Consider the following 57,671-nt stretch of genomic DNA (forward strand, 5'->3'; position numbering starts at 1 on the left):
GGAGGCACCATTTTTTGTCGGCTACAATGAGGACGGCCTGATCGTGACCAATATGCCCTGTCGTTTGAGCTCTTCACCTGCGGAGAACTCGGCAAGTGTAATGGTGTTGACATCACTCTGTTCCTTCTTTTGCTTGAGAACGTTCATCCAATTCAGATCCAGTGAGAGTTCTTCGATTGAGATAGCTTTTTCAGGATGTGTAAAAGTAGCAATCAGGTACTGCAGTGATTTTTCCGGGATGCCGATGTGTTTTTTTTTCTCTTCAACGGCGAGAGTGGTTTCTACAAGCAGCTTTTCGGTCTCTTCTAATTTTTTACGAGTCTCGTAGCTGGGAGGAGCCAGGTTGCCGAAAGCTTGTTTTTTTCCTTTCAGCATACGTTTCATGGAATCCAGGTGAGCCTTGCGTTCTCTTAATTCCGTCAGCTCTTCACGCAGAGAATTGATTGTTTCCATAGCTGTTGCGGCTAGTATTTCCAACACTTTTTCTTCAAGCATTGCCTGGGTGCTTTCCAGGGAACTGGAGGGGGCAACAAGCAGGTGATCGTAAAAATTAATGGTCTGCATGGCTGCATCTCGTAGAATCATTTCCCCCTGCCGCTCATGACCAAAGGTGGTTTTTATCTCCTTGGACATGGTAAGTAAGGCAATGATATCTACGTTTTTTTGAAGCTGCCCCTTTATGTCTGCAGGTAGGCGTTCTAAGAGCTCTTGAATGTGATCAGGAGACCTGAAAACGGCTCTAAGCTGAGGACTTTTATGGTAGTTGCGACTGCTCAGCGAGATGGGCCCGGGAAGAGCGGCAACGAGTTTACTACTGTATTCCATGGCTTGTTCTATTGCCGGTAATGCTGTTCGTTTATACTTTGGCGCCAACCGAATTTTCGAGTCTGCGATATCAATTGCAGCTTCAAGCGCACAGTTTACCTCAGCGCGGTGTGTATGCTGGAAACCGATGGTCTTGAATTGTTTCTTTACCCATGAAAGGGCAGACAGTTTAGAAGTCGAGCTTGCTGTTTTCATCATTGCACCGGCGATTTGTTCTGGATGGCCAAGAGCAGGCAATGGAGCACTCGTCCTGAACGATGCAGCCAAATGACCATTAATGTATACCTTAAAACACATTGTATTCTGCGCTAGTCGGTTCTCCGCTTTGTGGGGTTGGATAAAGCGTATTCCTTTAACCTGGTTTTTTGTAGAAACTGCCGACAGCAATGGCCCAGTCGGAACGATAGGGTGCTCTCCAGGTATGCCTTGTCGCTGACAGTAGTCCAAGGTCTATTTCTTTATACTCTGCAGCCAGATCCACTGCTATGGCAGGCTGATTGTCTGTTCCCATGTGGGAAAGATCCATGTGGAGGAAATAGATGTCTTCACCGTAGAATACATATCTTTTATATTCCCTATCTGTGAGGCAATAGCCGTTTGAAAGGCTATTAGCAGTGGTCATGCCAAGCACAAACCGTCTCTTTTTATGCCAGAAAGTATAATGGGTTCTTAATTGTTCCGGTTTGGGATAAGGGTGAGGGCTGGAATTGTAAAAACCAAAAAAACCACCCATGCCGCCTGCCATGGTTTGCTGCCAGAGCATCCTGCGGGTGCCTTCCATATCAAGCTTAAATTCAGGTCGCTTATAGGTGTGGCGCTCTTCGTAGAGATGAGGGTGCTTTGTATTGGAACGAATATCATTTGTTATTTCATTGTAACTTCGCGGTCCGTGGGCAGTGGTACTGATGACATCAGCTCCAAAAGAGCCGTAGGCGATAATGGTTGCTGGGGTGCTGGTTATTTCCCAGCCTCTTGCTGACAACAAGTGCTGCCAGCCGAAATGATCATAGAGATACGTTGCCCATGCCTCAATCTGGCCGAGGGTCGTCCATTCCCACAGATCAAAACCGTAGCCCATTGTCCAGCCGGGGAGTGGACCAAGCCGGGCGGCAATGTAGCGCTGTACCCTCTGGTCTGCCCTACCGTTAATCCCTCCCACATTAATTGGGGTGGCTTTTCGGGCATGATCTCCCCATGCCCAGATATGCACTCGCCCTCCTCTGGCATGGGCTTTTTGGATACAGGTCTCCAGTATCCTGAAGGTGGTAATATCGGGATTGGTACTACTGTGCTCTTCTGAGCTATAGGCTGGATAGTTGAACCAGCTGTTGCCGACATTTAGGTGGACAATTTCAAATCCGTTGGCAAATACATTGTCCAGATAGCTGTCCCAAGCCTTTTCGGCAGTTTTGAGATCAGCGCCCAGCTGGTGAAAAAGCCATCCTTTTTCTCTGCCCAGTTTATGGTTCATGAAAACGGTAAAGCTGTACCCTTCAAGATGGGCATCATCACCTTTTTGGATAGCAAATTGGTTGCCTTGGTGGCTAAGGAAACCCTCTATGGCAGCATTCGGGTTGGGGAGAACGGAAACCGAGCCGGTGTGTCCATCAAAATCAGAGTTTTTACTGATGGTGATAAAATTCCACAAACCGGTTTTGACACCAGTGAACCGGAATTTCCAGGTTGCTTCACCATCGTAAAACATGCCTGTTGTTCTCTGCTCACCACTGGCATGGTGGGTAAAGGTAGCCTTTGCCACCAGGTCAAAGGCATTGCCTGGGTAGGAGATATTGCTTAGGGAGAATCCCGCATACGGTGCATACATGGTGATGGTCTTTTGCCCCAGGTTATCACCATGTGCAGGAGGCTGGAAGCACGGAAACAACGTACATAAGATAAAGAGAACCACTCGTGATTGTAAGGAGGCGAACGTAAGCAAATTCATCTGCTGGATATGTTCATTTTGGTAACCGCGATCTCCCGCATTTTAAATTTCTGTATTTTGCCGGTAACGGTCATGGGAAACTCCTCTACAAACCAGATGTAGCGAGGGATTTTATAGTGGGCGATTTTATCGTGGCAGAACCGGCGAATTTCTTCATCTGTGATTGTCATGTCCGCGTGGGGTTGAACCCAAGCCATGATTTCCTCACCGTACCTGTCGTCAGGAATGCCGAAAACAGCAATTGCCGCAACCTTTGGGTGGGTAAAAATGTAGTCTTCTATTTCCCGCGGATAAATATTTTCTCCGCCCCGAATGATCATCTCTTTCAGGCGACCGGTTATTTCAACATACCCATCTTTGTCCATTTTTCCGAGATCACCAGAGTGGAGCCAGCCGTCCTCATCGATAGCTTTGTCCGTAGCCTCTTGGTCGCCATAATAACCTTGCATGATATGATAGCCACGAAAACAAATTTCACCAATTTCAAGGAGCGGTATCTGCTGACCTGTCTTCGTATCAACCACCTGCACCTCCTGATGGGGGAGGTTGCGGCCGACGGTATGGATTCGGCGATGAAAGGTGTCATCCGGCAGGGTTAAGTGAGTGATGGGTGAGGCTTCGGTTTCGCCGTAGCCTATTAGAATCTGAGCACAGTGCATTTCGTTAATAACCTGCTTCATTAGCTCCGGCGGGCAGGGAGCACCTGCCATTATGCCCGTTCGCAGGCTGGTCAGGTCAAAGTCATGGAACCGAGGATGTTCAAGTTGAGCGATAAACATGGTCGGTACCCCATGAACAGCGGTACATTTTTCTTGAGCAATTGCTGTAAGTACCTGCAATGGATCAAAGTGTTCACAGGCAATTACTATACAGGCGCCAACCGAGAGGCAGAGCAGGTTGGCAAGCACCATTCCGAAACAATGGTAAAAGGGAACAGGCACGCATAAGCGATCAGCAGCAGAAAATTGCATAGCTAAAGCGGAAAAGTAGGCATTGTTGAGGATGTTATGGTGGGTCAGCACCACTGCCTTGGGAAAACCGGTCGTACCGGAGGTATACTGAATATTGATTGGATCGTGGTAGTAAAGCTCGCTGGTAATGGTTGTTAGCTGCTCATCAGTAACCTTTTGGCCTGCAGTAAGAACATCCCGCCATGGTATCAGCCCGGGAAGAGGAGAGCTGGTTTTTTCGGGCTCCGCCGGATCATAAAGCATGATATGACGCATGAAAGGAAGTGCTTTGTTGTGGAGTGTGCGTCTGCTGTCCTGCTCCAACTCTGGGAAGAGTTCCTTGACCATTTCAAGATAATTGCTGCTGCGAAAGGCAGGGATGATAAAAAGGCCCTGTACTTCAGAGCGTTGCAATGCATAGGCAAGTTCTTTCTGCCTGTAAGCCGGGTTAATGTTGACCAGAATAGCGCCAATGGTTGCAGTCGCCAGTTGGAGGAGCAGCCATTCAATATTATTAGTGGACCAAACGCCTATACGCTCCCCCTTGCCAAAACCCATACCGATGAGGCCTTTTGCCAGACGGTCAACTTCTTGTGCCATTTCTGTGTAAGTCAGGCGTCGCCCTTGTGGGAGAGAGACAACGGCTTCATTTTCAGGGAATTTTGTAACTATAGCCGCAAAATGCTCAGGGATGGTTGCAGTCAGCAATGGTGGCTCACCATTGGTTCGATAATAGCTCGTTGCTTGGGGCATGGCTTTGCTCCTTCAGCTGTATGTCACCTTGTGCCAGTATGCATCAATACGGTCCTGGATCTCCTGCAATGTTTTCGTATCCCGGTGGGGATGAAAGAGATGGTCGTACCGACCCTGGAGTTTGAGATACTCTTCCACCGGTAGTCGTTTTTTTGGGATTTTAGTATGCACGACCTTCCCGTCGACGTATTCTTTGAGCGGCCACACACCAGTCTGCACTGCTTTTTTGCCTATCTCTATGGAAAGACTTGGGTCAAAACTCCAGCCCGTAGGGCAGGGAGCCAGAGCCAATAAAAGGCGGGGGCCGCTGAGGCTGGAGGCCTTGGCAATCTTTTGGGCAAGGTCAAGCGGTTCGGCTGCAATTATTGTTGCCACATAGGCCGGCTTATGGGCAGCCCAGATAGAGAATAGATCTTTTTTGAAACCGGGATAACCCCGAGAACCCTTGCTTGTTGCTGTTTTTACACCATGGGGGGTAGCTGCAGAGTATTGATGACCAGTGTTGCCGTAGCCTTCATTATCATAACAGAGGTAGATAAAATCGAGGTCGCGGTCAATGGCACCCGACGTGGCTGAGATTCCCATGCCGTAGGCTGATCCGTCGCCGGTGAGGACTATAACCTCAAGGTCATCCTCTTCTTTGATTGCCCCCTTGACCTTAAGAATATCCAGCGCATCCCGAACTCCCTGAGCACCTGCTGGTGCCGATGCCATGGCAGTATAGAGCCAGGCCCCTCGAAACGGGGTGAAAGGATAGACTGAAAGCAGGGTCATGCAGCCGGCTGCATTGACAAACACCGTTTTTTCTCCCATGATGTCATATATTTCATGCAGTGCTGCCAGCCCGCCGCATCCGGGGCACATCGGTGTTCCTGTGCCGAGGATATGTTTTTGGGGTAGATCTCGTTTGCTATGAAAATCTGTAGTGCTCTTCATCTGCTGTCTCCCTGCGCAACCGGTATCGCTCCTGCAATGGTTTGTAACGCGCGCATTTCGCGCATCTCCTCTTCAGTATAGAGAAGCCGTGGCGGAGGAGGAGTACCGTCTGCTGAAGCCTGTTTAAGCACTGAGGCCATTTCGAAGAATTCTTCCTCTTTAATATCCCTGCCACCAAGTCCACCGATAAAACTGGCCAACAATGGTGCATCAGGATGACCGTAAAGTGCGCTTCTGAGTTCAGTGTAAAGAATGCCCCCTTTGCCCATGGAGATGTTTTGATCGATAACAGCCACCCCTTTCTTCCCCTGTAAAGCTTTACAGAGGTGAGCTTCCGGGTAGGGCCTAAGTATCCTGGGACGGACAAGTCCTATTTTCCACCCTGCCTCACGCAGACTGTCGACAGCCTGCTTGGCCTTGGTTGCATAAGAACCGATCATGACAAAAACATACTCGGCATCTTTATTTTGGTATTCTTCCAGCGGTCCGTACTGTCTGCCGAAAAGGTCTGCAAAATCGAGGCATATTTTTTCGTACTGTGGCAGGGCATGGAGGGAGGCCAGATGTGCCTGATATCGAAAATAGGAATAGGTGGAGCCCCCCAGCACTGCGACCCCGGCGCTGACCGGTTCATGGGGACGAAAACGGAGTGAGAAATCAGACGGGTATGGTGGTAAAAAGGCATCTGCCGTCCGGGAATCGGGGAGCTGGACAACTTCCCTGGTAAAGGAAAGATAAAAACCGTCCAGATTGACAATCACCGGCAACCGTACTCCTTCACTTTCGGCCAGACGAAAGGCGATCAGCATGTGATCGACCACTTCCTGACAGGTGGAGCAATGGAGCTGGACACAGCTACTATCACGGGCAGCAAGAATGTCGTTGTGGTCCGGTTCCAGCGTGATGGGAGCAGCCAGCCCGCGCGAAACATTGATGAGCACAAACGGTGCTCGCCAGCCTGCAACAGTGTATAACATTTCCATGCCGTGGAGCAATCCCTGGCTGGAAGTGGCGGTGCAGGTTCGAACTCCTGTCACTGCGGCTGCACCTGCGGCGGTTATCATCGAGTGTTCCGAGTCCATGGTGACCATCCGGCAGTCCATTTCCCCGCCGTCTATCCACTGAGAAAGGTTTTCGATGATTTCTGTCTGCGGGGTAATGGGAAAAGCCGGCAGGTATTCAATCCTGGCCAGGCGGGCTCCCCAGGCTGCGGCACCGTTACCTGTAAGTAGTTCGCGTTGCATTACCTTTCCTCTCCGGACAACCGGGAGGCCTCCTGTTCAGCGAGTGCCTGGATGGCATGGGTCGGACATTGTCCCACGCAGACCAGACACCCTTTGCAGTGTGCATAATCGATTTGCGGAAATCCTTTGGAATCAACATGGATTGCCCCTTCCGGGCAGAAGGTGCTGCAGAGCCACCAGCAGCGGTTGCAGATGGTATGATCAATAACCGGACGTTGGGTCCGCCATAGTCCAGTGGCAAGCTTTTCACTGGTGGCAGCGGCATAGATTGCAGGTGCTGTATGCGGCCCTTGCTCCATAGCCATATCTACCCAATGAGGGGGAGGATAGGTGGCAGCTGCAGCAACTGAAGACTCTATGATTTGGATTTGTGTGGCTTTCATCTCGTCAAAAGAGTCGAGGGCAGTGTTGCTACTCTGCTCGGCAGCGGCTTTATCCAGCGTGACCAGTTCCTGGCGCAGGGCATCGCTGAGTACCTCTCTGGAGAGCACTCCCAGCAAGCGGGCAACAGCGCCGACACAGGCCATCCCCCAAAGAAATGGTGATTCTCTTCCCTCTCCGGCCTTTGGCAGGCAGATAAGGTTACCCTGTATGTGGAGGCGTTGGATCCATTGCTCTGCAGGTAAATCACTGACAAGCAGGACCAGTGTTCTCTTTTCACAGCCTTGGAGGATGGCTGCTGCCGGAACCGGCATCAATGTGTCGTCGACCACTACAACGCAATCAGGTCGTTGAATAATTCCCCGTTCATAAATGGGCGTGCGTGATGCTCTGACATACGCGAAAATAGGAGCACCACGACGTTCTGCACCATACCGCGGTGCATCCTGTACAGCGTACCCTTGATTAAAAAAAGCCCTGCCTAGAATGCGGCTGGCGGTCTTCACACCCTGTCCGCCACGTCCATGAAAACGAATGCGATACATGATTATCCGAGCTCCTTAAAGGGGTGCTTCAAGGCTATTCAATGCATAGGTTAAAAGATGCGCCACCGTTTGAGGTGCATGGCTTTTTCGAGCCTTGAGCGTGAAAGTTGAACTGCAGCCTCTCGGGGCAGCAGGGAATGCTTCTTTGCCAGTTCCAGCACTTCTTCGGTATTGCGCCTGATTTTTTCCTCAATGGTCTGCATGGAAGCGGTTTGGCTGGCGCCGTGATATTCCATGGCGGCACAGATCACCCCGCCGGCATTGGCAATAAAATCAGGGATAACAAGCACACCATGGTCGTGCAGATATTTTTCAGCGTCAGCAGTCAGAGGGATGTTGGCCCCCTGGGCAACGAGTTTGGCCGAGAGGCGGTGGATATTATCTTTATGCAGGACATCCGGGCGGGCCGCAGGAATCCAGATATCACATTCCATGTCAATGACAGCATCCACTCCCCCTGCGACACCTTGAGTGCTGTCAATAATACTTTTTCCTTGGCCTTTGATATCTATGAGCGCCTGAACATCCAATCCCTCAGGATTGTAAAGAGAACCTTTACTGTCAGAGGCGCCGACGAGTACTCCTCCGTGTTCAGTCAGAAAACGGGCAGCATGTTTTCCTACCGCCCCAAATCCCTGGATGACGATTCGTGCACCTTGAAGAGGAAGGTGAATGTGCTCCAGAGCTACATCAATGGTGTGATAGAGGCCCCAGCCGGTTGCACCAATGATATCAAGCGGTATGCCACCTATTTCACTGGGCAGGCCGACCGCACGCCCGATTTCGTCTTTTACCCATGCCATGCATTCTTCATTTGTGCCCATATCCGGGCCGAAGATATAGTCTGACTCACCGCGCAGGGCATAAGCAAAGCCTCTTATAAGGTTTTCTTTCTGCTTGTGCTCCATTTTGGGATTGCCGAAAAGGACCGATTTGCCACCGCCATGGGCCAAGCCTGCAGCAGCATTTTTGAGGGTCATCGCCCTGGCCAGGCGAACACATTCCCCCATGCTGACATTTTCAGCCATCCTTAGTCCTCCGATGGAGGGGCCGGCGGCAACATTATCGACAACTAATATACCTTGGAGGTGTATTGAAGGTTCCTGTATACAAATGATCTTGGCAGGTCCTAAATCATCAACAAAAGTCGCTATCGTTTTTTCCATAACGCTGTACCCCGGTTGTATGAAGAGGATGTAGATAAACAATATGCATTTTTCCGATATTTTCCGGAAAAACCGTCTCTCCTTTCAGTACAGCATAATAGCCTTAGGGTTGTCAAATTTGATTCAGTGCTACACCATTTTCCTGGATGATACATCCTTGGTTTAATTTATCAGAGAGAGGAGGCAAAAGTGGCATATGAGAGCAAGAAAGAGGATTTTTAATTTATACATATGATGATAGGTGGATGCCTGCTTGATCTTATCATTTGCCTTGCTTATACTCGGAAAAACTTTTTTAAAGTATGCTGATGTGTGTTTTTTTATTATTGATTGGAGAAGAGGTTTAATTGAGGGACCTGTGTAGTGTCTTTCCGCTGAGAAAAGTTATGCACGGAAAGACAGTTTGATATCTCAGGCTGAGTGCGTCAATTTGTTAAGAGGTAACATGAAAAAAACAGCGAATGTAGAGATCCTTATTGTCGGCAATGAAATTCTGACCGGGGAAGTCCTCGACACTAATACCAACTGGCTCTGCAAGCTGGTGCACGGACGTGGTGGTGGTATTGCTCGGGTAACGGTTATTCCTGATGAATTGGAAGTGGTTGCCGATGCTGTTCGTGCCGCTGTGGCGCGCAAGGTCGACATTCTTTTTACTTCCGGCGGCCTTGGGCCGACCTCTGATGATTTGACGCTGGAGGCCGTAGCAGCAGGTACTGACCGTAAGACCGTGCTCCATCAGGAAGCCCTTGAGATGGTGAAGCAGCAATACGATTATTTTTTTGAGCAGGGCATTATGGATCAAGGGGGGTTGACACCTGCCCGAGGAAAAATGGCTTGGCTGCCCGAGGGAGCGGAACCACTTTTTAATGCCGTGGGTACAGCTCCAGGCGTTTTTCTTCAGGTCGGAGAAACGGCGATTATCAGTGTTCCAGGTGTCCCATCAGAGCTTAAGGTCATTATCAATCAGTCGATGAAGGAATTTCTTGATAAGATTTTTGGTGAAGGCGAAGCGTTGAATATGTGTGTAGCTGTGGAATGTAATGATGAATCAATGCTGGAACCGGTACTGCTCCGTATTGTGGAACAGTACCCTGAGATTTATACCAAGTCCCTGGCGACGACGCTTGGTGAAAAGAAGGAGTTGGACATCATAATGACCATCACCGGGATTGGGGAAAAGAAAACACTTTTAAGAAAGGCCTATCAGGATCTATGTGTTGGTCTTGTTGAATTAGGATTTAACATTAAGAAGAAAGTTAGTTGAGGGAACCTCAATTCAAAGAGGCAGACGAGTGCCGATATTCTTGGCTGCCTCTCCAATAACCGTCTGCAAAGTGATGACATTTTCCGAAACCATCTCTTCCGACCAGTTCAGCTCTTGCAGGGCCTCCCAGGCAATTTCCCCATTTTCGGCATCCCATATCTGAAAAAAGAGCCGAAGAGTCGCCTTCCTTGTCTCAACAAGCCGTAGTCCAAAGACTCCCAGCCTGCCGCTGGCTCCCTGTTCAAACCCTGCAAGTTTGAGTTGAGCCAGATACCTGGTATGGGTTGCTTGGGCGATCTTGCGGAGTATTTCTGGTTTGAATACGCCCGTATCCTTATACTCCCTATACATATACTCATATTCAGCGGCAAGTCCTGCCTTGTTGATGGCGCTGAGGGTTTCCGGAAGCGAAACTATCTTCAAGTCGCTTCTTTCCTTTTCAAGGATGTTGAAAAAGATAAAGGCCACGGCTTGTTTTTCTTCCTCCTGCCCGGTAACGGTGGATGGCGTCATAAAGGCAATACCCTCTTTTTTCAGGAGTTCTGCTGATAAATTGAACTGTTTGTGATCAATTTTAGAGTAAACTTGGGGAGCACACCCAGAGAGGAAAAGAGGAAGTAGGAGCAGCAGCAAAAAAAAGAGTGATGATGTTTTACGTTTCCGTGCCTGCTGATAAAAAAGCGCAAGCAATGTATTTATCATAACGCCTCCCTGATAAAATACTTAGTATGAAACTAGAGCTACCAATGTGGATGAGGACAGATAAGTGACCATTCTTGATTCGCACCCTCTATTACTAGATATTCGAATTTTAAGGACTTTTGTCAAGCCTATAATAGTTTTCGTTAGGGCGAAGAGAGCATTTGTGCCTGATTGAGGATGGATTTGCTACACAACCTGAGGTTGTTGATCAGGTTTTTCAATGGTCTGTCTAAATGAGGCTAGTTTTTCAGTCGTCTCACCAAGTAAGGATGCAAGAGTGGTGGAAAGATGATCTGATGATGCGTGAGCCTCTTCAGAGAGCTGGAGAATCTTTTTGGTTGCACTATTTACCTGTTGCACATTGGAGCTGACCTGGCGGGTGTTTTCTGAAGCTTGCGAGATCAGGGTAGCAATGGTGTTAATGTGCTCCCGTTGATCTAATGTCGTGCTTTCTATGGCGTTGGTTACGTGATGGAGTTTGTCTGCGTGAGCGTTCATGGTTTCGAAAAAATTGATAAAGGTTTGGCAGTAGCCGTTAATTGCTTCCACCTTGCTCATTATTTCAGTGGCTGACTGTGCTGTTTCCAGTGATAAACTTTTCACTTCGTGGGCAACGACTCCAAATCCTTTGCCTCGTTCACCAGCCTTAACCGCTTCAATGGTTGCATTAAGGGCAAGGATTTTGGTTTGATCGGTTATACGATAAACCGTGTTGATAATTGAATCAATTTCGGTAACTGCATTTTTTAGATCGTCCAGTTGTACGTGGGCGCTGCCTATCCCCTTTACGATATGGTGCGTAACTTGAACCTGGCTTTTCATCTGCTGGTTGATGTCTTGCGTAGTGTTGCTGAGCAATTCTGAAACCTGCGCAACTTCTTTGGTATGCAGCGCTGTATTGTCTGCAATGCCTGTGGCTTCCTCGGTCTGGCGGTTGGTCGTTTCTGCAAGAGCTTCGAGAGATAAAGACACTTCGGTCATCTTCCTGGCCCGGTCATCCAGGTTGTTTATACTGGCAGTCATACTATGGACAAGGTTGTTAATAATCAGTTGCTCTTCCTTATGGCGAGCATCTTTTTCATGCAGTTGTAGCAGAGCCTCACGAAAAGCTACAATTGCTTTACTGAGGATGCCTATTTGGTCTTTTCTGTTTTGCATTGGTATTTCAGGAAAATGTCCCTGACCAAGTTCGGCTATAACCGATGTCAGTTTGCGTAGAGGACGTTCGACCACTATTCCGGTGAGGAAAAAGAGGACAATCATGTTGCCGAAAATGACTATCCCCGCAATAGCGAGGTTCACTCTCTGCTGTCGTTTCTTTTTGGTCTCAAGTTGTTTGTCCATAGCTTGAATATGGTCAACGTGGTTCAGGATTTCGTTGCGTGTCTTTTCTGCCGCCATCCCTTTGTCTGCCACCAACTGCTTGAGCGCAATTAACTTGGATTCAATGTTTGCTGACTGGTCCTGATCCGCATAGGCAGTGCGGATGTATTGGTCGAGGCGGGGCAGGTCCTGTTCAACAGCAGAACTTTGCAGATGTAGTTGCTCGACAGTGGCCAGAAAATCGCCTTGATCGTCAAAAAGGCCATACGTCAGAAGCAGGCACCCCTCGTGGACGGTGACGACTATTTTATTTTTTGCGAGATCCCTTTTCTGTGTGCGGTTAAATAATGGACTGTAAGTTTTCCTGCCTTCAAGTGTCCACTTATCAACCACTGGGTGCTGGTCGGTAATATGTTTAATGATTTCTTGTTTGGGATCTGATTCAAAAAAGTCCGGCAATTTGCTGAAATTATTTTGCAAGCTGACGATCGTTTCCCGGAGATGGGCCGCCATGTTGGTGCGGAGTGCTGTGCTCTGCTCCACCAGGTGGCTGGCCGTGATATCTGCCTGATGATTATTATACAACAAGAGGCCCATAAAACAGTTTGATACCAAGGCAACCCCTATAAGGATTTTCATGCCAAGGGTCGCTTTTAAACTAAAACGTATTTTTTTCATAAGGAGTTGATAGGGGGAAATGAAAAAGTTATGAACGGTGTGTTAACGGGCGAAGGAGTATATTGGTACCGGCGGCGAAGGGTCTCCAATATTTAATTGATGGATGTAAAGTGAACTGCCTTTCATCTTTTTTGCTCTTTTTTTAGCAATGGCAGCTTCTTTTGACAGGTCAATGTGGCAGTGAGTGTTTGAAGAAGAGACAAGCACGGCACCCACGGAAAGAGACATTTTGCCGAAATTTTTTGTATTTCCATTGCGGTCTTTTGTCCGAATATTGCACCCTATATTCCCGTTGTAGAATCCGGAAATGCTTTCATCAAATTGGTTGAGGATGCGCTGTATTACTTCCTGCCAGTTTTCGGTTTCAAATATGCAGACAAAGTCGTCACCGCCGATATGGCCGATGAAATTTTTTTGATCGTCAATATTTACGACCAATAATTCGGACAGAAATCGGAGAACCTGATCGCCTCGGGTAAATCCAAATACATCGTTAAACGGTTTAAAGTTATCAAGGTCAAAATAGCAGATAACAAAAGCATTATTTTTTCTGAAAAGTTTTTGCAGTTGCTGTTGAATCGGAACATTCCCAGGTAACAGAGTCAGGGGGTTGGCATGCCTTGCCCTGTTTACCTGTAGTTTGGTGATCTCATGAAGAAGGTCGATGAGGCGTCCGGTCCCATCCAGGGTGCAGTTGTCGAGAATGATAAATTCTTCCCGGTGGAGATCCAGGCCGGTAGTGAGGCGGAAACTGACATCTTCAAGAGGCATATATTTTTCAACCTGGAGAACATTGCGATTGATGAAACGCATGATTTGCTGTTTGCCGTAGAGATCCTTGCCGTACAAGCTGGCATACATGTTCATGAACTCTTTGCGGAGAACCATGCCAAGCACCTCGGTTTCCTGAAGAATGACCACGGATTCCAACTCCGGCGTGGAAGTAAACAGCTCGCCGATATGGTTGACACTGGTGTTCACCTGCGCTGAAACCGCCGGTCGTTTGATATGCTCCACGGTCAATAGTTCAAATGTGTCCTCGCTGCGTGGTTCCTCGCGAAATAATTTTGATGAAAGGGTGGTGGGGGGAACACTCACTGGTCTGCAGAAGTAGTACCCTTGGAGCATTTCGATCCCGATTTTTCGTAGAGTGGCATATTCCTTTTCTGTTTCAACGCCTTCGGTTATGACTCGTGAGCCAAGGGCGGTAGCTGTTTTTAAAATCGCGTTGACAAACTGCTGCTTGGTACGATCTTCATCAATACCTTGGATGAAATGACGATCAACTTTCACAATATCAGGTCGTATTTCGGACCACAGTTTGAGACCGGAGTATCCTGCACCGAGATCATCGAGTGCCACCCTGAAACCCATTTGACGGTAGTGGCGTACTGCATGTTGCATGAGCTCTATATCTTCAACCGGATTGGTCTCTGTCAGTTCTATGATAATCCGTCCCGGATCTATACCCGCCTGCTGCAGAAACTGCAGGGTAATACCTTCCCGAAACTGTTCATGGAGCATGGTTATAGGATCGACGTTGACAAACAATCTTCCAGGGAGGGAGAGCTTCGCAAATCGACAGATTACTTTTTTCCGGCAAAGTATATCGAGTTCTGCCAACTGGTTGGTTTTGGTAGCCGCCTGGAAAAGACGGGTAGGGGAGTGAAGTACGGTGTTGACAGGGCCGCGAATGAGTCCTTCGTAACCGTATATCTGCTGAGTCTGCAGGTGCACTATCGGTTGAAAATGAACGGAAAGATCCTCCTCTTGAATGATTTTTGTTAGCAATGTGTCGATGTTTATTTCTATGTGCATGATTTCTCTTTTTGCTTAAAAGCCTTGTGTCGCAACTATTATTTTGTCTGCAAGTACTACCTCGTATCACAGGTAATGTTTTGTACATATTGAATATTAGGAAAGAGTGAGGAGATGATTAGATTTGTACTAGCTCACTTATGGGTAAGAGCAGAATATGTGGTAAGTAGCAGCTGGTGAGGAAAAATAATGTGTTTTGTTTGGGGAGCTGTTCGCCTGATTTTTTCGTTTAACGCAGGGCTGGGGCCAGGAGCTCTCTCTTCCTTAGCGCTAAAGAAGAGAGAGCTAAAAGGTATTGGGGCGTGTCGGTTAAACCAAGGTGAGAGAAAGAGATTAATAGGCAAATGCGCGATAGCCATCACGAGAGCCAAGCCAGCGCTCACGAAAGGAAAGAGGCTGATACCGCTTTCGCCGATTATCTTTAGGAAGTCTGATCATCTCGAGTTCCGTGACCTGTCCCTGATTAAACGGAAGATTTCTGGTGCTGCCGACTGTGATGGATGTGAGTGGCGTTCCCTTGCTGGTCAGAATAGAGAGTGACGAGTACGCAGATGTGCTGTGATGCGGTAGGTGAACAGTGAGCCCTTTGCTGTCCAGGACCTTTTTTGTAGCCTTTCCACCGAGAAAAACGTTGAGATTACTGTTGATGATGATTGCTCCAAACTGTTGGCTGTGTAATGGGTGATTAAGGAGGTCGAGCAGTTGTTTCTTCGGATTGTCATCGGTAAACCGCACGTTAATAACCAGAACGGAGTTGCTGTTGATTCTGATGACCCCAAACTGTACCTGGCGTTGCAGGTTTTTTGTTTCAGTCAAAGACAAACTACCGCTGTTGAGCATCCAACACTCTTTTCCGGTGAGGAGGGAAAAACCGGTTTGAACCTTTTTTTTCTGTTTATGCTTTGCTGCATCATAGTTTTGGGTGGAGTTTGAGTACATATACGTCATCTTGAGTGACTGGGCAAGATCGCGAGCTTGGCTATGAGGGTCGGATCCTGCAACACATGCTGTTTGACCAAACAAAATATCCAATGGTTGATGTTGCATGGCTGCTAACAGCTGGGAATAAGTTTTGTTGGTATCAGCTAAATGGAGCTCATTAACGGTTGCAATGCGTAACATTGTATTTTTCTCCTTTGAGTGGCTGCAGTTTAGGCTGCGGGTCGCATCTTGTGTTCTTTGAAGAGATGCATATATGACTGTTTTTCTTGTGATATTTGCCGTTCGTTCCCTTGGGTGAAAAAGTCCTGAACTCTACTTCCCTGCCAGTTCGGGTGGGGGAATACATCAAGAATGTGGGCCAGGGTCGGGGCCACATCGATAAAAGAAATATTTTGTTCAATAACTGTGTTTCGGGCAATTGCCTTGCCTGAGATAATCCAGGGGAGACTGGTACCGTTTTTGTTACTTTTGGGGTCGTAAGTCCATGCTCCGCCGTAGCTGGAAGTGACCATGATCGTATATTCATTGTCCAGGCCCACCATCCGTAGTCGTTCTGTAAGGATGCCGATTGCCTGGTCTGCCTGTTCTACCGTCTCGAGGTATGGTTCTGAAAGATAACCAAAGTGGGTGCCGGCAATATCCGTACCTTGCAGAGCAAGGCAGCATACGTCGGGCTGTTCTCTTTGGATATGAGAGCCTGCCATCTCGGCGAGTTGCCTGTCCATGTTTTTTATCCCCTGAGAGTTGAGAAACACGCTGGTGTGGATTTCCCCATGGGGCAAGAGGTACTGCATGTGTTCGCGACTGTAGAAAAGTGAGGCCGTGAGATGATGATATCGTAAGAGCGAAAAAAGAGAGATGGCATGGCGGGAATCAACCAAGCCGCTGTTGTTGTCCATTACGCCATGTTCTTGTGGCGGAATCGAAGAAAAAAGCGTTGATAGCCCAGGCAGAGGAAGGTTCGGCCCATCATGACGAAGGTTATTCACGGTAGTACCTGATGCCATCAGTTTTTTGAGACAGCGAACATGGGCACATTGGAGCGCTTCCAGCTGCAGTCCATCTATCAGAATACACAATAATTTAGTCACACGCTTACTCCGGACATAGCTGTGGTGACAGATCCTGTGGACTCAGTCACCAGTTTTAGCGGTTGTTAATTAACACCTTAATTCCGGCATAATAATTAGCATCCACTTATTATGATGCTGTTAAGCCGTCATTATAATACGATTATTATGTTGAGGAGGTAACGGTGAGCCTGGAATATATGGCGGGAAGCTGCATCACCCTAAACAGGTCGGTGGGGGAGAGGGGAAGACGTGAGGCTGAGGTTGGCGGCCACTAGGCCATGCAACAGAAACAAGCATTTTCTGAGATGCAGAAGGAAAGATCTGAAATGACCGGAGTGATGATTACGTTTCTTCTATAATATAACAGTCCCTCAAAGGTGTATTGGAATAAGGCTGATTTACCGCAGTAAGAAGATGGTATAAAGAAGTTGCGTTATTTGGAAAAAAAATGTTTATCGTATATCCGGATATGCATATATATAGATATTGTTTGTTAGAGGCGATAGATGAAACTCTTTTACAAACAGGAAGGAAAGGCCCTATGCAAAATGAAATTCAGCTATTCAAAGCACTATCTGACGGAACCAGGCTACGTATACTTCTGCTGCTGCTCAACAACGGCGATTTATGTGTCTGCGATATTATGGAATCTCTTCAAATTCCTCAGTCAACGGCATCACGCCATCTGGCCCTGTTACGTAGCGCCGGACTCGTCGATGGAGAACGACACGGTACCTGGATGTATTACCGGGTGATCGAGGAGCGAACACTCGGCTCTGCTGTACTTGCCAGCCTTAGGCAGTACTGCTCTGACCTGGAGACTGCTGCAGATGACAACAGTAGATGTAAGAAATTTCGTTCCCATAAAAAAAGACACACCATGTCCCCAAACGAATAATCAATAGGAATAAGAAACAAATGGAAAACACTAAACGGCTTTCATTTCTAGATAGTTACCTCACCCTCTGGATCTTTTTAGCTATGTTTGTCGGCGTCATGACCGGCTACCTGTATCCATCCATAAATGAGGTCATTAACACCTTCCAAGTCGGCACCACCAATATCCCCATTGCCATTGGCCTGATCATGATGATGTATCCGCCACTGGCAAAGGTGAAGTACGAAGAACTGGGCCAGGTCTTCAGGAATAGCAAAGTCCTCCTCCTTTCCCTGGTTCAGAACTGGGTTATCGGTCCTGTGTTGATGTTTTTGCTGGCCATAACCTTTCTTTCCGGCCACCATGAGTACATGGTCGGCTTGATCCTTATCGGCCTGGCCCGATGTATCGCCATGGTCATCGTATGGAATGATCTGGCAGACGGCGACACTGAGTATTGTGCAGGTCTGGTCGCTTTTAATTCAATTTTTCAGGTCCTTTTTTTCCCACTCTATGCCTGGATTTTCATCACCATCGTCCCTGCATGGTTTGGCCTGGCAGGTGCCGTTGTTGATATCTCCATTGGGGAAATCGCTAAATCAGTCTTCATTTATCTAGGGATTCCCTTCCTCGCCGGCATGGTAACCCGGTTTATAGGTATCAGGAGCAAGGGTAAACAGTGGTATGAGACAGTCTTTATCCCAAAAATTTCACCTCTGACGCTGATATTTTTACTCTTTACCATTCTGGTAATGTTTTCCCTGAAAGGAGAGTACATCGTCCAGCTGCCATTTGACGTGCTGCGTATTGCACTACCGTTGACCATTTACTTCCTGGTTATGTTCCTCGTCTCTTTCTTCCTTTCCATGAAAGTAGGGGCAACTTATGAGCAAACCACTACACTAAGCTTTACGGCAGCATCTAACAATTTTGAATTAGCTATCGCTGTGGCCATTGCCGTATTCGGCATTGATTCCGGTGTCGCATTTGCGGCGGTTATCGGTCCCCTGGTTGAGGTGCCGGTCTTGATTGCATTGGTTAGCGTTGCCCTCAGATTTCGAGGGAAATATTTCCCTCACGTTAAAAACATCCTCACCGGCGTTTGTCACGTGAGACAACCTCAATAATTTGAGGGTATCATGAACGCGAAAAAAACAACTATTCTGTTTCTCTGTACCGGCAATTCCTGCCGGAGCCAGATGGCTGAAGGATGGGCGAAGGCATTGAAAAAAGAGGAGATCAGCTCCTGGTCTGCCGGTATAGAGAAACACGGGCTCAACCCACTTGCGGTTAAGGCCATGGCAGAATTCGGAGTGAATATTTCAAAGCAGGAATCCAATGTGATTGATGAGTTGCCCGTCAAGGAATTCGACTGGGTAATCACCCTTTGCGGTCACGCAGACGAGACCTGCCCATTTTTTCCCGGCAAAAGAATTCACATGGGTTTCGATGACCCACCAAAACTTGCTGAGCAGGCGGATAGCGACGAAGAAAAACTTGTCCACTATAGGAGAGTTCGAGATGAGATAAGGGACTTTATCCTTTCTCTGCCCGACTCTCTTTCAAATAAATAACAGTAAAGGAACGAACATGAACGAGCTTGACCAAACACTGGCAGCAATGGACTTTGATTTCCTTGGAAATGGAGAACACGCAATGAGCGTAGACGGGATGCGCAAAGTCCTTGGCAACGAACACTTTTTTTTCCTGGATGTACGCGCAGACAAAGAAAAGGAGTATTGTGACTTTCCTTTCACCAAGCACATCCCTCTGCATGAGCTCCCCGGCAGGCTGAATGAACTACCAAAAGATAAGTGCATAATCGCCTTTTGCTCGTCAATCTTTCGCGGCGCTGTCGCATACACCTATCTCCGTGCAAATGGTTTTGCCGAGGTGAAAGGTTTGACTGCTACCATGGAAGAGATGGTCGGTGCTTTCAAACCTGGCCCGCTCGCCAAAATGCAGGCGTAGTGAGGAGTTATTTCCAATGGACTCTTCATTGCTTGCCATCACCGGCATGTCTTTCGTCTTAAGCTTTATTTTCGCTCTGGGCGGGGTTGGTTCCGCCCTGGTGCTGATCCCGGCCATTACTTGGCTTGGCTTACCTTTTGCGCAAGCCAGATCAATTGGGCTTTTTGTTAATACTGTGAGCATGATGGGGGCAACCTGGTCGAATTTTCGGCAAAAGCGGCTCGACTACCGTTTAGGGCTCCCGATCATCATTGCCTCTATCATACTGGCACCAATAGGGGCCTGGGTAGGTATACACGTCCCTACCAAATACGTGATGTATGCCTTTGTCACTTTTCTGAGTTTTTCCGGGCTCATGATTCTTTTTTTCAATGGTTCGAAGTTCAAGGATCAGTATCGGGAAGACCGGCCAGTCACCGGCCCGCTGCTCACCGGTATCGGTTCCGGATTTTTGTCTGGCCTGTTGGGTGTAGGTGGCGGTGGGTTAATTTCCCCGCTCATGATCGTTCAGGGATTTAATCCAAAGAAGGTGGCGATGGTCACTGCCTTTGCCGTGCCTTTTTCTTCCTTTACCGCCTTTCTCGCCTACGCAACAATGGGTTCGGTCAGTTGGAAAATTCTTTTGTTTGCCGGCGCTGCAGCCTGGGCGGGCGGTTACCTCGGCACAATCGTTATGCAGAAGAATATGCGGCCGGCTGCTGTACGAAAATTACTTGGCGGCATGCTTATCCTGCTGGCAGGGCGAATGATACAGAAAATGTTGCTGTAAGGGTGCATCAGAACCATTATGTCTGATAATGAGCTGGGTGTGTGATGCTTTATCTGCAGCAAGTGGCGTGCTTGTGTACAAAAAACGAGCGGGTACGTTTATGGAAGGAGTTCAACCTGTGGCCAATGATTGTGAGTCCGGAACAAAGTAAAAGGCACGCCTTTAGAAATCGTCGGCAAGGACATTTTACAGCATGCCGAGCTCCTGGCGACTCAGCGGTATCCCTTGGGTAGGTTCCAATAGGCAAAGCCACCAGATGGCTTGAAACGTGCTACGGAGAGGTCTTCTGCAAAAGGGCGAGACAAGTCTTCCCGCCCTTTAGAGTCCAGATTTTCCGGCACCCATGACCTTGTCAGATACAATCTTTACCTTGGTGGCTTCTTTCAGAAAACCGCTCTGTGGCACAAGGAATAATTGAAGCCTTTTTTCAGGGACAGAAATAACCTTTACACTAAGCAACCACCCACAGTATTCCTACCTACTACCGGTGGAAAGATCAGAATCTCGACCAGTTGCTTGGGTATTCTTGGGGGAAAGGTATGGTGCACAGGTTGCAAGCTTTTTTCATTGTGCATATCTTGGGGCTGATTTTTCAGGTGATGAAACCGGCAGGCGTTGCTTCAAATCAGTCATTTTTGCCTCAATGGGGGTATCTTAATATGTTATTTTTTGGTTAGGAGTGGAAAAAAACTTGATGAAGAATAGATTGTAACTGTAAGTACACTGTTTATGCGAATTCCATGAAAGTAGCCAATGCGCGAAGATTTCAGGGAAACCCGCCTGCGGCTCATTATTATCCATTGCGAGTTGCCTCTTTCTGCCACCATTCGCTTTTAGCGCACTATAAGGGTAGGACAACGGCCCTTCTCCTACTCTCTGATTGGCTGTTTTGGCTATATATCTTAAGGAGGGTTCTATGGAGCATAAGAATACCTGTAAAGCAGTTATATACCAGCGTGATTTCAATCATGTACTGATGCTTGAAAAGAGGTTTCCCGACAGTAGATTCCATTACACCCTCCCAGGAGGAGTTACCGATCCGGGAGAAAAGTCGAATATCCGGTACAATATTCACTTTCGCCTAACCGGTATTCGTTTTCATTCAATCTATCCATAAATCTTTATATGCTCGTTTTTATTATTGAATGCACTAATCCCATTGATCTGCTGCAGGGTAGAAACGAAGGAAAAAGTCTGGAACAGATTTGCAGGCTTGTCGGGCATGAAGTCATAAATTTTCACCCCAAGTCAAAAGATGATCTGCTTACCGTCTGCAAATATAGATCAAGCATTGACAGGAAGCATGACGGAACTGATAATCCTGATCTGCCTCTTTGTATTCACATCTCCAGTCATGGTGAGGACGGTCTATGGTTCGGCAAAGACCTGGTTAGTTGGCATGAGCTGCTTGACGCTCTGGAGCCGATCTGTACCAAAAAGTCAATGTATAAGGGTGATAACATCCTGACTATCTCGGCATGTGAGGCTAAAGATCAGCGATTGACGGAAAAGATACAGAAAAGAAGAAAGGTACATAAAGCATTTCAGCCGCCAAGACACTTTTTTGTCACTGCCTCGGAGGAGGTCTATTGGAAAGATGCGGTTGTTGCCTGGGCATTATTTTATAACAAGATACCCAATACGAATCTCTCAAAGAAAAAGAAAATTTTCAATGTATTGGATCTAATTGAAAAGGCAGAGCTCGGCACGATTCATTACTACAGGTGGTCCACTAAAAAGAAAAAATATATATGTTACGGCGCACAGGGAAAAATCAAGAATTCGTAGTGGAAAAGTAATAAAAAAGGCTGTCCCAAAATGGGACAGCCTTTTTTATATACCTTGATGAAAGGAAAAGTTTATTTATTTTTTTTACCTTTTTTTCCTTTCTTCAGTGCTTTTTTCTCGAGCTTCTTCAGTTCTTTCCTTTTGCCCTTTTTTAGTTCTTTTTTCTTGGCTTTTTTCTTATCCAGCTTTTTTTTCTTGTCTTTTGCCATGATTTTCTCCAAGTTGAAATTTTCGCATCTGATACGACTAGAAGCGATTCCAATATAACTTTTGGTCATATTATATGGATATCGATAACAGGATAGATACTGACTGTCAACTACATTTTGTTATTTTTAATTTTATAATATAGTAAAAAGTATTTATTGATTCCCTTGTCAAGTTGAATAGTATGGAGACAAAACAGGTTTTATGACGTTTATAGAATTCAAAAAAGCCCTACTTGATGCGGAAATAACTCTTCCCAAGTTCTGCAAACTGATCAAGGTCAGTGATAAAAATATTCAGTCGTACAAGAAAAAAGGTGACGTTCCTAATACCATAGCGGTTATTGTCACTTGTTTTGCAGAGATGCAGCGGCAACAAGTCGACTACCGTTCCCTGATCGATGTACTTGAGTTGAAAAAACAGACAAAAAAGGGTGGGTTTAAAAAAAAGGCGCTGGTTGAGGTGGAGCGGAAAACACCTGGCTTGGAAGTCACAACTGCAGATAGTGTAGAAGAAAAGAAATAAGGTGAGGCAGTAACCAAAATAATCCCAAAACCGAATTGATATGAGCGCTGCGATAGCCGGTAATAAATGGTTTTTAGTATCTTCTAAAAAAGCCTTAAGGGTGGTTATACTGATTCATGGATTAAACCAGAATCCTGCAAGTTGGAAAGACATGATTCCTGCTCTGAAAAGATGGGGATATCATGTCTATTTACTCTGTCTTAAAGGGCATCGAGGCTTAACCGTGGACGGAATTTTCAAAGTAAATGCTGAGGTGTGGTTACAGAATTTTATAGATGGTTATAGAGACGCAGAATCAACCTTCCCTCTATTGCCAAGAATGCTTGTCGCATACTCTCATTGGGGGGACTTGTTTCGACGGTTGCTCAAGGGAAATTAGCAACGACATTGTTTGATCGTCAGGTACTCCTCGCTCCGGCTATTGTCACCAAACCTTATACGCGTCTTGCGTTACTGCTCTCTAAATTTCTTCCTCAAATACCCTCGGGTTCACCAGAATATTACAGGGCTAATAAAAATGGAGTATCTGCTGCTGGCTATAGGGCACTTTTTGACCTTGAAAATATGCTAACCCGACTTTCGCAGTTCGACCTCCGATTTCACTATTTTCGCCCTGTTTTGAAGTGTAACTTCTTGAAGTTACGTTAGCAGGATGCAAAAATGGCTTGTAGTGCCGACCTACCCCCTTGCTTTGCTGATCATATTGGGCAAGAGTAGGATATGTTTTTACGAGCAAAAAAACGTTTCAAGGATGGCAAAGAGCATCGCTATTGGTCCATAGTAGAAAATCGCAGATTGCCAAGTGGTAAAGTCAGTCAGCGGCAGGTCCTTTACCTTGGCGAGATCAACGACAGCCAAAAGGTCGGCTGGTGTAAAGCTATAGATGTCCTTGACGATCAGCATAATCGTGCCACGCAACTGGCTCTGTTTCCCGATGATCGTGAGGCCCCGGAACTGGCCTGTGAGACAATTCAGCTTCGCTTGAGCGATCTTTCCCTGCACAGGCCAAGGCAATGGGGAAGCTGCTGGCTGGGAATTTCGTTATGGGATCAATTACAGCTGGATTCTTTCTGGTCTGAATGCCTACCTGTAAGCCGCAAAGGAACAAAATGGCTCAACGTTTTAAAAACTCTTGTTACCTACCGTCTTATATCTCCGGGCAGTGAGTGCGCCTGCACCGAGAATGGTTCCGCAACAGCGCCATGGCCGATCTGTTGGGAGAAGATGATGCGCTTTTGCAAAAAGATAAGCTGTACCGATGTCTGGATAAACTTGTTGACCACAAACGTGATTTTTTCAGTTTCCTCACCAATCGTTGGCACGAACTGTTCAACATCAAATTCGATGTTTTGCTGTATGACCTCACCAACACCTATTTTGAGTGTGACCCGCCAGGGGGGGAAAGAGAAAATTTTGGTACAGCCGTGACAAACGACCAGATTGTGTTCAGGTGGTCATTGCCCTTATTGTGACACCTGATGGTTTTCCCCTAGCCTATGAAGTCATGGATGGGAATATCAGTGATAAAACTACATTGCCAGATTTCCTTGCGGCAATCGAGAAACAATATGGCAAGGCAAACAGAACATGGGTGATGGACCGAGGGATTCCTACCGAAAACGTTCTTGCTGACATGAGAGACTCCGAACAACCGGTGTCCTATCTTGTTGGCACCCCCAAAGGCAGGTTAAGCAAGCTGGAAAAATCATTTCTGGATAAATCCTGGGAGCAGGTGCGCTCAGAAGTGAAAGTAAAGCTTCTTAACCAAAACGACGAACTTTACATCCTTTCCAGAAGTGATGGGCGTGCAAATAAAGAGCGTTCAATGCGTATACGACGGCTCAAAAAATTGTGGCGTAGGCTCCATGAGCTGCAACGTCAAAACATCACTCGCGATACGTTATTGCTGAAACTCGGTGCCGCAAAAAAAGAAGCAGGGAGGGCATATTCTCTGGTTAAAATTAATTTTCCTAAGCCAGAGGAACCCGTCAATTGCGAAACCTTCACCTTTAGCCTGAGACATGAAAAGCTGTGCACGGTCCGTCGGCGCGAAGGATGTTATCTGCTTCGTTCGAACGTAACTTCTACCGATCCCGCGATACTCTGGCAGCAATACATTCAACTCACAGAGATCGAACAGGCTTTTAAGGAGTTGAAAGGAGACTTGGCAATACGACCGATTCATCACCAAACCGATGAACGTATTGAAGCCCATATCTTTGTGGCCTTCATGGCATATTGTTTGTTGGTAACGCTTAAACACCGCGCACGGCAATTGGCTCCTGGACTTACCCCACGATCTATCCTGGAAAAATTTTCCACTCTGCAAATGGTAGACGTGCACCTGCCGACAACTGATGGCCGCTATCTAATTTTACCGAGGTACACACAACTCGACAAAGATTTGAAGCTCTTACTTGCACAGCTCGACCTGCTTCTTCCGGCACAACCTCCGCCACGGATTGCAGCAGACAAAGCGGCCTGTAAAAAAGCCGTGTAGTGCCGACCTAAAATTGTCGATTATGGAAAAACAGCAAGTTACACGTCCACATGGTCGCGAATTGCGAAAGTCGGGCTAGATCAGAGGAAAAACAAAACGTTACATGGTTCCTGTAAGTCTTCACCTGAAATGATAAGAAAAAACGCCCTCTTCCGAAATAGTAGGGAAGGAGGGCGTTTTCATGTCAAGCTCAACTGCTATCAGGAATTGGTCTCGTTTTTCAGTTCCCTGTGCCAGATATCCTCTGCATATTCATTGATCGTACGGTCACTGGAGAAATATCCGCTTGAAGCGGTATTGAGAATACTCATTCGTGCCCAGGCTTGCTTGTCTCTGTAGATTTCGGCAACTCGTGCCTGGGCGTCGATGTAACTGCGAAAGTCCGCCGCTATCATCCATGGATCAGAATGACTGCGAATGGCGGCAATGATGGAGTCGAAAATTCCGTCTTCAAACAGGTTGAAATGCCCACTCTCAAGAAGAGCCATTACTCGAGTTAAATCATCATCTTCATCGATACAATGATTAGGGTCGTATTCCGGTCGAATGGCTTCTACTTCGTCGGCGGTAAGGCCAAACAGGAAAAAATTTTCTTCCCCAACCGCTTCGCGAATTTCGATGTTGGCGCCATCCAACGTTCCGATGGTGACTGCACCGTTCATCATGAACTTCATGTTGCCGGTTCCGGAAGCCTCCTTACCTGCTGTGGATATCTGTTCAGAGAGATCGGTACCGGGCGCTATAATCTCCATGGCGGTGACGCTGTAATCGGAAATAAAGGCGACTTTCAACCAATCGTTGAGCGCACGATCGCGGTTAATCACTTGGGCAACGTTATTAATCAGCTTGATGATGGTTTTGGCCAGCACATAACCAGGCGCCGCTTTCCCGCCAATCAGGACGCAGCGGGGCTCCATTCCTTCTGTGTCACCGCGACGAACCCGATCATAGAGATGGATAATATGCAGTACATTAAGTAACTGGCGCTTGTACTCATGTATCCGTTTTACCTGGACATCAAACATCATATTAATATCAAACCGGACGCCGCAATTTTTGAATACCAGATCTGTCAGCGCTTGTTTGTTCTGTTGTTTGATGGCGGTGAAGCGTTTTGCGAACTGCACATCATCCGCAAATGGCTTGAGCTGCTCAAACTGCCGGTAATCACTTATCCATTGATCACCTATGGCCTCGGTAATCAGTGACTTCAAACCTGGATTACAATGGGATAGCCAGCGCCTTGGAGTAACCCCGTTGGTTTTATTGTTAAATTTCTCCGGCCAGAGTTGGTAGAAATCAGCAAACAGGCCGCGCGCCAACAAATCGGTATGAAGAGAGGCTACACCATTCACTGAGTAACTACCAATAATCGCCATATAAGCCATGCGTATACGCGGATGAGCACCTTCTTCGATGATCGACATACGTTGCTGGCGATAACAGTCACCAGGCCATCGCTGGGCAACCAGAGTTAAAAACCGAGCATTAATTTCATAGGTGATATCCATCAACCTTGGCAGCAGCTCACGAAACAACGCCACCGACCAGGCTTCCAAGGCCTCCGGCAATAAAGTGTGATTGGTATAGGCCATGGTCTTTGTCGTAATGTCCCAGGCATCATCCCAACATAACCCCTGCTCGTCCATCAGCAATCGCATTAATTCAGGAATTGCGACCGTGGGGTGAGTGTCATTGAGTTGAAAGCCGTTCTTGTCTGCAAAGTGAGTAAAATCGTTGCCGTTAGCGCGAACCCACTGACGAAGAACATCCTGCAAACTGGCACTGGCCAGAAAATATTGTTGCCGCAAGCGCAGTTCTTTCCCCTGCTCACTCACATCGTTGGGATAAAGCACCATGGTAATTTGTTCGGCCCGGATTTTTTCGGCAACAGCATCGGCATAACTGCCCGAGTTAAACTCATTCAGATCAAACTCGTCTGTAGCTTCAGCCTTCCATAAACGCAGGGTATTGACTGTCTTTCCACCATATCCCGGCACTGGCATGTCGTAGGGTACCGCAAGTACATCATGACTATCTACCCAGCGAACCCTGCGGTTGCCATTGTCATCATCATAGTGATCGCTTCTTCCGAAAAACTTTACACGGCAGATATTTTCCGGACTTTTAAATTCCCACGGATTCCCGTTGCGTAACCAAGGGTCTGGACACTCCACCTGAAAGCCATTTTCAATTTTCTGGCGAAACATTCCGTAATGATAGCGAATTCCGTAACCTGTAACAGGAAGATTCAAACTGGCGCAGCTGTCCAGAAAGCAGGCCGCTAAACGACCCAGACCACCATTACCAAGACCTGCATCCATCTCGGCACTTTCTACTTCCTCAAGTTCACAGGCATAGTGGTTTAACGCCTCACGCACTTGAGATTCCAAGTCGAGGTTGAGAACTGCGTTGTTTAAACTGCGTCCGATGAGAAACTCGAGTGAGAGATAACTAATTCTTTTAGGTTTTTCCTGATCATAACGCTCGCGGGTTTGGTGCCACTTTTCAACTAGCCTGTCGCGTACCGCCAGTGCCAATGCATGGTATAAGTAGTTGTGGGATTCGCCCACATCATCTCTACCCAGTGTGACTTCAAGATGTCGCTGTAAATCATTATTCAACGAATGATTTTGATGTTTAAAAGAAATTGCCTTAGTCATAATTTTCGTTCTTTCAATGTAGTGTAAATGCTGACGATTCGTCAGTGACCAATATTTGCACGGAATCCACAGCCGGCGTTATCATTTCCCTGGATTAATTCTTTTAATTTCATGGTGATAGCTGGTGCGTGTGCTGAATTTGATAATAAATGAGTCTGTTGATTTACTAGGGTTTTCGTTCAAGGTCAGGTAAGCGAAGACTCCGAGGCATGCTTAAAAAATAACCACAGGCATATAGTTGATATCGGAGTCTACGCTTACCTCCGAGGATTATTTTATCAGCATAACAAGGTAAGCGCTAGACTCCGAGAAATTGGGCGAAAAGACAGTAAATCCACGGGCTCATAAATGTCATGTCGTTCAAAAGGGTATGCTCTATACAGTTATAACCGAGTTTTCTTCTCCATATTGATTGGTAACGTAATTATCTGCCTTCTCGTCATTAACCCAGGTAGTTCCATCCAGAACATATCGGAATTGATAAGCATTTCCGGCCTGTAGGGAGAGGGTTACTGAGAAACTGCCATTTTTAGTTTTTTCATGAGATTTTCTTTGCGTGACCAGCCATTGAAATCTCCAACGACTATCGCACGTTGAGCACTATCGGGATTATTGCATTTGAGCGTAACTCGACAAATTTTTCCTGATTTTGAGTAATTTTATATGCGCATAGTTTCAATCCAAAATGGAACTATTCAGCCTGTATATAAAGAACTCACATATTTTTTTGCCACATCACTCCACGAGAATCGTTCCTTGGCTGCTTGCGTAGAGATCTGTTGCCATTGCTCGATACGAGTGTCATGTAGCTCTACGCTTGTCTTAAAACATTCCAGCATACTCCCGGCTTGGTCCGATAAACTATTCCCTGTAAAGACAAACCCATTCTCATTGTCTTTAACTGTATCGCACAAGCCGCCAACGCCATGAACAAGGCATGGTTGGCCGGCTCTCATTGCCAGCATCTGACTAATGCCACAAGGCTCAAAGGAACTGGGCATCAGGAATAAATCACCACTTTCATAAAATAAATCTGCCAAGGATGCAGAATATCCATTGAGAAAGATAAAATTTGGTTTACCGGCGGCTACTTTTGTAAGGAACGTTTCCAGCTCGCTATCACCACTGCCCAGCATCAGAAAAATGCCATCATCGCCAAGAATATCGAGTAAGTGTTCCAGCGCAGACTGACCATTAGTCATTTCCTGTTTAAGTATACGTACTTTTTGGTCTGTGACCCGACCGACTGATGTTAACACAAAAAACGCTTTATCAGATGGTGACCCCAGCCACCTGTTCAGGTTGTGCAATGCAATGAGATGAGCACTTCTAACAGTTACCGTGGCCGCAATCCAATGCAATAATTCTTTCTCCGACTGCACGAGTAACTCAGCAAGAGGAACCTGAGTATATCGCCTGCTGGGGTATTCGCATCCATTGAGGATCCCATGTAAACGACCATTATCTGCAGCCAGTTTTAAGTCCTTTTCAAGGCCTTCACCACCAAAATATCCTTGATCCATATTGCTGGGGAGCAAAATTTCCTGTGCATAGGTAGGAGATACGGTGTGTACCTTGTCACAAAGGTTGATGCCGGTTCGCATCAAATTAACACAGTGGACTACTCTTGGATCGTGAATTGGTTCATGGTCATATCTGAGCTGTGGAAACCAGGATTGCAAGGAAGATTCATCCCCTTCCAAGGGGCGTATTCCCTGCAGGGCCAGGTTATGTACGGTGAAAACCGAGCGGATATTCTGCAACGTATGATATTGCGGTTCATACGCCAGCAACAGCGCGACGATCGCTGCATGCCAATCATGCAAATGCAGCACATCAAGTGTGCCGAAGTGATCATTTGCTATCGCCTGACAAACAGCCGAACAAAACAAGGCAAATTTGGTGGCATCGGTAGCGTAAGGCCTGTCTGAGGGATCATTACAATAGATGCTGCCGATGCCACCAACAGAAAACAGCGGATGCTCTATCACCCAGATCCGTACATTTTCATGAGTATTTTTTGCTGGTACCCTAAAAAGGTTGATGGTCTCTGTTTTACTTGCGAACGGCACCTGGACTGATCCCTGAAGGGTAGCACCAGGTAACTGGGAAAAAAGACCATACCCCGGTGTGATCACTTGGACTTGATGACCTTGATCTCCAAGGGCAGGGGGGATATCTCTTATTACGTCACCAATACCACCAACCTTACCGCCGGGTAGTGCGTCATTTTCAGATGCAACCATTAAAATATTCATAATTTAAAGGAGTTCCACGTTAGGTTATGACGTCTGGAGCCACACGTCCGGTCGACTGCTTAATAGCAGCTATCTGTTCAGCTGCTTCTATCAGAGCAGCCAGAGCCTCTTGAGGCTCCTGGTTTAATACAGCATCTTTATAACAATCGAGGTAGACCCGTAATGTGGCACCCTCAGTACCGGTACCTGATAAACGGAATACGATTCTCCCCCCATTACTGAAAAAAATCCGTATCCCTTGTGTTGTTGATTCACTATGATCTACCGGATCATGGTAGGCAAAATCATCAGCAGCTTCAACGTGAAGCCCACCAAACTCCCGCCCCGGCAGTTGATCAAGAGTAGAGCGAAGATGGTCAATCATCTGTCGAGCTTTATCACTATCCACACCTTCATAATCGTGCCTTGTGAAATAGTCACGACCATACTGCTTCCAGTGTTCGCTGACTATCGAAGCAACGGGCAATTGCTTTGCTGCAATCAGGTTTATCCAGAATAATACTGCCCATAGACCATCTTTCTCTCGCACATGGTTTGAACCGGTACCAAAGCTTTCTTCGCCACAAAGGGTAATTTTTCCGGCATCGAGCAGGTTACCAAAAAACTTCCAGCCGGTAGGTGTCTCATAACATTCAACACCCAATGCCGCCGCAACACGATCGGCTGCTCTGCTGGTTGGCATGGAACGAGCGATTCCGACAATGCCTTGTCTGTAACCGGGAATCATTTGTGCGTTGGCGGCTAAAATTGCCAGGCTATCACAAGGATTGATATAACAATCCTTACCCAACACCATATTTCGGTCACCGTCTCCATCGGAAGCCGCACCAAAATCCAGTGCATCGGGACCCGATAAGCGGGATACAAGCTCTTGCGCATGAACCTGATTTGGATCAGGGTGGCCACCGCCAAAATCCGTTAGCGGGACCGCGCTGATGACCGTCTCCTTGGGTGCTCCCAGTCGGTTTTCCAGAATTTCTTTGGCATAAGGTCCCGTGACTGCATGCATGGCATCAAAGCACATTCGGAACTCCCCTCCGGAAAACAAAGACGACATGGCCTGGAAATCAAATATCGATTCCATCAAGTCGGCATAGTCAACTACCGGATCAATAATTTCAATGTGGGCTTCACCTATTTGATGGTTACCCAGTACGTCCAGATCTATATCTTCTGACTCAATCGAAAAATATTCTTCAATCTTTTGCGTTTGCTGATAAATCTCATCGGTAACTTTTTCCGGCGCCGGCCCGCCATTGGTTGCATTATATTTGATACCAAAGTCTTTAGTCGGTCCACCCGGGTTATGGCTTGCAGATAAAACAATGCCGCCAAAGGCCTTATATTTGCGAATGACACAACTTGCTGCAGGTGTTGACAGGATACCACCCCGCCCCACTAAGAGACGCGAGAATCCATTGGCTACGGCCATGCGTATGATGATTTGAATGGCCTCCCGATTATAAAAACGACCGTCGCCACCGATTACCAACGTATGGTCTGAACAGGGGCCGATGGTATTAAAAATCGCTTGCACAAAATTTTCCAGATAATGGGGTTGTTGAAACTCCGCAACTTTTTTGCGCAACCCGGATGTCCCAGGTTTTTGGCCGGAATATGGGTGGGATTGAATTTTCACTCGCTTCATTACTCTCTTCCCCCTTTAAAAGAAAATTTTAGATTCCTGAATCATTATAACGCCGTAGTTACTGTCATGGTTTGTTGAGGCTGACCTTATTGCATTTTTAGGATTACCGTTGCCAACGGCGGCAATGTCAGCGATAGTGACTGTGAATACCCGTGCATTGGTACCTGATCCGTGGTTAGCCCTCCATCGTTGCCCACATTACTTCCCCAATACTTCTCGGAATCACTATTGAAGACCTCTTGATACTCACCTGGTTGAGGTACACCAATACGATACCCATGCCATGGAACCGGAGTAAAGTTTGAGACGATGACGAGGAATGCATCACTTGATTTTGCTTTGCGTATAAAAGACAGGACGCTGTTGTCAGTATCGCTGGCGTCAATCCATTCAAACCCACTTGCTTCAAAATCATTTTCATAAAGCGCTGGTTCATTTTTATACAGTCCATTCAAATCCTGAACCAAGCGTTGCAAACCCTTATGATTTGGTGCCTTGAGCGAATCCCATTCCAGGCTGGTGTCGAAGTTCCATTCCTGCCACTGACCAAATTCGCCCCCCATAAACAGGAGTTTTTTCCCAGGATGGGCCCACATAAAACCATAGTAAGCGCGTAAGTTAGCAAATTTCTGCCAATCATCCCCCGCCATTCTGGTGAGCAGCGTGCCTTTGCCATGCACCACTTCATCATGGGACAACGGTAAAATGAAGTTTTCGTTAAACGCATAGAGAAGACCAAAGGTCATATCATTTTGATGATATTTACGATGGATAGGATCTTTGCTCATATATCCGAGAGTATCGTGCATCCAGCCCATATTCCACTTGAGGCTAAACCCCAGGCCACCGGTATAGGTAGGTCTTGAGACCATTGGCCATGAGGTCGATTCCTCTGCCATGGTAAGCACTCCGGGATAAACCCCATGGACAACCTCGTTCATTTTACGCAGGAAACTGATTGCTTCCAGATTCTCCCGACCACCATACTTATTAGGAAGCCACTCTCCATCCTCACGGGAATAATCCAGATACAGCATCGAGGCCACCGCATCAACTCGCAAACCGTCAAAGTGGTATTTATCAATCCAAAATAAGGCGTTTGAGATAAGGAAGGACCGGACCTCATTACGTCCATAGTTAAAAATCTTAGTTCCCCAGTCCTGATGTTCTCCTTGCCTTGAATCTGTATGAGAATAGAGATCGGTACCATCAAAAAAGTTCAGCCCGGCTCCGTCTTTTGGAAAGTGAGCAGGGACCCAGTCAAGGATAACCCCTAACTTGTGCTGGTGGCACGTATCGATAAAATACATCAGGTCTTCCGGGTTGCCAAATCGACTTGTGGGAGCATAAAATCCCAGCACCTGGTAGCCCCAGGAACCATCAAAAGGATACTCGGTGATGGGAAGCAGTTCGAGATGGGTGTATCCCATCTCCACCACATAGGGAATGAGTTCATCGGCTAATTCACGATATGTCAGGTAGCGGGAGCCCCATTTTTCGTCGGGCACTTTTCGCCAGGAACCGAGATGGACCTCATAAATGGAGAGCGGTCGATCAAGCGCCTGGAATTCTTCCCGCCTGCTAATCCAGTCTCCATCGGACCAGTGATAGCGGTTAAGATCTGCAACCACCGAGGCGGTTCTTGGACGCTGCTCCATAGCAAAGCCATAGGGATCGGCTTTCTCAAAATTTTCACCTGATTGGCTCACTATTCGGTATTTATACACTGCATACTCGGATAACTCCGGCACAAAAAGCGTCCATATCCCGCTGTCACTGGATGCGAGGGGGTGGCTCTCATAATTCCAGTCATTAAAATCGCCTATTAAAAATACCTGCCGTGCATTGGGGGCCCAGACACTGAAATAAACACCTTTTTTGTCGTCAATCTCAACCAGCTGAGCCCCCATTTTTTCATAGGTCCGCTCGTGGCTGCCTTCGCCCATAAGATAGGCATCAAAGTCAGTTAGCATTTTTTTATCACTCAAAACTTTCTCCCCTGCAGTTTCTTTATCTGGAGCAGAACTTCCATTATCAAGAGTTGCCTTGCCGTAATTAAAATTTTCATAACAGTGTAGCGATGTCAACGTTGTGGCAGATCTTACCGAAGCAGACAGGGGACTGATTTTTTTTCATGGTTTTTTATGAAAAGTAGATAGCGAAGACTTCGATCTGTCTCCCGAGTCAAAATTGCTAATAATTCAAGATAGCCTTATTACGTTTAAGTTCAGACTCTATCCTGCACAATAATGCCTTTTTGATACGCCTCGTGCAACGTGGTAAGCTCTTCTATCGTTTGTCGCATCTCTCTGCCTACATCTGTATCTTTGATACGAATACGCTGCTTCCTGTTTTCAAGAATCTCAGTAGTGCAGTCGATGTCGTGGGCAGCGGTGTTAGAGAGCAGATCATCCACCTTACGCTGGTGGGTCGCCAGCAGAAGCCCCCATGAATTAGAAACCAATGTATATCCGGCAATACCGGTCTTCTTCTGGTAGGCCTTGGCAAAGCCACCATCGATTACAAGCAATCGTCCTCTTCCTTTTTGGGGGCGTTCTTTTTCTTTTACAATTACGGGGACATGGCCGTTGATTATATGGCCTGTCTCTGGGTTGAGACCGAACCTTTCCAACATACGCTTAACCATCTGTTCGTCATCCCGAAAGGTGTAATATATATTACGAGGCTCCTTATGGGTGGCTTTGTCAGCAATGAAATATTGCTCAAAGGTTGTCATCTTATCCTTACCAAACAGGGGCGAACAGGGGCCGCACCACAGGTACCACATGGCGTCCTGGCCGGACTGCTTTTCAATGGAATCCTCAGAGCAAAAAAAGCCCTGCCTGACAAGATTATCAAACGCTTCCATTAACTCACTCCCCTCGTATTCCTTATTCCCCAGGTGCAGAGATGTAAATGAGCCGTCACTATTCATGGGAATGCAGCCATGGTACAGCAAATTACCATTATAGATTTTATGGATACTCCCTTTGTTAAAGAGGAAACGAGTATGTTGCTGGAGTTTTTCACTGTGCAAAAAAGCCACTTTCAACCTGTCCATCACATGCTGCTCTGCTGATGTCAATGTATAGGGTGATTCCGGTGCGACGGTTTGAAAAAGGGCATCCTTTAAAGGATGCATCTGATCATCTATCTTTACGGTTCCCTGCTCGAGGTCCAGATGATGGAGAAGCCGGCGATCTTCAAGACCATATTCCGGTCGACGAGCTATAATCTGTGCTTCCAGTTTGAATTGAATAACAGTGATGGCTTTATGCATCTGAGCCATCATTCTTCGCTCCCCTTCAGAATCGCTCGATGCATTGAACTTCTGCGGCAAAAAAAGGTCGCAGGAATCATCACCATAAATTTCGATTGCCAGGGAGGCAAGGGGTAGCAGGCTTATGGCATATCCGTCTATCAGGGTGTCCATATTGCCGTGACGAAGAGAGATCCTGATAACATTCGCAATACAGGCGTCGCAACCGCTGGCCGCCCCCATCCACAAAATATCGTGATTACCCCATTGTATGTCGATGCTGTGATAGCTCATCAACCGATCCATAATGAGGTGCGCGCCCGGACCACGATCAAAAATATCCCCTACCACATGGAGATGATCGATGGCGAGACGCTGGATAGCCTCAGCTATCACTACGATGAAAGCTCTTCCGTGGCCGGATGCAACAGTTGTCCTGATAATGCTCTGATAATACATGGCTTTGTCAGGCAAAGTTTCTTTTTCATAGAGGAGCTCTTCCACCAAACCTTCAAAACGTCCCTCAATCAATTGTCTGACCTTGAAACGGGGATATTTTGATGCAACAGCACGGAGCACCTGGATCATGCGATACAAGGTATTCTGGTACCATTGATCCTGTTCGTCGGCACCCGGCAACATGGTTCCAAGCATTCGATCCGGATCATAAATAAGGGCACCAAGTTGTACTTGTTCCTTTGCAGAGAGCGTTTCTTGGAAAATCTCTTCTATTTTTCTTTTTATCGAACCGGATGCGTGGCTCACCAACTTACTAAAAGCTTCATATTCACCGTGTATGTCGGAGATGAAATGTTCCGTACCCTTGGGTAGATTCAGTTGAGCTTCTAAATTGATTATAGCCTCAGCGACAGCTTCCTGGGAAGAGAACTCTTTGGCCAGATGCTTCAGATAACGCATATGCTCTGAATATGGCTTCATGGATCAGTTCCTCTTGAGTTGATTTTGGGCTTATCAAGGGCGTCCCAAACTATTTACAGAATCCCGCAGCCTACTCAGATCACAGTATTATCAGGAATAACGCCACTTTTGGGGACCACCACCAAGCCATCTCGGACCACCCAGTTGTCATTTTCCGAGTCGGGTCGATCGGGGAGTGAACGAATGTGAACATTGCGCCCTATACGGGCCTTCTTGTCGAGGATTGCACTCTCTATGACGGAGCCATCGCCAATCCCTATATCGGGACGGGACAGACGTATATTTTCCGCACGTTGCTCATCGGTCTCATGAAAGTCTGAGCCCATCATAATAGTGTCACGCATGACCACCTTAGAGCCGATGACACTGCGTAACCCTACTACGGAATTGCTTATATCCGCACCGCCGATACGGCATCCCTCAGCCAGCAGGACCTTGGAGAGTTTCGCTCCCTGAAGCTCGGTGGGGGGTAAAAAACGCGCATTTGTATAGACGGGCTGATTGACCGCATTGAGATCAAATGATTGGCCACCGGCCAACTCCAGATTAACTTCATAAAAACGGCGTATAGTCCCTATATCCGCCCAATATCCATTAAAGACATGCCCCATTACCTTATGGTCCGACAGAGCTTTTGGAATTATATCACTACCGAAATCGTCGCCTGATGCAGACAACAGTTTTGAGAGAACTTCTGTTGAAAAGACATATATCCCCATGGACGCCATGAACGGTTTGTCGGAGTCAGGGGTACTTACTAAATCATCTAACAGCTCCGGGCCAGGCTTTTCGGAAAAACGAGTAATTTCACCATCAGAGTTCCTTTTGAGAATACCCAGGGCGGGTGCCTCTTGAGCACTCACCGGCTGCACCGCCAACGTAATATCAGCCTTGGACTCCACATGATACTCAACAAAATTTTTATAATTCATCCGGTAGAGATGATCGCCGGCAAGGATGATGACATATTTAGTGTCTGAATTTTTTATCTCGACCAGCTGTTGTCGAACAGCATCAGCCGTACCCTGATACCAGCCGGTGCTGCCGGGGGTCTGCTCTGCAGCCAAGATTTGCACCCAGCCGTCAGTGAACATATCACGGCGATAGGTTCTAAAAATATGTCGATGAAGAGAAACTGAGTTGAACTGCGTCAGAATAGCTATTTTATCGATACCGGAATGGAGGCAGTTACTTACGGGAATATCAATCAAACGGTATTTACCTGCCACCGGAACCGCTGGTTTTGAGCGTTTTTTTGTTAAAGGATACAATCTGGTTCCACGCCCTCCCCCCATAATTAAACCAAGAACATCATTCATCATTGCAGACAATCCCCCCCTACTTTGTTTTGACGGCAGTTTCTAACAGACGGAAAAATGTGTCTTACTGCCCCTTAATACCTTTACGTCCCGCATACCTTACTTTTTCTCCAAGTTCCTCTTCGATGCGCAACAATTGGTTATACTTGGCAACACGATCAGAACGACAGAGGGAGCCTGTTTTGATCTGTCCGGCAGCTGTCCCAACCGCCAGGTCTGCAATGGTTACGTCTTCCGTTTCCCCGCTTCTATGGGAAATGACAGCGGTATAGCCGGAATCTTTAGCCATTTGTATAGCTTCCAGGGTCTCGGTCAACGAACCGATCTGGTTGAACTTAATAAGAATAGAGTTGGCAACGCCGGTGTCTATACCTCGCTTAAATATTTTGGTATTGGTCACAAAGAGATCATCACCAACCAGCTGAATACGGGATCCGATTTTCTGGGTCAAACTTGCCCAACCATCCCAGTCACTTTCATCCAGGCCATCTTCAATGGAAATAATAGGATACTTTTCACAGAGTTCAGCTAAATAATCGCCAAAACCTTCAGAATCAAAAGTCTTCCCTTCACCTTTCAGGTTGTAGATGTTGTTTGCGTAAAATTCGGATGCTGCACAGTCAAGAGCCAGGGTTATATCTTTATCCATCTGGTAGCCGGCTTTTTCAACCGCCTTGACAATAACAGACAACGCCTCTTCATTAGAAGCGAGATTGGGTGCAAAGCCACCTTCATCCCCCACTGCGGTGTTTAACCCTTTTTCGCTCAACACCTTTTTCAGGTTATGAAAAATTTCGGCACCCATCCTGAGAGCTTCTCGAAAGTTTTTCGCGCCTACCGGCTGGATCATGAACTCCTGGATATCAACATTATTGTCCGCATGCTCCCCACCATTAATGATGTTCATCATCGGTACAGGCATTGAATACCTGCCGGGGGTGCCGTTGAGTTCTGAGATATGCTGATACAGAGGAATTTTTTTCTCCATGGCCAACGCTTTTGCATTAGCAAGGGAAACCGCGAGAATCGCGTTGGCACCAAGTTGCTCTTTGTTCTCGGTCCCGTCCAGTTCAATCATTATTGTATCTATGGCTTTCTGGTCATCACCATCTTTACCGATAAGAGCAGGGGCTATAGCATCATTTACTGCTGCAACAGCCTGTAGAACACCTTTTCCCAGATAACGGTTTTTGTCACCATCCCTCAGTTCAAGGGCTTCCCGGGAGCCGGTTGACGCTCCGGATGGGGCTACCGCCCTGCCACATGCACCCGATTCCAGGTACACATCCGCTTCTACGGTAGGGTTTCCCCTTGAGTCAATCACTTCACGGCCTACTATTTTGCTTATTTTTGCCATCACTTCCCTCCTTATTGGCTATTTATCCATCCCCGATATGATCAAACCAATTTTTTCGGATACAATTCACAGAAAAAATGCATCCCTGCAGATATCCCCCGGTGAACGCCGAGGGATATCAATGTATAGTTGATAAATTGGTGCTTATTTCATCAAACTTCCCATGTGATTTAAGGTTCTGATTAATTGACTGACATAGCTCATTTCATTGTCATACCAGGATACAACTCTCACCTCATAAATATTTGTTCCACAACGTTGTGCAAGTGTTTGGGTGGAATCGAAAAGCGAACCATAGCTCATGCCGATTGTATCGCTTGACACCAGCTCCTCGTCGGAATAGCCAAAGGATTCATCTGCAGCCTTGTGCATTGCCTCATTGAGGCCCTCAACACTTACAGAGTCGGTCTCATCTTTTAAGGTAGCATCAAGAATAGTGATGGAGCCGGAAGCAACTGGAACGCGTTGTGCCGATCCAATCAGCTTTCCATCAAGTTCAGGAATGACGAGACCAATCGCTTTTGCAGCACCAGTTGAATTAGGTACAATGTTTATTGCCCCGGCTCTTGCACGACGAAAATCACCTTTCCTGTGCGGGCCATCAATAATCATCTGGTCGCCTGTATATGCATGAATCGTGGTCATGAAGCCTGTTCGTAACTCACGATATTCATTTAATGCCTTTGCCATTGGAGCGAGGCAATTGGTGGTACAGGATGCACCGGAAACAATGAGATCATCACTTTTCAATGTATGATGATTGACGCCGTAAACAATGGTTGGCAGATCACTGCCCGCAGGAGCTGAAATAAGGACCCGCTTTGCACCTGCATCAATATGTGCCTGACTCTTGTCCTTTGCGCAGAAAAATCCGGTGCATTCCAAGACAATGTCTACACCGAGGCTACCCCATGGAAGGTTCTTTGGTTCCGGGTCCTTGTACACTCTGATTTCCTTGCCGTCGATGACAAGAGCATCTTCCGTACTTTCAACTGTATGCCCAGTGAAACGACCTTGTACACTGTCATATTTCAGGAGATGGGCAAGCATCTTTGGCTCTGTTAAATCGTTAATGGCCACAACTTCAAAACGATCATCGCCAAAGATTTTCCGAAACGTAAGTCTTCCTATTCTTCCAAAACCGTTAATAGCAACTTTAAACATTTTTTTTCCTCCAATTTGAAATAGATGGTGCGATGGAAGCTTTATTCCAATTTTTTGAATGCGAATTTAGAATTTGCCGGCGCTACCGAGAACATTTTCGTTTTTCTCTTTGATCAATGTGATCAACTCATCCCGGGCAGGTCCGAGATATTTACGTGGGTCAAACTCTGCCGGGCTTTGGGCAAACACTTTGCGAATAACAGCCGTCATTGCCAAACGACCATCACTGTCGATATTAATTTTGCAGACAGCTGATCCTGCGGCTCGGCGGAGTTGATCAACCGGGATGCCCACTGCACTCTCCAGATTGCCGCCAAACTCATTGATCATATCAACATGCTTGGGAGTGACTGAAGATGCACCATGAAGGACAATGGGAAAACCAGGAAGGCGTTTTTCAATTTCTTCTAAAATATCGAAGCGCAACGGCGGGGGCAGCTCACCGGGGGCAAGCTTGAATTTATGCGCACCGTGGGAGGTGCCGATGGAGATGGCTAAGCTGTCCACCCCGGTCTTCTCCACAAATTCCTCCACCTCTTCAGGCCTGGTGTAATGCGACACCTCAGATGAAACCTCATCTTCCACCCCGGCCAACACGCCAAGTTCCCCTTCCACTGTGACATCAAATGTATGTGCGTATTCAACAACCTCGGCTGTTACCTTGATATTCTCTTCAAAGCTGTGATGGGAGCCATCAATCATTACCGAAGAGAAACCGGAATCGATACAGTCCTTTGCCTGCTCAAAGCTGGAACCGTGATCAAGGTGAAGGGCTATGGGAATGCTGCTCCCTATATCCCTGGCCATGGCAACGGCTCCTTGTACCATGTAGGGTAAAAATATCGGGTCGGCATATTTTCTGGCACTACCTGAAACCTGAAGAATAACAGGAGAACCGGACTGGGCACAGCCGGTAACAATTGCTTGCAACTGTTCCATATTGTTGAAATTGTACGCAGGGACCGCATACTTACCCTGCATAGCCTGGGCAAACATTTCCTTGGTGTTTACCAAGCCGAGCTCAGTATAATTATGATTCATTTCAAGCTCCTTAAGCAATGGGGGGTGAATAAAATGTAACGGATAGGTGGCGAAACTGCTCCCGGATAAGCAGTTCAACCCAGCCGGGTGTGCTAAAATTGTATCAGCCCGGATTTCTCATCAGTTCAGGCGGTGCCAGGTTCGAAGTTTTTGGTAGTAAATCATAGTAGGCTATCGGAGTCTACGCTTACCTTTTACTGCCAAAATACTGAAGAAGATGGTACCGCATGGACTGACCTTTGGTGAGCATTTTGTTAAATTGATATCTGATTGATTTTAATGACATCAGACTGAAATTACTAACCTTATCGAAAAATGACAAAATGCTCATGAGAAATTCGGGTTAGAGTTGTATAAGCTCAACCTTCGGCAATAAATCCCTGACTTGAGCAAGTGTTCCCACTGTCGTGCCGTTTTGACCGGCGGTGGCAGCGCCGCAGGCAATGCCCCAGCGTAGTGCCTCGGAGAGTTCAACTCCTTCGCTGAGCCCCCATACCACTCCAGCAACCATTGAGTCGCCGGCGCCAATGGGGTTTTTCTCAACAATTGCCGGGCTAGCCGCCTTCCATGTATCCTGCCCATTCACCAGCAAGGCGCCTTCTTTTCCCAAAGAAACAATCACATTGGCCGGCCCCAACTTTTTCAAGGCCTCTGCGGCAACAGCGATCTCTTCTGTGGTGCTTACCGGTAGTCCGGTTAACTCGTGGGCTTCCTCATCATTTGGCTTTACCAGTAATGGGCCGGCAGCACAGCTTTGCTTCAGCGGCTCGCCGCTGGTATCGAGAAAAACCTTGGCACCTGCCGAATGGATGAGCTCGATAAGCTCACCATAGAAATCAGCAGCAACTCCAGGGGGGAGGCTGCCAGCCAGCACCCACCAGTCGCCGGGTTTTACATTGGTAACGATCTTTTCCTTTAGCAATGCTAAATCGCTTTCCTTGATGGTTGGTCCGGGTTCATTGACTTTGACATAGTGGCTGCTTTCGCTGCTGACGATGGACACGTTGGTCCGGGTTTCTCCTTCCACCCAGACAAAGTCCGTCTCGATTCCAAGAGCGACAAGCTTTTCTTCAAGTAACTCTCCGGTTTTGCCGGCAGCGAACCCCATGGCAACACTGGGAACCCCCAGCGAATTGAGCATTCGGGCTACGTTGAAGCCCTTCCCGCCGCAGTCTACTTGCCACTGGGATGCGCGAAGCACCGTGTCAAAAGCGATCTCACCGACTGTTAGTTCGCGGTCGACGGCAGGATTCAGGGTTACGGTATAAATCATATCTCACCCCTTCCAAAATTTTTCAAACAACGCTTCTTCCGCTTCCAAGGTCCACATATTTCCCGGTTCGAGTTTCTCTGCGATTTCAGGGAAGTGCTTATGGAGTTCATCAAGTCCAAGGAGTGGCAGATCTTCAATTTGTGGAAAGATAACAATTTTACCTGCATATTTTCCGTCGATAACCGCCTGGATACCTTCTTTCGCCACGTTCATCCCGCCGATGGCGCCAACGCTTCTTGCAGGTGAAAGCGAACCGCCGGAGGCCTGATTGAGCACCTGACGCTGGTCTTCCAAGGTCAGGCCGGAGGTGCCGGTATACTGAGCGTTATGCAAATACACGTTGCTCAGGTTCATTGGGGCCATTGTACCATTGGGAACGCCGGCAAAGAACACCAGCATCCCGTTTTCATTCATGAGTGTATCGCTTTCAGCCATAACACCTGCAATGGGTACACTCACCACCACATCTTCAGCCCCTTTTCCACCGGTAGCCTCCATGACAAACTCATGGAGCGACTTGTCGCTGGTTTGAGGGTTGAAGGTCAGGAGTTTGCGACCGTTCTTTTCAGCGAGTGCTGAGAAACGGTCAACAATGGCTTCCAGTCTCAGATCGCTCACCTCTGTGGCAATAACTGTTTTGGGGCCATCAGGCAGCTCGATGGCACGCTGGACATGCATCTGCCCCATGGGGCCTCCAGCTCCAACAAAGACTGTGGTTCCATTGGGGGAGAGCTCACACCTGTTGCGTTGCTCGCCATAGGAAGCCGCGATGTCCGGGCCCTGGTTGCCGATGAAAGCGATGTAATCATAATGAAGCCGGCCGACATCGGTATCGACAAGCCCATCCAGAGGAGTCTTGCCGACCATGTTCATGGTACCCCGACGGGCGATATACTTAGCCACTTTGCCGACCATGTCTGCAGAATGTGGATCAAGCATGACGATATCGTCAAATCCGTTACCGTCGGTAAATTCTTGGCCAAGCTCTTCGTACTGTTCAACAGTGATACCGTTACGAACTTCCACCTTGGCTGTTGTCTTTGCGGCAAGATCGGCAACAGCTGCAGGAGCATCGGAAAGGATAATCACGGCTGGAGCATCCAACCCTTTGGAAAAATTATATTCGGTTGTATCGCCGGGAGAGCCGATGATCCACATCACACCGCCTTCTTTAGGGTCCAATCGTCTGCGCTGGGTGTAGGAAGCAAGTACACAACCCCAAGGCTCCAAGAGCGAGGCCTCGGCATAGCCCATGGAGTCATCAACGGGCAGCAGGCATTCTCCCTCATCGGTCTCAAGCATTTCCGGACCGATCAGGTGGTACTGGATAAGGCCACCTGGAATAGTGTACCCATAAGCTGTACTCTTCCCATTCTGATAAATATCGGGTTGGACAGCTAACCGCTGGCCGGCGTGGTACCGGTCTTTCAACTCTTCACCAACTTCGACCACTGTAAGTGACGCTTCATGACCAAGCCTGCCCGGTTCTTTGGAGAGATCCCGGTTGTATAGCTTGGGATGACTGCCGCCCATGTTGATCAATTTTACATCGGAGAAGCAGAGCCCCACCGAGTCTATACGTACCAGCATCTGGTTTGCTGCAGGTTTTGGGATGGACAGAGATTCCGGCTTATTGTCCTTGCCGATATTCTCTTCTCCGGCTCCATACATATTCCAGACCAAGCCTTTTTCAGGCACATTAATTTTTGGAGCGTGATATTTTTTATATTGCGATGTCATGATTGTCTCCTTGGAGTACTCTAGAGTAAATCGTCGTTATGCTTGTACAGCTCCATAACGGCTTCCGAACTGCCCATCTGGAGCGCCTTGTTTGCTTTTTCCTGTAATTTAGCAAAGCTTACTGCGCGGATGATATTTTTGACCGCCGCCACATTGGTTGGACTGACAGAGAGTTCGCTTACCCCCAAGCCGACCAGAAGGGTTGCAAGATTTGGATTTGCAGCTGCATTGCCGCAAACGCCTACCCACTTTCCATTTGTCTGTGCAGCTTTTACCGTCATTTCGATCATTTTCACGAGTGCGGGATGATAACTGTCTGCTTCATTGCAAAGATCAGGATGCCCTCGATCTATGGCAAGAGCGTATTGGGTTAAGTCGTTTGAACCGATTGAAAAGAAATCCACCTCCAGGGCAAGTTGATCAGCAATCATTACCGCTGAAGGCACCTCAATCATGATACCAAGCGGCAGCTTGGGAGCGTTTAACTGCGAACGAACTTTCTCTGCAATATCCCGTGCTTTTTGCCACTCTGACATCCTGCCGATCATGGGAAACATAATGTGGATTCCGGTCGATCCGGTTGTCTCTTGCTGCCAAAGCGCTACCTGGTAAATGGCTTCCAGTTGACGCCTGAACATGTCTTCATATTTAAACGAAAGGCGAACTCCACGCATACCCAGAAAAGGGTTTTCTTCATGGGGAATATGCATCCAGGACACCGGCTTGTCCCCACCGATATCTGCGGTACGTACGATTAACTGACGACTGCCGAGTTCCTCTATAATCGCTTTCAGGCTCTCGGATTGCTCTTCAATCGAAGGTTCTGCAACTGAAGATTCAAAAAGAAACTCTGTCCGTAATAAGCCTACCCCCTCACCACCATTTTCCAATACAAGTTTCGCGTCTTCAGGTTTGGCGATATTGCAAACGACATCGACGCGATGACCATCCTTTGTTTCAGCTACCTTATGTTTTTGCGCATCTTCCGTTTTGCGAATCTGATTCCATTGCTCCTTCCATTTCAACCCATTCTTCTGTGTTGCCTCATCCGGATCAACGTAAATGGAAGATGCCTGTGGATCGACAATAATCAGGTCACCATCCTCAATGTTTGTAAGACTTCCGTCGCCCAGGCCGACTACTGCCGGAATCCCCAGAGCTCGGGCAAGAATAGCCATATGACTGTTAGGGCCGCCAAGCTCCGTACAGATGCCGCGAACCTTCAGGCCATGTAAGCCGGCTGTCTGCGAGGGCGTTAAATCTTTTGCCATCAAAACGAAATCTGTTTGCGGGTACACAACCGATGAACTAGCCGGCACCATCAAGGCCACTACACGATCACGGACATCAATGAGATCTGCAATCCTTGCTCGTAACCGTTCATTGTCAACCTTTTTTAGGGAATCGACCTGCTTTTCAATGGCTTGATGAAAAGACCAGGCAGCAGTCTTACCGTTGACAATGTATTTTTCACTGTCGGTCAAGACCAGCTCATCCTGCAGCAATTGCTTTTGAGCGTGTAAGATAGCAGCTTCCTTTGGCGCCCTGGTTTGCATGTTGGCTTGCAGTTCGTCCAATTGATGGGCGGCCTCGGTCAGGGCAGTGCTAAAGCGTTTGGCTTCCTCTTTGGGGTCTTGTGCATTCTCCTCGAATGTCATTTTTCTCGAATGCAATCGAAATGCAGGTGCCATCGTAATACCGGGTGATGCCGCAGAACCGGTTATCGTCACACGACATTGAGGGGCGGGCAGGGCGGACAATACTGCCAGAGGATTGTAGGACGCATTATCCTCATCTTCATCACTATCCAGGCCTTGATTAATCATCTCAGCCAGTACCTGAACAGCTTGATCGGCTTCCGGCCCTTGTGCAGAAATTACCAGCTCGTCGTCAAGGCTGGCACCCATGGCCAAAAGGGATGCCATGGATTTACCATTGGCGGTCCTTTGGTCATTGCGAATACGGATATCTGTTTCACAAAAAGTTGCAGCACGCTCTGCAATCAGGCTTGCTGGGCGGGCGTGCATCCCCTGAACATCGACAACATTGGCCACGGCAGTTGTTGAGAAATCTTCCAGCTGTTCCGGCTCTGACTCAGAGGGCGCCTGATCGGTGGCGTTGAGTGCATTTAAAATATCGTTTTTATCGGTTGTACCGGCCAGTTTTTCAGCAAGCGCTTGATCCATGACCACCTCGGTGAGGCGTTGGAGCAGACTTAAATGATCCTGGCCTTTCGCTGCAATGCCAACAATCAGGTGTGCTATATCGCCCTTGTCATTCCAGGGAATACCTTGGGGAACCTGAGCAATAAAAACACCGGTTTTAACAACCTGGTCCTTGGCTTCATTCACCCCATGGGGGATGGCGACCCCATTAATTAGATAGGTACTGACCTTTTCTTCCCTGGCCATCAGTGGTTCCAGATAGTCTCCGCTAACGAGTCCCAGAGCAGACAGGTTTTGAGCAATCAATTCAAGGACATCTTTTTTGGTTGTTGCCTGGACGTTTAACGCTATCTGTTGCGAGCTAACCGTTAGGCTGTTTTCTTCAGCTGTTCTCTTTTCTTGCGGTGCTGATTGCTGAACGGTTTCCTCTGTTACTTCAGGCTGCTTGCTTACCTCTGGGCTTTTTTTACCACTAAGTAACTTCTTGAAAAAAGACATAATGACCTCCACTCACTTTGTGTAATCCGGGGGCAAGGTTTAAAGCCTGCCCCCTTCATCCTGCCGCCTTGTACTCCTCATCAAACGATACTTAGCTAAAACTACCTGCTTATTTCAGCTTGGCTACCAGGTCATCATAAAAGCCGGCATCCATAAAATTATCGATACTGAGGTGTTGAGCACTGGGAAGCTTAGCCTGTGCACGAGGAGTTAATTCGTTTTGAGTGATAACGATGTCCGCATCTTTAAGGTCATTGATGGCAGCATTGGTCACTTCTATATCAAGACCTGCATCATTGACCTTGCCACGAAGCACGGTTGCGCCCATGGCTGAAGAACCCATACCTGCATCGCAGGCAACAACAATCTTATGAATTGTTCCGGGTACAACTGCTTCAGGTGCAGCATCTTTTCCCTTTGATTCTGCCTTGGAGGCAGCAACTGCAGCTTGCGCTGCTTCAAGGTCATCGGTTTCAGATGCATCCATGCGGACGAATATGGCACCAATAAGGAACGAGGTAAGGGCTGACAGTGCAATGGAACTCAAGGTTAATACGATACCCATTCCTTTGGTGGACATCAGGGTCAAAGCAAAGACAGAACCTGGAGATGGAGGACCAACCAGTGCGTTACCGGTGAACATGTTAAATCCAACACCAACCATGCCGCCGGCAATGACAGCGATGATCAGTCTTGGCTTCATCAGTACGTAAGGGAAGTAGATCTCATGGATACCACCAAAGAAGTGAATGATCGCCGCACCATAAGATGACTTTTGTGCGGTACCTTTACCAAACACCATGTATGCCAGTAGAATTCCCAGACCTGGACCAGGGTTGGTTTCAATCAGATAGTAGATGGATGAACCGATCTTGGCAGCTTGTTCCGCTCCAAGAGGTGTGAACACACCATGGTTAATAGCATTATTTAAAAAGAGAATTTTTGCAGGCTCAACAATGATGGACACCAGCGGCAGGAGCGACATTTCTACGATCCAGCCAACACCGGATGCTAGGGCCGTAGTGACTGCAGAAACAATCGGACCAATTATGACGTAGGCTATTAATGCCGCCACCATGGAGATGATGCCAAGTGAAAAGTTGTTGACGAGCATCTCAAAGCCAGGCTTAATCTTGCCGTGTATCCGTTGATCAAACTTAATTACTGCGTACCCGCCCAGTGGGCCGGCAATCATAGCACCCATGAACATGGGTATACCACTACCAACAATGACGCCCATTGTTGTGACTGCACCGGCGACCGCTCCACGATCGCCACCAACAATCTTACCACCGGTATAACCAATTAAAAGCGGTAGTAAGTAGGTGATCATCGGGCCCACAAGTGATGCTAGTTTTTCACTGGGCAACCAGCCGGTTGGAATAAACAACGCTGTAATTAATCCCCAAGCAATAAATGCCCCAATATTAGGCATTACCATACCGCTTAGAAATCGACCAAATGACTGAGCTCCTACTTTTAACGTGTTAGCGGGCATAAACAGATCCTCCTTGTTACCTAGTTTGCATTTTCTCCCCAATCAAACCCATAATGCCTCAAGCGCAATCGTTACGGGAGTGAATACCCCGCCCAGGAAGCCGCCAAATCTTGGTAACGGCCTGTTTTGCTTGAGACGCCCCTTGGTATAGGTTTGCGTGACTCAATAACCACCATTTCCTCAATAAAACTGTCCGGCGAGTCATTAGCAGTTACTCGTAATGACCCGACCTTTAGAGTTATATGTAAACGATTACATATAATGGTGTCAAGAGTAATTGTTCGTTCAGGATCTCTTAAGGGGGTGGATGTAGTAAATGTTGTTTGTTTTTATGTAATTATAGTTATATAAAAATTTTCAACTTTGTTGAATTTTACCGGTTAGGAACCTGTCTGCCGGCAATCGTTTTCAGGTTTTGATGTTTTTTGGTCTTTTATACCGCTCGTGTAAGATATAGTTATCTACAAAAGTCTTGTTATCCCAACATCGGCAGCTTCATAGCCTTAATGCCTGCCTATCTAATTGAGCTATCAACCAAAAAAAAATCAAATAGTAAGTAAATGTATTTTAAAGGAAGCGAAAATGAGCTTTGTCCACACTTGTCAGTTATCAAAAATTGTAAAATCGGCAAAGTATTCGGCCTTCTTTGCGAAAACGTTTACATGGTTTTTGTGAAAATTAGATAGCGAAGACTTCGATCTGTCTCCCGGGTTTAAAAGAGAAATAAAATCAGTCCCCTGTCTGTTTCAGTAGGTAATGGGCTGAGTTTTGTACGTAATCAGATTTTAAAATGTATCCCAAGTGGTATTCTACAGAAAAGGCCATACGCCCAGGAATCAACTAGTCGAAATTCCAATTCTCTATAGCTGCAGCCCTCTATTTGTTTTACGGATGCTTCGTGTATACCCTGCTCTGCAGTCATACCGCAGGCGTTACTTTTAGCATCGCTCTTTTGCGTTAATGAGCCATATCTTGTAGAGCCAGGTCGTATATGATAATATTTTCATCAAGTATATCGCTGATCTTTTCCAACTCTTTCGTCTTAGGGGGGCAGGGGCAGCTTCTGCTAAAGGTAGCTGCTGGTTATGAGATTTTCTCTTGCTAAATCAGATAACTAGCTTCTCACGGACAAGCGCTAATTAACTTTTTTATATACAAGGAACGGCCATGAAAGAAACCATAATGTCTGAAAAGCAATCCAAGACTTGGTGGTACGCACTTCAAAGGTCGGAAATATATTTGTTTGCTGCTGTTGTTTTTGTTGTCAGCGTGGGGTGGTATGTATCCTTTCACTATAAAAATGCATTACGGCAAGCAATAATTAACTCATACCAAGAAACTCAATTAGAGATTGTACGTTCAGTTGCAAGAGCAACGGAATTGTATATTGCTGATCAGTTGGGAAAAGGAACGGATATCACCACTATTGAACAAAACATATTGAAAAAGTTTGTTGCCCCAATCCATTTATTGGAAAATGGTGATGCATGGATCTACGCACCCGATCATGTTGTTTTTGATTTAAGTTCAGACTTTCCTGATGCGTATCGTGGGAAAAGTATGGAGGAAATATTTGAATCACAAGTGCACTATGGTGCAAGTCATTATGAAAAAATGACAGATGATGTTTTACATTCACGAGAAGGAGTTGGTTGGTACATCTGGTTACCTGAAAAAGGGCCTGAAATTGCAGCTTGGACGCCAGTAAAATTTGGCAATTATGTTTGGACTATAGGTTTATCAACACCTTTATTTGAAATCCTTGAAGTAACTAAGGCTAAGAATCAGGAAATATTTATAACTCGAATACTTATATTTATTACCATACTCTGTATTTCTGTCCTGATATTTACTTTATTGAGCAAAGCACGTCGGCATAAGCTAGAAAATGAAACATATGAAACAAAGGCGAAACTTCAAGCACTGATAGAATCTATTCCAGACATAATTTATTTTAAAGATACTAAAGGAAAATATTTATTAGTTAATAAAGCTTTTGAAGACATGCTTGAGATGAGTCGGGTAGATATTTTAGGTAAAACCGATTCGGAAATATTTTCTGCAGAAAAATCTCAACTACGCAGGATGAGTGACGAACAAGTTGTAAAAAATTTAAAGCCCTATCAAGCTGAACATAGGTATCTGAATAAAAATAATCAAACCATCTTTTATGAAACGAATAAAGTGCCATTATTCAATAATCAGGACGACTTTATTGGTCTTGTGGGAATTAGCCGAGACATTACCGAGCGTAAACGAAACGAAGTGGCCCTTGAGAAAAAAATTACTACCCTGACAGGAGCATTGGATGATTTTAAGTCTATTACCTTCGAGGATCTTTTCAAGATAGAAGATATTCAACGTCTTCAAGATGAGTTTGCAGAAGCTACAGGTGTCGCCTCTATTATCACAACCCCGGCTGGAAGCCCCATTACGAATGCCAGTAATTTTTGTAGACTCTGTAATGAAATTATTCGTAAAACAGAGAAAGGTTTAAGTAACTGCTTTAAATCTGACGCTTATTTGGGAAGATTTAATCCTGATGGGCCAATTGTTCAACCTTGTCTTAGTGGAGGACTCTGGGATGCTGGCGCTGCAATATCAATTGGTGGTAAACATATAGCCAACTGGTTAATTGGGCAAGTGCGTGATGAGACACAGTCTGAAGAAAAAATGCGCATCTATGCTCAAAAAATTGGTGCTGACGAGACAGCTGTTATAGAAGCATTCCGTGAAGTACCGTCTATGTTGTAATCAGCGGAACAAAAACCCACCAAAAACAGCGATTAAAAATCAGCCACAACAACGGCTGGTCGCAGCTGTGCGTTTCAGAATGATGTCTTGACGACATTTCCTCCATAGTATCCAGAAGTTGTATTTTTACTCCTTATGCTCTTTTGCGATAGCTTTTCCCCTCCATGACAAGGATCTCCGAGTTATAGACAAGACGGTCGGCTATTGCTGTGGCCACGGTGGTACTGTCAAAAATGGTTCCCCATTGTGCGAATGGCAGATTGGTCGTTATGATGGTGGACTTCTGCTCATGCCGGGCACTGATAACCTGGAAAAACAAATTTGAACCCTGTTGGCCAAGCGGGAGATAACCTATCTCGTCACAGACAAGTAGATCCGGATTTTGATACGTTTTGAGTTTACTCAGCAAGGTATTGTTTTCCTGGGCGGCGACCAGTTGATTGATCATGTCCATTGCCGAGGTGAACAGAGTTTTTATGCCAGCCTGGGTGGATGCGTAGGCAATAGTCTTGGCCAACAGACTTTTACCGACACCGGGGTTGCCGATCAGTATGATATCCATTTTGCGGTGAATAAACTCGAGGTCGATCATGCCAAGGATAACTGCCTTCTGTTTCTTGCGGGAAGGATGGTGATCAAAGTTAAACTGATCGATGGTGGGTTGTTCGGTAAGCTTCGACTGTTTAAAGCAGCGCAGGATCTTTCCCTGGCGGCGTTTTTCGATCTCCAAGTCGAGCAACCTGTGAATGGTTTGCAAAGTCGAAAGATTTTTCTGCGCTCCCTGTTCCAGTAGTTCTCCGATATTTTCAGCACAGTGTGTGAGACGCAGTACCTTGAATTTCTTTTTTATCTCGTCAACCATTGTTTGATCTCCTCTTGAGGGCGATAGCGTCGTATTCGGCCAAAGCCGGAGTTGTGAGCCTGATTGCATTAAGGTCCTCCTGTTTGAGCCGTACCGGCAGATGAGTGCTGGTCGGAGTCATCTCCTGATAGAGGATATTGCGGACGTAATCAGCACCGATGACATTTTTCTCCAATGACTTTTTCAATCCGTAGATAAGGGAACTGTCTCCGAACTCATCGCGCAGTATCAGGAGGGCTGCGATATTTTTTCTGATTGGCAGGCGCAGTGAGTTCAAGCGCTCGAGATACTGGAGCGCCACCTCTCCCAAAGAGAGGAAGACCACTACCTGTCGATCTTGAAGCAGCCGTTTTTTGATTTTTTTCACCTGTTCCCGATGACCTGGCACTTCGATTCGCTGCTGTCTTTCCCAGCAGCGGCTGTGGCAGGCGATGAGTTTTTCTTTGAGATAGATTGAGATGAGAGAGTTGTCTGCCTTGAGGGTGACCTGTTTGCCGATGGCCCATGGCGGTACGGAATAAACATTGGTGTCAAAGCGCACACCGAAGTCTTTATGCACCTTGAGAGATGCAGTCTGTCGACAGTCAGGTAAGGGCTCAGGAAGTGGACGCAGGTTATGCAACCGGTCAATCGGCCGTTGAGATGTGGTAGCGTGCTTCCTAACGTTGGCTACAGTGTCCAGCCATTGATGCACCTGGTCCTGAACATCACTCAAGCTGCTGAATTCCCGCAGAGGCCAGAAATTGGTACGCAGGTATTTGATCGCATTCTCTACTTTCCCTTTTTCGTAAGGCGACCGAATTGTACAGGCATGCGGAAGGATGCCGAACTTGCTGAGAAACACGAGGAAAGCCTCATTGAAACGAACCACAGAGCCGACTCGCTCGGTCACTGCGGTGAGCATATTATCGACCACGATTTCTCTTGAAGTGCCGCCAAAGTAGGTGAATGCTTCCAGCAAACCTTGATGCAGATATTCCTGCTTCTGACTGTGGGAGAAATAGACGTAGAGCATACGACTGTAACCTTCAACCACCGCAAGGGCATACAGTTTTCTATGCCCGGCGCCATAGCTCAGGGAGGGGAAGTGGCCCCAGTCAATCTGTACCTGCTCACCTGGTTCGGATTCATAGCGGATGAACGGTTGGCGCTGAGCCTGCTGCCCCCGCAATTGTCTGAGCAAGGCCCTGACAATGGTGATCTCGCCAGTGAACCCATTCTCCCGTATTTTCCGCAGTACTACCGGTGCCTTGATGTCCGGGCAGCTATCCACCATTTCACCTATCATTTCGCGATAAGGGTCGAGTTTGGATTTTTTGGCAGTCCTCTCGGCAGGCATCGGTCTGTCGTCCTGCAGATATTTCGCCACGGTCTGCCGGTCGAGTTGCAGTTGTCTGGCAATGCTGCGTTGGGAAAACCCCTCTTTTTTAAGCTGCAGGATTTCAAGTGCCGTTCGCCTGCTGATCATGTCCTTCCCTCCTTGAATTGCCGAACAAGCTGATGGATGGTTGCCGGATCTTCCCGTCGCATATCTTCCTCATTCTGGAGTAACCGCGTTTGGTGTACAGGTTCAGGCGGAAGGGAAAGCACCTGGAATAAGGTGCCGTCAAAGGCCAACAGGTTTTTGCTGAGGAGCCCGTCCCGGGCAAGAATGTATTCATCGACATTGATGGTTAGCAGGGTGCAGATTTTGTCGTAGGAATAAAAAGACAGCCCCTGCCGGTCAGCCACCATGACCAGAAAAAAATAGAGCAGCAGCTCTTGATGAGAGAGGCTGCTCCAGAAACCATGGCGGAGAAAACGGTGCTCGATAAAGGCAAAGCTGCCGCTGATTGTCCTGACACGTTCAATAATAAGTGGATTTCGCATGATAGACCTCCGTTTTTCACTACGATATCGCATGTATTACCGGAAGACTATCGAGTCCTTCTTTGCAAGATCGCCTATATCGCTGTTGTTGGGACTATTTTTACAGCTAACGCGTCCATCTTTGCAAGATTCCCGCTGTCGGCAGAAATGAAATATGTCATTGATGTATCGTTTAAAAGGCTTTCTAACGTATCCATCTTTGCAAGATTCTCCTTCACCGGGACTGACTGGCGCGCGGCCTTGTCCCGTACCCGTTGCAGTTTTCGGTTTTGCTCGCAATAATTCGGATTTTTTTGACGATACTGTTGCCAATAGAAGGGATTTTTCCTCTGCCAGGCCCGCTGGCTCTCGCATTTGTTGGCCCGGTGATCTGGATCGGTCTGCTGTTTTTCTCTTTGCCATTTGCTCTTTCTTGCTCGCTGACAAGCCTTGGCTCCACAATACTTCTGGTTATGCACTCTTGGGTTCCTTGGTAGAATCCTTCTGCAACAGACGCATCGAAATGTGCAAGTCTTCACTCTCTCCTCCGCGGGTTGAGGGATGTGCACGTCGAAAAAAAGAAAAAGAAGAAACTACAAAGGAAAAAATAGAAGAAAAGACACCTGATATGCATCAGGATTGGATGAAAAACGTAAGAAAATGAAGAAGGAGATTATCTGTGGCTGGATTTCAACCGATGATGGTGTCGACTTTTAAACCGCTGATTTTGGTTGGGAAGTAAATCGCTGGTACCAGTCTATGTCGAGATATCAGTTTGAACGGATCGCTCAGGTACTCTTTACTCTCGCGAATCAGCTTTCAACTACTGCACATCAGAATATCCAACAAGCTCGTTCCATAGTAGAAAGGGAGAAAATAGAAAAATCACTGAGGGCGAGCAGGGAACGCTATAAGGCCTTAACTGAGGTATTGCCGATTGGCATTTTTGAAATAGACATTAAAGGTAATATCTTATTTGCAAACCAAGCCATGTTTGAGATGACTGGGTATAATCAAAATGACCTGAAATTAGGGCTAAATATTGACAAAGTTATATCTCCTGAAGATCAGGGTAAAGCATTATACATGATGCAAGATTTTTTTGATGGCAATGAATATAAAATATTGAGAAAAGATGGGAGCATATTTGTAGGATTTGTCAGTTTTAGATCATTTGTTGTTGAATCTATTCAATATTTGACAGGATATATTTTTGATTTGTCAAGTATTAAAGAAAAAGAAAAAGCTTTGCTTGAAAGTGAAGAAAAACTAGCTCGTTCAAAAAAAATGGAATCTCTTGGGCTTTTAGCAGGAGGAGTAGCCCACGATTTGAATAACATTCTGTCGGGAGTTGTTAGCTATCCAGAACTAATTCTTTTAGATATGGATAAAGATGACAAGTTGAGAAAACCTATAGAAAGAATAATGGAATCTGGAAATAGGGCAACTGCTATCGTTCAAGAGCTTTTAACTGTTGCTAGAGGTGTTGCAATAACGAAAGAGCCAGTGAGTATAAATAGCCTTGTTGAAGACTTTTTGAATTCTCCTGAATTTAAACAAATAAAACAGTTTAATCCATCGGTAAAATTTCGAATAGACCTGGATAGTGAGTTGTTTAATGTCAAGGGCTCTTCTGTTCACCTGCGAAAAGTATTAATGAACTTGGTCTATAATGCAGCTGAGGCAATTGTTGGAGGAGGCCATGTTGTTATTTCAACCAAAAACTGCTATTTAGACAGGCCCGTAAGTAGATATAATGATGTTCGCCAAGGGGAATATGCCCTTATAACCGTAAAAGACAATGGTCCAGGAATTGCCGATGAGGATCTCGAAAGGATATTTGAACCTTTTTATACAAAGAAGATAATGGGTAGAAGTGGGACAGGCCTGGGATTAGCAATAGTCTGGAGCATTGTTCAGGATCACGATGGTTACATCGATGTGGAGACCAGTATGAATGATGGTACTGCATTTAAGCTGTTCTTTCCGATAACACGAGAAGAAGAGGTCACTGATAGTAGGTCGTTTAATATCAATGACTATATGGGTAACGGCGAGATAATTCTGGTTATTGATGATGTACAGAGTCAACGAGAAATATCCAGCAACATGCTAGAAAGGCTAGGGTATAGTGTGCAAACAGTTTCAAGTGGAGAAGAGGCCGTTGAATACATCAAGAAGCAATCGGTTGACCTGTTACTGATTGATATGATAATGGAACCTGGTATTAACGGTTATGAAACGTATAAGAGGATTATACTGATTCATCCAAATCAAAAAGCAATTATAGTCAGTGGGTTTTCTGAAACAAGTGATGTTAAAAAAACTCAGGATTTAGGCGCAGGAAAATATTTAAAAAAACCTTTAACTCTCGAAAAGTTAGGGGTAGCCATAAAGGAAGAGTTGAAAAAATAGAAAATTGATCAACCTAAAGTCGACTTTTGTTTTGTTCAGATTAATGCTGTTAACTACAAGCTCAAAATCAACTGCTACTGGGATAGTTTAAATTTCTTCTATCAATACCAATAATTGAGCTCTTTCCCCACACCTATGGGACTACTGATAGCTTGCAAAAATGCCTTGCGAAGAAATGGAAGAAGCTGAGTATTGGGAATGTTAACTATTTAAGTAAACCTGAAAGTTTACACATAATTCCTGTTTCTTGAATAATTGGTTATTGGAGAGGTTTTTAGATAAAATTACCCTTGCTGTATTAGAGTGTCTTATTTTAGTTTCGATTTCTACATCAAAGACCCCGGTGTTTGATGTAGAAAAAAAGAACTGCCCATAAACGGCTGCCCCCGAAAGAAAAAGTTTCTTTCGGGGGCGGAATGTGGAGCCTATTCTATTGTATTTGTTGTATAAACGATGCTGCCCGGCAAGGCAGATTCATTGACTCGCTTATTATACTTTTAAGGGGAATCCGCCATCAGCCAAAGTGGCCACAACTTTATCCTCAAGTTCCTTTATTATTTCCGGGCTCAGGGTTTTTTCACGATCCATAAAAGTCGTCCGCAGGGTGACTGATTTTTGTTCATCACTTAATTTGAACACATCCACCACCTTAGCGTTTGCCACTTCCTTGACCTTCAGCTTGCCAAGGACACTGAGAATATCACCAACTGGAATCCGGCTTTCGGCAACAACAGTGCAATCAAACTCAGACCATGGAAATCTGGGCAGAGCTTTGTACTTGGTTTTATCTTTGATCCGTTGATTCATGAAATCGGTTATATCAAAAATAGCCAGAGACACATTGCCCTTAATTTTGAATTGTCGAGTGATTACCGGATGAACAGTGGTAAGAAAACCACAATGTTTCCCCATCACCCTGATGTTTACATACTCATTGGGATGCAGTCCCGGCCAATCCGCAGGAACGTGGGGATTGGGAAACTTTTCGTTCTTTTCCTCAAACTGTGCATTGAGGTTTAAGTAACTCATCAGGGGCTGCATTACATTGAGCAGATTCATAAACGGAGACGCGGTTTTATCAAAGAAAACCACGCCCAACTGATATCGGTCCTGGCTGTAGGCATCCCCTTCCAGCTCTTGATACGAACGGCCCATTTCAAAAAACCGGAAGGAAGTAAAGTTTTTCTGGTTCAAGGCGGCCTTTTCCAACAGTGAGGGGACCATACTGGGGCGCATGCGGCTTAATTCGTGGGACAGGGCATTTACCAGCTCCAGTTTATCGTTTTTCACCGGCCAGTCTGCCTGCTCCAGCAGTTTTTCGCCTACCATGGGATAGGTCATCACTTCCAGGGCCCTGCCATTGAAGACCATGAAATTCTGGATACGGCGCTGCATCAGTTTGGCTTCACCCAGTCGTACGGTTTCAATTATGTTTTTAGGAGAAATAGGAACTATGTTATCGTAACCGATGATTCGGCCGACCTCTTCGATCAGGTCATCCTCGTATTCAATATCTTTTGTGGCGCGGTAGCTGGGAACGGTAACGGTTAGTTGCTCTCCTTTCTTTTCAACGAGAAAATCCAGGGATTCAAGAATCGCAATAATCTGCTCCTCCGGAACATCTTTCCCCAGCACTTTGCAGACTTTTGCATGGCTGATTTCGATCTGCAGTTCAGGAGTGGGCTGTACTCCGTCCTCCTGCATGGAGCCTACAACCCTGGCTTCAGGACAACTTTCACGAACCAGCTCAACAATACGCAAGATGGAACGTTCTAGCTGGTTGGTATC

42 protein-coding genes and 2 pseudogenes (1 of these 44 only partly in view) are annotated in these 57,671 nt (G+C 46.6%); 13 read left to right on the top strand and 31 right to left on the bottom strand.

The window, feature by feature from the left end; genetic code table 11:
* Positions 1–21 precede the first annotated feature (21 nt).
* Genes ACHZCY_RS13370 through ACHZCY_RS13400 form a run of 7 tightly spaced genes read right to left on the bottom strand, consistent with a single transcriptional unit; the run spans position 22 to position 8,745 of the window.
* Positions 22–1,122, bottom strand: a complete 1,101-nt coding sequence (locus ACHZCY_RS13370; protein WP_319549234.1) for a hypothetical protein — start codon at positions 1,120–1,122, stop codon at positions 22–24.
* Positions 1,123–1,177: 55 nt separating this feature from the next.
* Entirely contained in the window at positions 1,178–2,764 is a 1,587-nt protein-coding gene (locus ACHZCY_RS13375) for a DUF5060 domain-containing protein (RefSeq protein WP_319549235.1), read from the bottom strand.
* A gap of 2 nt (positions 2,765–2,766) precedes the next feature.
* Positions 2,767–4,473 carry an AMP-binding protein gene (locus tag ACHZCY_RS13380; protein WP_319549236.1) on the bottom strand — a complete coding sequence of 569 codons (1,707 nt, stop codon included), beginning with the start codon at positions 4,471–4,473 and terminating at the stop codon, positions 2,767–2,769.
* Positions 4,474–4,485: 12 nt separating this feature from the next.
* Positions 4,486–5,409 (bottom strand): thiamine pyrophosphate-dependent enzyme, encoded by a 924-nt coding sequence (locus tag ACHZCY_RS13385; RefSeq protein WP_205224697.1) that lies wholly within the window; start codon positions 5,407–5,409, stop codon positions 4,486–4,488.
* Complete coding sequence (locus ACHZCY_RS13390; protein WP_319549237.1) at positions 5,406–6,653, bottom strand: pyruvate synthase; 1,248 nt, start codon at positions 6,651–6,653, stop codon at positions 5,406–5,408. Before ACHZCY_RS13390 ends, ACHZCY_RS13385 begins: the two co-directional genes overlap by 4 nt.
* Positions 6,653–7,579 (bottom strand): 2-oxoacid:acceptor oxidoreductase family protein, encoded by a 927-nt coding sequence (locus ACHZCY_RS13395; RefSeq protein ID WP_319549238.1) that lies wholly within the window; start codon positions 7,577–7,579, stop codon positions 6,653–6,655. Before ACHZCY_RS13395 ends, ACHZCY_RS13390 begins: the two co-directional genes overlap by 1 nt.
* A 50-nt stretch (positions 7,580–7,629) precedes the next feature.
* Positions 7,630–8,745: a Glu/Leu/Phe/Val family dehydrogenase gene (locus ACHZCY_RS13400; protein ID WP_319549239.1), complete on the bottom strand. Its 1,116-nt coding sequence runs from the start codon at positions 8,743–8,745 to the stop codon at positions 7,630–7,632.
* 445 nt (positions 8,746–9,190) lie between these two features.
* Between ACHZCY_RS13400 and ACHZCY_RS13405 the strand changes: the two genes are divergently transcribed.
* Positions 9,191–10,009, top strand: coding sequence for a competence/damage-inducible protein A (locus tag ACHZCY_RS13405; protein ID WP_319549240.1), 819 nt, complete (start codon positions 9,191–9,193; stop codon positions 10,007–10,009).
* Between the two features lie 12 nt (positions 10,010–10,021).
* Here ACHZCY_RS13405 and ACHZCY_RS13410 read toward each other — a convergent pair whose 3' ends face one another.
* From ACHZCY_RS13410 to ACHZCY_RS13430, 5 genes are all read right to left on the bottom strand, one after another.
* A complete protein-coding gene (locus ACHZCY_RS13410; RefSeq protein ID WP_319549241.1) occupies positions 10,022–10,711 on the bottom strand; it encodes a hypothetical protein in 690 nt (229 codons plus the stop codon).
* A gap of 186 nt (positions 10,712–10,897) precedes the next feature.
* Positions 10,898–12,712: a methyl-accepting chemotaxis protein gene (locus ACHZCY_RS13415; RefSeq protein ID WP_319549242.1), complete on the bottom strand. Its 1,815-nt coding sequence runs from the start codon at positions 12,710–12,712 to the stop codon at positions 10,898–10,900.
* 42 nt (positions 12,713–12,754) lie between these two features.
* Positions 12,755–14,530, bottom strand: coding sequence for a GGDEF domain-containing protein (locus ACHZCY_RS13420; protein WP_319549243.1), 1,776 nt, complete (start codon positions 14,528–14,530; stop codon positions 12,755–12,757).
* A 333-nt stretch (positions 14,531–14,863) separates the two neighbouring features.
* A complete protein-coding gene (locus ACHZCY_RS13425; RefSeq protein WP_319549244.1) occupies positions 14,864–15,652 on the bottom strand; it encodes a hypothetical protein in 789 nt (262 codons plus the stop codon).
* Between the two features lie 29 nt (positions 15,653–15,681).
* Positions 15,682–16,563: an alkaline phosphatase family protein gene (locus ACHZCY_RS13430; RefSeq protein WP_319549245.1), complete on the bottom strand. Its 882-nt coding sequence runs from the start codon at positions 16,561–16,563 to the stop codon at positions 15,682–15,684.
* Positions 16,564–17,086: 523 nt separating this feature from the next.
* On the opposite strand from ACHZCY_RS13430, the gene ACHZCY_RS13435 reads away from it, so the two are divergent.
* The 7 genes from ACHZCY_RS13435 (at position 17,087) to ACHZCY_RS13465 (ending at position 21,950) form a co-directional block, all read left to right on the top strand.
* Positions 17,087–17,443, top strand: a complete 357-nt coding sequence (locus tag ACHZCY_RS13435) for an ArsR/SmtB family transcription factor (RefSeq protein ID WP_319549246.1) — start codon at positions 17,087–17,089, stop codon at positions 17,441–17,443.
* A 20-nt stretch (positions 17,444–17,463) separates the two neighbouring features.
* Positions 17,464–18,549 (top strand): ACR3 family arsenite efflux transporter, encoded by a 1,086-nt coding sequence (arsB, locus tag ACHZCY_RS13440; RefSeq protein ID WP_319549247.1) that lies wholly within the window; start codon positions 17,464–17,466, stop codon positions 18,547–18,549.
* Positions 18,550–18,561: 12 nt separating this feature from the next.
* Positions 18,562–18,996: an arsenate reductase ArsC gene (locus tag ACHZCY_RS13445; RefSeq protein WP_319549248.1), complete on the top strand. Its 435-nt coding sequence runs from the start codon at positions 18,562–18,564 to the stop codon at positions 18,994–18,996.
* A 16-nt stretch (positions 18,997–19,012) separates the two neighbouring features.
* Positions 19,013–19,393 carry a rhodanese-like domain-containing protein gene (locus ACHZCY_RS13450; RefSeq protein ID WP_319549249.1) on the top strand — a complete coding sequence of 127 codons (381 nt, stop codon included), beginning with the start codon at positions 19,013–19,015 and terminating at the stop codon, positions 19,391–19,393.
* Between the two features lie 16 nt (positions 19,394–19,409).
* Complete coding sequence (locus ACHZCY_RS13455) at positions 19,410–20,162, top strand: sulfite exporter TauE/SafE family protein (protein WP_319549250.1); 753 nt, start codon at positions 19,410–19,412, stop codon at positions 20,160–20,162.
* 916 nt (positions 20,163–21,078) lie between these two features.
* Positions 21,079–21,279, top strand: a complete 201-nt coding sequence (locus ACHZCY_RS13460; RefSeq protein ID WP_319549251.1) for an NUDIX hydrolase — start codon at positions 21,079–21,081, stop codon at positions 21,277–21,279.
* A gap of 8 nt (positions 21,280–21,287) precedes the next feature.
* Positions 21,288–21,950, top strand: a complete 663-nt coding sequence (locus ACHZCY_RS13465; protein WP_319549252.1) for a hypothetical protein — start codon at positions 21,288–21,290, stop codon at positions 21,948–21,950.
* Between the two features lie 71 nt (positions 21,951–22,021).
* Here the strand turns inward: ACHZCY_RS13465 and ACHZCY_RS13470 are convergent, their stop codons facing one another.
* The gene (locus tag ACHZCY_RS13470) at positions 22,022–22,159 is read right to left on the bottom strand and encodes a hypothetical protein (RefSeq protein ID WP_319549253.1); all 138 of its coding nucleotides are present in this window, start codon (positions 22,157–22,159) and stop codon (positions 22,022–22,024) included.
* Positions 22,160–22,361: 202 nt separating this feature from the next.
* On the opposite strand from ACHZCY_RS13470, the gene ACHZCY_RS13475 reads away from it, so the two are divergent.
* The 3 genes and pseudogenes from ACHZCY_RS13475 to ACHZCY_RS13485 all read left to right on the top strand — a co-directional run bounded on the left by ACHZCY_RS13475 (position 22,362) and on the right by ACHZCY_RS13485 (position 25,182).
* The gene (locus ACHZCY_RS13475; protein ID WP_319549254.1) at positions 22,362–22,682 is read left to right on the top strand and encodes a hypothetical protein; all 321 of its coding nucleotides are present in this window, start codon (positions 22,362–22,364) and stop codon (positions 22,680–22,682) included.
* A gap of 40 nt (positions 22,683–22,722) precedes the next feature.
* Positions 22,723–23,061, top strand: coding sequence for a hypothetical protein (locus ACHZCY_RS13480; protein ID WP_319549255.1), 339 nt, complete (start codon positions 22,723–22,725; stop codon positions 23,059–23,061).
* A gap of 341 nt (positions 23,062–23,402) precedes the next feature.
* A pseudogene (locus tag ACHZCY_RS13485) lies at positions 23,403–25,182 on the top strand (IS1634 family transposase).
* Positions 25,183–25,382: 200 nt separating this feature from the next.
* Here the strand turns inward: ACHZCY_RS13485 and ACHZCY_RS13490 are convergent.
* From ACHZCY_RS13490 to ACHZCY_RS13550, 13 genes and pseudogenes are all read right to left on the bottom strand, one after another.
* Positions 25,383–27,845: a glycogen/starch/alpha-glucan phosphorylase gene (locus ACHZCY_RS13490; RefSeq protein ID WP_319549256.1), complete on the bottom strand. Its 2,463-nt coding sequence runs from the start codon at positions 27,843–27,845 to the stop codon at positions 25,383–25,385.
* A 695-nt stretch (positions 27,846–28,540) separates the two neighbouring features.
* Entirely contained in the window at positions 28,541–30,091 is a 1,551-nt protein-coding gene (locus ACHZCY_RS13495) for a glycogen synthase (protein ID WP_394713405.1), read from the bottom strand.
* A 31-nt stretch (positions 30,092–30,122) separates the two neighbouring features.
* A complete protein-coding gene (locus tag ACHZCY_RS13500; RefSeq protein WP_319549258.1) occupies positions 30,123–31,751 on the bottom strand; it encodes an alpha-D-glucose phosphate-specific phosphoglucomutase in 1,629 nt (542 codons plus the stop codon).
* A gap of 86 nt (positions 31,752–31,837) precedes the next feature.
* Positions 31,838–33,724 (bottom strand): 1,4-alpha-glucan branching protein GlgB, encoded by a 1,887-nt coding sequence (gene glgB, locus ACHZCY_RS13505; protein ID WP_394713439.1) that lies wholly within the window; start codon positions 33,722–33,724, stop codon positions 31,838–31,840.
* Between the two features lie 254 nt (positions 33,725–33,978).
* Complete coding sequence (locus tag ACHZCY_RS13510) at positions 33,979–35,949, bottom strand: fructose-1,6-bisphosphatase (RefSeq protein WP_319549260.1); 1,971 nt, start codon at positions 35,947–35,949, stop codon at positions 33,979–33,981.
* 74 nt (positions 35,950–36,023) lie between these two features.
* Positions 36,024–37,271 carry a glucose-1-phosphate adenylyltransferase gene (locus ACHZCY_RS13515; protein ID WP_319549261.1) on the bottom strand — a complete coding sequence of 416 codons (1,248 nt, stop codon included), beginning with the start codon at positions 37,269–37,271 and terminating at the stop codon, positions 36,024–36,026.
* 61 nt (positions 37,272–37,332) lie between these two features.
* A complete protein-coding gene (eno, locus tag ACHZCY_RS13520) occupies positions 37,333–38,625 on the bottom strand; it encodes a phosphopyruvate hydratase (RefSeq protein WP_319549262.1) in 1,293 nt (430 codons plus the stop codon).
* A 144-nt stretch (positions 38,626–38,769) separates the two neighbouring features.
* Positions 38,770–39,789, bottom strand: coding sequence for a type I glyceraldehyde-3-phosphate dehydrogenase (gap, locus tag ACHZCY_RS13525; RefSeq protein ID WP_205224436.1), 1,020 nt, complete (start codon positions 39,787–39,789; stop codon positions 38,770–38,772).
* A gap of 66 nt (positions 39,790–39,855) precedes the next feature.
* The gene (locus ACHZCY_RS13530; RefSeq protein ID WP_319549263.1) at positions 39,856–40,830 is read right to left on the bottom strand and encodes a class II fructose-bisphosphate aldolase; all 975 of its coding nucleotides are present in this window, start codon (positions 40,828–40,830) and stop codon (positions 39,856–39,858) included.
* A 343-nt stretch (positions 40,831–41,173) separates the two neighbouring features.
* Positions 41,174–42,103: a 1-phosphofructokinase gene (gene pfkB / locus ACHZCY_RS13535; protein WP_319549264.1), complete on the bottom strand. Its 930-nt coding sequence runs from the start codon at positions 42,101–42,103 to the stop codon at positions 41,174–41,176.
* 3 nt (positions 42,104–42,106) lie between these two features.
* The gene (locus ACHZCY_RS13540) at positions 42,107–43,843 is read right to left on the bottom strand and encodes an alcohol dehydrogenase catalytic domain-containing protein (RefSeq protein ID WP_319549265.1); all 1,737 of its coding nucleotides are present in this window, start codon (positions 43,841–43,843) and stop codon (positions 42,107–42,109) included.
* A 20-nt stretch (positions 43,844–43,863) separates the two neighbouring features.
* On the bottom strand, positions 43,864–46,506 hold the full coding sequence (gene ptsP, locus ACHZCY_RS13545; protein WP_319549266.1) for a phosphoenolpyruvate--protein phosphotransferase: 2,643 nt from the start codon (positions 46,504–46,506) through the stop codon (positions 43,864–43,866).
* 115 nt (positions 46,507–46,621) lie between these two features.
* Positions 46,622–48,004, bottom strand: a pseudogene (locus ACHZCY_RS13550) (PTS mannitol transporter subunit IICB); the annotation flags it as partial.
* A 1,167-nt stretch (positions 48,005–49,171) separates the two neighbouring features.
* Here ACHZCY_RS13550 and ACHZCY_RS13555 point away from each other — a divergent pair.
* Positions 49,172–50,758 carry a PocR ligand-binding domain-containing protein gene (locus ACHZCY_RS13555; RefSeq protein ID WP_319549268.1) on the top strand — a complete coding sequence of 529 codons (1,587 nt, stop codon included), beginning with the start codon at positions 49,172–49,174 and terminating at the stop codon, positions 50,756–50,758.
* A 133-nt stretch (positions 50,759–50,891) separates the two neighbouring features.
* Here the strand turns inward: ACHZCY_RS13555 and istB are convergent, their stop codons facing one another.
* The 4 genes from istB to ACHZCY_RS13575 form a co-directional block, all read right to left on the bottom strand.
* A complete protein-coding gene (gene istB / locus ACHZCY_RS13560; protein WP_319549145.1) occupies positions 50,892–51,620 on the bottom strand; it encodes an IS21-like element helper ATPase IstB in 729 nt (242 codons plus the stop codon).
* The gene (istA, locus tag ACHZCY_RS13565) at positions 51,613–53,088 is read right to left on the bottom strand and encodes an IS21 family transposase (protein WP_319549144.1); all 1,476 of its coding nucleotides are present in this window, start codon (positions 53,086–53,088) and stop codon (positions 51,613–51,615) included. Before istA ends, istB begins: the two co-directional genes overlap by 8 nt.
* A complete protein-coding gene (locus ACHZCY_RS13570; RefSeq protein WP_319548962.1) occupies positions 53,085–53,489 on the bottom strand; it encodes a hypothetical protein in 405 nt (134 codons plus the stop codon). The genes istA and ACHZCY_RS13570 overlap by 4 nt, the downstream gene beginning before the upstream one ends.
* Positions 53,490–53,563: 74 nt before the next feature.
* Positions 53,564–53,947, bottom strand: coding sequence for a hypothetical protein (locus ACHZCY_RS13575; protein ID WP_319548963.1), 384 nt, complete (start codon positions 53,945–53,947; stop codon positions 53,564–53,566).
* 280 nt (positions 53,948–54,227) lie between these two features.
* On the opposite strand from ACHZCY_RS13575, the gene ACHZCY_RS13580 reads away from it, so the two are divergent.
* A complete protein-coding gene (locus tag ACHZCY_RS13580; protein ID WP_319549269.1) occupies positions 54,228–55,883 on the top strand; it encodes a hybrid sensor histidine kinase/response regulator in 1,656 nt (551 codons plus the stop codon).
* Between the two features lie 489 nt (positions 55,884–56,372).
* Here the strand turns inward: ACHZCY_RS13580 and pheT are convergent, their stop codons facing one another.
* Positions 56,373–57,671 carry the 3' portion of a phenylalanine--tRNA ligase subunit beta gene (gene pheT / locus ACHZCY_RS13585; protein WP_319549270.1) on the bottom strand. It continues 1,125 nt past the right edge of the window, so only the last 1,299 of its 2,424 coding nucleotides appear in the window; the start codon falls outside the window, past its right edge — the gene reads right to left on this strand; the stop codon is at positions 56,373–56,375.

It is taken from the genome of Desulfogranum marinum (genome assembly GCF_963675105.2).
GTDB lineage: Bacteria > Desulfobacterota > Desulfobulbia > Desulfobulbales > Desulfobulbaceae > Desulfogranum > Desulfogranum marinum.

Coding starts and splice junctions, on each gene's coding strand:
- ACHZCY_RS13400 (WP_319549239.1), bottom strand. CDS start 8,745: ATGGAAAAAACGATAGCGACTTTTGTTGATGATTTAGGACCTGCCAAG.
- pfkB (WP_319549264.1), bottom strand. CDS start 42,103: ATGATTTATACCGTAACCCTGAATCCTGCCGTCGACCGCGAACTAACA.
- ACHZCY_RS13465 (WP_319549252.1), top strand. CDS start 21,288: ATGCTCGTTTTTATTATTGAATGCACTAATCCCATTGATCTGCTGCAG.
- ACHZCY_RS13410 (WP_319549241.1), bottom strand. CDS start 10,711: ATGATAAATACATTGCTTGCGCTTTTTTATCAGCAGGCACGGAAACGT.
- ACHZCY_RS13435 (WP_319549246.1), top strand. CDS start 17,087: ATGCAAAATGAAATTCAGCTATTCAAAGCACTATCTGACGGAACCAGG.
- arsB (WP_319549247.1), top strand. CDS start 17,464: ATGGAAAACACTAAACGGCTTTCATTTCTAGATAGTTACCTCACCCTC.
- ACHZCY_RS13500 (WP_319549258.1), bottom strand. CDS start 31,751: ATGAAGCGAGTGAAAATTCAATCCCACCCATATTCCGGCCAAAAACCT.
- ACHZCY_RS13555 (WP_319549268.1), top strand. CDS start 49,172: ATGAAAGAAACCATAATGTCTGAAAAGCAATCCAAGACTTGGTGGTAC.
- ACHZCY_RS13370 (WP_319549234.1), bottom strand. CDS start 1,122: ATGTGTTTTAAGGTATACATTAATGGTCATTTGGCTGCATCGTTCAGG.
- ACHZCY_RS13395 (WP_319549238.1), bottom strand. CDS start 7,579: ATGTATCGCATTCGTTTTCATGGACGTGGCGGACAGGGTGTGAAGACC.
- ACHZCY_RS13455 (WP_319549250.1), top strand. CDS start 19,410: ATGGACTCTTCATTGCTTGCCATCACCGGCATGTCTTTCGTCTTAAGC.
- ACHZCY_RS13470 (WP_319549253.1), bottom strand. CDS start 22,159: ATGGCAAAAGACAAGAAAAAAAAGCTGGATAAGAAAAAAGCCAAGAAA.
- ACHZCY_RS13475 (WP_319549254.1), top strand. CDS start 22,362: ATGACGTTTATAGAATTCAAAAAAGCCCTACTTGATGCGGAAATAACT.
- glgB (WP_394713439.1), bottom strand. CDS start 33,724: ATGCTAACTGACTTTGATGCCTATCTTATGGGCGAAGGCAGCCACGAG.
- ACHZCY_RS13530 (WP_319549263.1), bottom strand. CDS start 40,830: ATGAATCATAATTATACTGAGCTCGGCTTGGTAAACACCAAGGAAATG.
- ACHZCY_RS13390 (WP_319549237.1), bottom strand. CDS start 6,653: ATGCAACGCGAACTACTTACAGGTAACGGTGCCGCAGCCTGGGGAGCC.
- ACHZCY_RS13495 (WP_394713405.1), bottom strand. CDS start 30,091: ATGGTTGCATCTGAAAATGACGCACTACCCGGCGGTAAGGTTGGTGGT.
- istB (WP_319549145.1), bottom strand. CDS start 51,620: ATGGTTGACGAGATAAAAAAGAAATTCAAGGTACTGCGTCTCACACAC.
- ACHZCY_RS13385 (WP_205224697.1), bottom strand. CDS start 5,409: ATGAAGAGCACTACAGATTTTCATAGCAAACGAGATCTACCCCAAAAA.
- ACHZCY_RS13515 (WP_319549261.1), bottom strand. CDS start 37,271: ATGATGAATGATGTTCTTGGTTTAATTATGGGGGGAGGGCGTGGAACC.
- istA (WP_319549144.1), bottom strand. CDS start 53,088: ATGATCAGCAGGCGAACGGCACTTGAAATCCTGCAGCTTAAAAAAGAG.
- ACHZCY_RS13570 (WP_319548962.1), bottom strand. CDS start 53,489: ATGCGAAATCCACTTATTATTGAACGTGTCAGGACAATCAGCGGCAGC.
- ACHZCY_RS13445 (WP_319549248.1), top strand. CDS start 18,562: ATGAACGCGAAAAAAACAACTATTCTGTTTCTCTGTACCGGCAATTCC.
- ACHZCY_RS13540 (WP_319549265.1), bottom strand. CDS start 43,843: ATGACATCGCAATATAAAAAATATCACGCTCCAAAAATTAATGTGCCT.
- ACHZCY_RS13580 (WP_319549269.1), top strand. CDS start 54,228: ATGTCGAGATATCAGTTTGAACGGATCGCTCAGGTACTCTTTACTCTC.
- eno (WP_319549262.1), bottom strand. CDS start 38,625: ATGGCAAAAATAAGCAAAATAGTAGGCCGTGAAGTGATTGACTCAAGG.
- ACHZCY_RS13460 (WP_319549251.1), top strand. CDS start 21,079: ATGGAGCATAAGAATACCTGTAAAGCAGTTATATACCAGCGTGATTTC.
- ACHZCY_RS13510 (WP_319549260.1), bottom strand. CDS start 35,949: ATGAAGCCATATTCAGAGCATATGCGTTATCTGAAGCATCTGGCCAAA.
- ACHZCY_RS13405 (WP_319549240.1), top strand. CDS start 9,191: ATGAAAAAAACAGCGAATGTAGAGATCCTTATTGTCGGCAATGAAATT.
- ACHZCY_RS13420 (WP_319549243.1), bottom strand. CDS start 14,530: ATGCACATAGAAATAAACATCGACACATTGCTAACAAAAATCATTCAA.
- gap (WP_205224436.1), bottom strand. CDS start 39,789: ATGTTTAAAGTTGCTATTAACGGTTTTGGAAGAATAGGAAGACTTACG.
- ACHZCY_RS13490 (WP_319549256.1), bottom strand. CDS start 27,845: ATGACTAAGGCAATTTCTTTTAAACATCAAAATCATTCGTTGAATAAT.
- ACHZCY_RS13415 (WP_319549242.1), bottom strand. CDS start 12,712: ATGAAAAAAATACGTTTTAGTTTAAAAGCGACCCTTGGCATGAAAATC.
- ptsP (WP_319549266.1), bottom strand. CDS start 46,506: ATGTCTTTTTTCAAGAAGTTACTTAGTGGTAAAAAAAGCCCAGAGGTA.
- ACHZCY_RS13450 (WP_319549249.1), top strand. CDS start 19,013: ATGAACGAGCTTGACCAAACACTGGCAGCAATGGACTTTGATTTCCTT.
- ACHZCY_RS13425 (WP_319549244.1), bottom strand. CDS start 15,652: ATGTTACGCATTGCAACCGTTAATGAGCTCCATTTAGCTGATACCAAC.
- ACHZCY_RS13380 (WP_319549236.1), bottom strand. CDS start 4,473: ATGCCCCAAGCAACGAGCTATTATCGAACCAATGGTGAGCCACCATTG.
- ACHZCY_RS13480 (WP_319549255.1), top strand. CDS start 22,723: ATGAGCGCTGCGATAGCCGGTAATAAATGGTTTTTAGTATCTTCTAAA.